Source organism: Lysinibacillus sphaericus (assembly GCF_015844675.1).
Lineage (GTDB): Bacteria > Bacillota > Bacilli > Bacillales_A > Planococcaceae > Lysinibacillus > Lysinibacillus sphaericus_E.
The window spans coordinates 1-57,671 of record NZ_LDGC01000019.1 but is presented as its reverse complement, the minus strand read 5'-3'; the positions used below and the strand labels follow the sequence as shown (position 1 = coordinate 57,671).

The 57,671-nt window shown below is 37.6% G+C and carries 53 protein-coding genes, 1 other RNA gene and 1 pseudogene; 39 read left to right on the top strand and 16 right to left on the bottom strand.

Annotated elements, in window-relative coordinates; all coding sequences use genetic code 11:
* Window positions 1-171: 171 nt before the first annotated feature.
* Entirely contained in the window at window positions 172-609 is a 438-nt protein-coding gene (locus ABE34_RS07180; protein WP_197141348.1) for a MarR family winged helix-turn-helix transcriptional regulator, read from the bottom strand.
* Window positions 610-729: 120 nt separating this feature from the next.
* Between ABE34_RS07180 and ABE34_RS07175 the strand changes: the two genes are divergently transcribed.
* A complete protein-coding gene (locus ABE34_RS07175; protein WP_197141346.1) occupies window positions 730-1,317 on the top strand; it encodes an NAD(P)H-dependent oxidoreductase in 588 nt (195 codons plus the stop codon).
* A gap of 42 nt (window positions 1,318-1,359) precedes the next feature.
* Here ABE34_RS07175 and ABE34_RS07170 read toward each other — a convergent pair whose 3' ends face one another.
* From ABE34_RS07170 to ABE34_RS07160, 3 genes are read right to left on the bottom strand one after another with little or no spacing between them, the layout of a single operon-like run.
* Entirely contained in the window at window positions 1,360-2,433 is a 1,074-nt protein-coding gene (locus ABE34_RS07170; protein WP_197141344.1) for a HAMP domain-containing sensor histidine kinase, read from the bottom strand.
* Complete coding sequence (locus ABE34_RS07165) at window positions 2,430-3,107, bottom strand: response regulator transcription factor (RefSeq protein WP_197141342.1); 678 nt, start codon at window positions 3,105-3,107, stop codon at window positions 2,430-2,432. The genes ABE34_RS07170 and ABE34_RS07165 overlap by 4 nt, the downstream gene beginning before the upstream one ends.
* Before the next feature lie 17 nt (window positions 3,108-3,124).
* Window positions 3,125-4,879, bottom strand: coding sequence for an ABC transporter ATP-binding protein (locus ABE34_RS07160; protein WP_197141341.1), 1,755 nt, complete (start codon window positions 4,877-4,879; stop codon window positions 3,125-3,127).
* A 585-nt stretch (window positions 4,880-5,464) separates the two neighbouring features.
* Here ABE34_RS07160 and ABE34_RS07155 point away from each other — a divergent pair.
* A complete protein-coding gene (locus ABE34_RS07155; RefSeq protein WP_197141339.1) occupies window positions 5,465-6,727 on the top strand; it encodes an MFS transporter in 1,263 nt (420 codons plus the stop codon).
* A gap of 81 nt (window positions 6,728-6,808) precedes the next feature.
* Here the strand turns inward: ABE34_RS07155 and ABE34_RS07150 are convergent, their stop codons facing one another.
* Both ABE34_RS07150 and ABE34_RS07145 read right to left on the bottom strand, forming a co-directional pair.
* Window positions 6,809-7,204 (bottom strand): hypothetical protein, encoded by a 396-nt coding sequence (locus tag ABE34_RS07150; protein ID WP_197141338.1) that lies wholly within the window; start codon window positions 7,202-7,204, stop codon window positions 6,809-6,811.
* 398 nt (window positions 7,205-7,602) lie between these two features.
* Window positions 7,603-9,627, bottom strand: coding sequence for a multicopper oxidase family protein (locus ABE34_RS07145; protein ID WP_241747146.1), 2,025 nt, complete (start codon window positions 9,625-9,627; stop codon window positions 7,603-7,605).
* A 531-nt stretch (window positions 9,628-10,158) separates the two neighbouring features.
* On the opposite strand from ABE34_RS07145, the gene ABE34_RS07140 reads away from it, so the two are divergent.
* The 6 genes from ABE34_RS07140 (at window position 10,159) to ABE34_RS07115 (ending at window position 15,317) form a co-directional block, all read left to right on the top strand.
* Entirely contained in the window at window positions 10,159-10,641 is a 483-nt protein-coding gene (locus ABE34_RS07140; protein ID WP_197141337.1) for a DUF5590 domain-containing protein, read from the top strand.
* Between the two features lie 16 nt (window positions 10,642-10,657).
* Window positions 10,658-11,851 carry a pyridoxal phosphate-dependent aminotransferase gene (locus ABE34_RS07135; protein WP_197141336.1) on the top strand — a complete coding sequence of 398 codons (1,194 nt, stop codon included), beginning with the start codon at window positions 10,658-10,660 and terminating at the stop codon, window positions 11,849-11,851.
* 346 nt (window positions 11,852-12,197) lie between these two features.
* On the top strand, window positions 12,198-13,493 hold the full coding sequence (gene asnS, locus ABE34_RS07130; protein ID WP_079559994.1) for an asparagine--tRNA ligase: 1,296 nt from the start codon (window positions 12,198-12,200) through the stop codon (window positions 13,491-13,493).
* 109 nt (window positions 13,494-13,602) lie between these two features.
* Window positions 13,603-14,331 (top strand): DnaD domain-containing protein, encoded by a 729-nt coding sequence (locus tag ABE34_RS07125; RefSeq protein ID WP_197141335.1) that lies wholly within the window; start codon window positions 13,603-13,605, stop codon window positions 14,329-14,331.
* A gap of 12 nt (window positions 14,332-14,343) precedes the next feature.
* Window positions 14,344-15,006, top strand: a complete 663-nt coding sequence (gene nth, locus ABE34_RS07120) for an endonuclease III (RefSeq protein ID WP_197141334.1) — start codon at window positions 14,344-14,346, stop codon at window positions 15,004-15,006.
* Window positions 15,003-15,317: a YpoC family protein gene (locus ABE34_RS07115; RefSeq protein WP_197141333.1), complete on the top strand. Its 315-nt coding sequence runs from the start codon at window positions 15,003-15,005 to the stop codon at window positions 15,315-15,317. The genes nth and ABE34_RS07115 overlap by 4 nt, the downstream gene beginning before the upstream one ends.
* Before the next feature lie 68 nt (window positions 15,318-15,385).
* On the opposite strand, the gene ABE34_RS07110 is transcribed toward ABE34_RS07115, so the two are convergent.
* Window positions 15,386-18,091: a PBP1A family penicillin-binding protein gene (locus tag ABE34_RS07110; protein ID WP_197141331.1), complete on the bottom strand. Its 2,706-nt coding sequence runs from the start codon at window positions 18,089-18,091 to the stop codon at window positions 15,386-15,388.
* Window positions 18,088-18,738: a Holliday junction resolvase RecU gene (recU, locus tag ABE34_RS07105; protein ID WP_197141329.1), complete on the bottom strand. Its 651-nt coding sequence runs from the start codon at window positions 18,736-18,738 to the stop codon at window positions 18,088-18,090. The genes ABE34_RS07110 and recU overlap by 4 nt, the downstream gene beginning before the upstream one ends.
* A 423-nt stretch (window positions 18,739-19,161) precedes the next feature.
* Here recU and ABE34_RS07100 point away from each other — a divergent pair, with 423 nt between their 5' ends.
* The 3 genes from ABE34_RS07100 to ABE34_RS07090 all read left to right on the top strand — a co-directional run bounded on the left by ABE34_RS07100 (window position 19,162) and on the right by ABE34_RS07090 (window position 22,502).
* Window positions 19,162-19,356 carry an endonuclease gene (locus tag ABE34_RS07100; RefSeq protein ID WP_079560000.1) on the top strand — a complete coding sequence of 65 codons (195 nt, stop codon included), beginning with the start codon at window positions 19,162-19,164 and terminating at the stop codon, window positions 19,354-19,356.
* Window positions 19,357-19,861: 505 nt separating this feature from the next.
* Window positions 19,862-20,245 carry a YppE family protein gene (locus ABE34_RS07095; protein ID WP_197141327.1) on the top strand — a complete coding sequence of 128 codons (384 nt, stop codon included), beginning with the start codon at window positions 19,862-19,864 and terminating at the stop codon, window positions 20,243-20,245.
* Window positions 20,220-22,502, top strand: a complete 2,283-nt coding sequence (locus tag ABE34_RS07090; RefSeq protein ID WP_197141326.1) for a DEAD/DEAH box helicase — start codon at window positions 20,220-20,222, stop codon at window positions 22,500-22,502. Before ABE34_RS07095 ends, ABE34_RS07090 begins: the two co-directional genes overlap by 26 nt.
* Window positions 22,503-22,657: 155 nt before the next feature.
* On the opposite strand, the gene ABE34_RS07085 is transcribed toward ABE34_RS07090, so the two are convergent.
* Together ABE34_RS07085 and ABE34_RS07080 are read right to left on the bottom strand one after the other, a co-directional pair.
* Window positions 22,658-23,248 (bottom strand): copper amine oxidase N-terminal domain-containing protein, encoded by a 591-nt coding sequence (locus tag ABE34_RS07085; RefSeq protein WP_197141325.1) that lies wholly within the window; start codon window positions 23,246-23,248, stop codon window positions 22,658-22,660.
* A gap of 246 nt (window positions 23,249-23,494) precedes the next feature.
* Window positions 23,495-24,088, bottom strand: coding sequence for a hypothetical protein (locus ABE34_RS07080; protein ID WP_197141324.1), 594 nt, complete (start codon window positions 24,086-24,088; stop codon window positions 23,495-23,497).
* Between the two features lie 395 nt (window positions 24,089-24,483).
* Between ABE34_RS07080 and ABE34_RS07075 the strand changes: the two genes are divergently transcribed.
* The 22 genes from ABE34_RS07075 to mdh all read left to right on the top strand — a co-directional run bounded on the left by ABE34_RS07075 (window position 24,484) and on the right by mdh (window position 46,143).
* A complete protein-coding gene (locus ABE34_RS07075; RefSeq protein ID WP_197141392.1) occupies window positions 24,484-25,740 on the top strand; it encodes a ribonuclease H-like domain-containing protein in 1,257 nt (418 codons plus the stop codon).
* A gap of 126 nt (window positions 25,741-25,866) precedes the next feature.
* Entirely contained in the window at window positions 25,867-26,160 is a 294-nt protein-coding gene (gpsB, locus tag ABE34_RS07070) for a cell division regulator GpsB (protein WP_197141323.1), read from the top strand.
* Window positions 26,161-26,220: 60 nt separating this feature from the next.
* Window positions 26,221-26,601, top strand: an RNA gene (rnpB, locus tag ABE34_RS07065) — RNase P RNA component class B.
* 292 nt (window positions 26,602-26,893) lie between these two features.
* Window positions 26,894-28,633, top strand: coding sequence for a putative bifunctional diguanylate cyclase/phosphodiesterase (locus ABE34_RS07060; protein ID WP_197141322.1), 1,740 nt, complete (start codon window positions 26,894-26,896; stop codon window positions 28,631-28,633).
* A gap of 3 nt (window positions 28,634-28,636) precedes the next feature.
* Entirely contained in the window at window positions 28,637-29,773 is a 1,137-nt protein-coding gene (locus ABE34_RS07055; RefSeq protein WP_197141321.1) for a THUMP domain-containing class I SAM-dependent RNA methyltransferase, read from the top strand.
* A gap of 85 nt (window positions 29,774-29,858) precedes the next feature.
* Window positions 29,859-31,766 (top strand): ATP-dependent DNA helicase, encoded by a 1,908-nt coding sequence (locus tag ABE34_RS07050; RefSeq protein ID WP_197141320.1) that lies wholly within the window; start codon window positions 29,859-29,861, stop codon window positions 31,764-31,766.
* A gap of 255 nt (window positions 31,767-32,021) precedes the next feature.
* Entirely contained in the window at window positions 32,022-33,452 is a 1,431-nt protein-coding gene (locus ABE34_RS07045; RefSeq protein WP_197141318.1) for a sensor histidine kinase, read from the top strand.
* Window positions 33,445-34,023, top strand: coding sequence for an ANTAR domain-containing response regulator (locus tag ABE34_RS07040; protein WP_241747145.1), 579 nt, complete (start codon window positions 33,445-33,447; stop codon window positions 34,021-34,023). Before ABE34_RS07045 ends, ABE34_RS07040 begins: the two co-directional genes overlap by 8 nt.
* Window positions 34,024-34,104: 81 nt before the next feature.
* The gene (eutH, locus tag ABE34_RS07035; RefSeq protein ID WP_197141315.1) at window positions 34,105-35,337 is read left to right on the top strand and encodes an ethanolamine utilization protein EutH; all 1,233 of its coding nucleotides are present in this window, start codon (window positions 34,105-34,107) and stop codon (window positions 35,335-35,337) included.
* Between the two features lie 28 nt (window positions 35,338-35,365).
* Entirely contained in the window at window positions 35,366-35,707 is a 342-nt protein-coding gene (gene eutS, locus ABE34_RS07030) for an ethanolamine utilization microcompartment protein EutS (RefSeq protein ID WP_053593758.1), read from the top strand.
* 10 nt (window positions 35,708-35,717) lie between these two features.
* Complete coding sequence (locus tag ABE34_RS07025) at window positions 35,718-36,215, top strand: EutP/PduV family microcompartment system protein (RefSeq protein ID WP_197141314.1); 498 nt, start codon at window positions 35,718-35,720, stop codon at window positions 36,213-36,215.
* 20 nt (window positions 36,216-36,235) lie between these two features.
* Complete coding sequence (locus ABE34_RS07020; protein WP_197141311.1) at window positions 36,236-37,660, top strand: ethanolamine ammonia-lyase reactivating factor EutA; 1,425 nt, start codon at window positions 36,236-36,238, stop codon at window positions 37,658-37,660.
* 5 nt (window positions 37,661-37,665) lie between these two features.
* Window positions 37,666-39,036 (top strand): ethanolamine ammonia-lyase subunit EutB, encoded by a 1,371-nt coding sequence (locus tag ABE34_RS07015; protein WP_197141309.1) that lies wholly within the window; start codon window positions 37,666-37,668, stop codon window positions 39,034-39,036.
* Between the two features lie 9 nt (window positions 39,037-39,045).
* Window positions 39,046-40,077 carry an ethanolamine ammonia-lyase subunit EutC gene (eutC, locus tag ABE34_RS07010; protein WP_241747144.1) on the top strand — a complete coding sequence of 344 codons (1,032 nt, stop codon included), beginning with the start codon at window positions 39,046-39,048 and terminating at the stop codon, window positions 40,075-40,077.
* Window positions 40,078-40,088: 11 nt separating this feature from the next.
* Entirely contained in the window at window positions 40,089-40,739 is a 651-nt protein-coding gene (gene eutL / locus ABE34_RS07005; protein ID WP_197141307.1) for an ethanolamine utilization microcompartment protein EutL, read from the top strand.
* A 14-nt stretch (window positions 40,740-40,753) separates the two neighbouring features.
* Window positions 40,754-42,244, top strand: a complete 1,491-nt coding sequence (locus tag ABE34_RS07000; protein ID WP_197141305.1) for an aldehyde dehydrogenase family protein — start codon at window positions 40,754-40,756, stop codon at window positions 42,242-42,244.
* A 16-nt stretch (window positions 42,245-42,260) separates the two neighbouring features.
* Window positions 42,261-42,539, top strand: coding sequence for a BMC domain-containing protein (locus ABE34_RS06995; protein WP_053482447.1), 279 nt, complete (start codon window positions 42,261-42,263; stop codon window positions 42,537-42,539).
* Window positions 42,540-43,055: 516 nt separating this feature from the next.
* Window positions 43,056-43,646 (top strand): phosphate propanoyltransferase, encoded by a 591-nt coding sequence (pduL, locus tag ABE34_RS06990; protein WP_197141303.1) that lies wholly within the window; start codon window positions 43,056-43,058, stop codon window positions 43,644-43,646.
* 12 nt (window positions 43,647-43,658) lie between these two features.
* Window positions 43,659-44,525 carry a phosphate propanoyltransferase gene (locus ABE34_RS06985; RefSeq protein ID WP_197141302.1) on the top strand — a complete coding sequence of 289 codons (867 nt, stop codon included), beginning with the start codon at window positions 43,659-43,661 and terminating at the stop codon, window positions 44,523-44,525.
* A gap of 37 nt (window positions 44,526-44,562) precedes the next feature.
* Window positions 44,563-44,847 carry a EutN/CcmL family microcompartment protein gene (locus ABE34_RS06980; RefSeq protein WP_197141301.1) on the top strand — a complete coding sequence of 95 codons (285 nt, stop codon included), beginning with the start codon at window positions 44,563-44,565 and terminating at the stop codon, window positions 44,845-44,847.
* Complete coding sequence (locus ABE34_RS06975; RefSeq protein ID WP_197141300.1) at window positions 44,840-45,199, top strand: BMC domain-containing protein; 360 nt, start codon at window positions 44,840-44,842, stop codon at window positions 45,197-45,199. Before ABE34_RS06980 ends, ABE34_RS06975 begins: the two co-directional genes overlap by 8 nt.
* Window positions 45,199-46,143: a malate dehydrogenase gene (gene mdh / locus ABE34_RS06970; protein WP_197141299.1), complete on the top strand. Its 945-nt coding sequence runs from the start codon at window positions 45,199-45,201 to the stop codon at window positions 46,141-46,143. The genes ABE34_RS06975 and mdh overlap by 1 nt, the downstream gene beginning before the upstream one ends.
* Window positions 46,144-46,422: 279 nt before the next feature.
* Here mdh and ABE34_RS06965 read toward each other — a convergent pair whose 3' ends face one another.
* Complete coding sequence (locus tag ABE34_RS06965) at window positions 46,423-47,565, bottom strand: MFS transporter (protein ID WP_197141298.1); 1,143 nt, start codon at window positions 47,563-47,565, stop codon at window positions 46,423-46,425.
* Between the two features lie 64 nt (window positions 47,566-47,629).
* On the bottom strand, window positions 47,630-48,226 hold the full coding sequence (locus ABE34_RS06960; RefSeq protein ID WP_197141297.1) for a TetR family transcriptional regulator: 597 nt from the start codon (window positions 48,224-48,226) through the stop codon (window positions 47,630-47,632).
* Between the two features lie 160 nt (window positions 48,227-48,386).
* Between ABE34_RS06960 and ABE34_RS06955 the strand changes: the two genes are divergently transcribed.
* From ABE34_RS06955 to ABE34_RS06940, 4 genes are all read left to right on the top strand, one after another.
* On the top strand, window positions 48,387-49,211 hold the full coding sequence (locus tag ABE34_RS06955; RefSeq protein WP_197141295.1) for a MerR family transcriptional regulator: 825 nt from the start codon (window positions 48,387-48,389) through the stop codon (window positions 49,209-49,211).
* A 24-nt stretch (window positions 49,212-49,235) separates the two neighbouring features.
* Window positions 49,236-50,252, top strand: coding sequence for a serine hydrolase domain-containing protein (locus ABE34_RS06950; RefSeq protein WP_197141293.1), 1,017 nt, complete (start codon window positions 49,236-49,238; stop codon window positions 50,250-50,252).
* 287 nt (window positions 50,253-50,539) lie between these two features.
* A complete protein-coding gene (locus ABE34_RS06945) occupies window positions 50,540-50,980 on the top strand; it encodes a CcdC protein domain-containing protein (protein WP_197141291.1) in 441 nt (146 codons plus the stop codon).
* Window positions 50,981-51,417: 437 nt separating this feature from the next.
* The gene (locus ABE34_RS06940; RefSeq protein WP_197141289.1) at window positions 51,418-52,914 is read left to right on the top strand and encodes a carboxypeptidase M32; all 1,497 of its coding nucleotides are present in this window, start codon (window positions 51,418-51,420) and stop codon (window positions 52,912-52,914) included.
* Between the two features lie 60 nt (window positions 52,915-52,974).
* Here the strand turns inward: ABE34_RS06940 and ABE34_RS06935 are convergent, their stop codons facing one another.
* The 4 genes from ABE34_RS06935 to ABE34_RS06925 form a co-directional block, all read right to left on the bottom strand.
* Window positions 52,975-54,636 (bottom strand): b(o/a)3-type cytochrome-c oxidase subunit 1, encoded by a 1,662-nt coding sequence (locus ABE34_RS06935; protein WP_197141287.1) that lies wholly within the window; start codon window positions 54,634-54,636, stop codon window positions 52,975-52,977.
* A complete protein-coding gene (locus tag ABE34_RS06930) occupies window positions 54,623-55,114 on the bottom strand; it encodes a cytochrome B5 (protein WP_197141285.1) in 492 nt (163 codons plus the stop codon). Before ABE34_RS06930 ends, ABE34_RS06935 begins: the two co-directional genes overlap by 14 nt.
* Before the next feature lie 346 nt (window positions 55,115-55,460).
* Window positions 55,461-55,583, bottom strand: a complete 123-nt coding sequence (locus ABE34_RS25405) for a hypothetical protein (RefSeq protein WP_255505077.1) — start codon at window positions 55,581-55,583, stop codon at window positions 55,461-55,463.
* Window positions 55,584-55,943: 360 nt separating this feature from the next.
* The gene (locus ABE34_RS06925) at window positions 55,944-56,399 is read right to left on the bottom strand and encodes a chemotaxis protein CheX (RefSeq protein ID WP_079560033.1); all 456 of its coding nucleotides are present in this window, start codon (window positions 56,397-56,399) and stop codon (window positions 55,944-55,946) included.
* Between the two features lie 551 nt (window positions 56,400-56,950).
* Here ABE34_RS06925 and ABE34_RS06920 point away from each other — a divergent pair.
* The gene (locus tag ABE34_RS06920) at window positions 56,951-57,421 is read left to right on the top strand and encodes a peptidase C15 (protein WP_197141283.1); all 471 of its coding nucleotides are present in this window, start codon (window positions 56,951-56,953) and stop codon (window positions 57,419-57,421) included.
* Between the two features lie 105 nt (window positions 57,422-57,526).
* A pseudogene (locus tag ABE34_RS06915) lies at window positions 57,527-57,671 on the top strand (transposase); the annotation flags it as partial.

The following is a 57,671-nucleotide window of genomic DNA, read 5'->3' as shown; positions in this document are numbered from 1 at the left end:
ATTTTCTGAATATTTATGAAATATCCCTTTGGCAATGTAATTAGTATTTTATTTCAGATATGTGGAAGGTAGTATTGTTTTTTTATTTATATAAATCTGAAAATTTTGAATAAATCAACATTAAAGGCTTAGATAAGAACCTGCAAAGCTTTAAAAGCATGCTGGTTCTTTTTATAATTTTGGATTAAAGACCTTTTCGTCAAGAATGTTTAATGCATGATGAATATCCTCTAAATCTTTTTTTGAAGTATGTTGGATAAGCTGTTGGAAGCGTTCTTCTATACAGGCGAATGCTTCCTCCATTATTTTTTCTCCATCCACTGTCAGGCAAACATAATGCTTTCTTCGATCCTCAGTATCGCTAATTTTTTCAATAAACTTTCTTTCCTGTAGCTTTCGTAATTCACGGCTTGTATTAGGTAAGGACATATGCTGGCAATCACTAATTTCAGTAGGAGTAACTGGTTGGCTTACTTTTATATATTCTAAAATTTTATATTGTACAGGTGTAATATTATCGATTTTAACGTTTTGAGTTAGTTCGTGCGTTACTTGGTGTACCGCTGCTGTAAATGCCACGAACTGATGAAATAATTGTTTTTTGTCCAAATGGGTTCACCTCTTACTGACAAGATAACAAAAAACTTATCTTAAAACAATTATCATTTGACAACTAAAATTAGATAGTTTACTATTTTGTTATCAAATGATAACTAATGGAGGCGCTTAATGAATACATTAATTATTTATACATATCCCAATCATAAAAGTTTGAATTATGCTTTTTTGCAGGAGGTTATTAATGGTTGTCATGACAATCCTTCCATAAAGGAGACTCAAGTTTTAGATTTATACGAGGAACAATTTAACCCGATTTTAGAATTTCATGAACATAAACGTCGTCGTGATATGTTTCGTGATCCAAAGCTTGAGAAATATCGTGAACAAATTAAGTGGGCTGATAAAATCGTTTTTGTTTATCCGATATGGTGGGGAAGACCACCTGCAATGCTTTTAGGGTATATTGATCAATTGTTTGCGGCCAATTTTGCGTATAAAGATAAGAAGGGGCTATTTCCTGAAGGGCTTTTAAAGGGAAAATCAGTAGTGTGTATTTCAACAATGAAGGGGCCAACAAAATACCCACTCTTATGGCTGAATAATGCGCATAAAATATTAATGAAAAGAGCGTTATTTAATTTTGTTGGCATTAAACAAGTGAAGTTTTTTGAGTTTGGCAATATGGAAAGTAAGAAGGGGAGACAAAGAAAAAAACTCGAAAAAGTTTATCAATATTTTAGAAAAGTAGCTTCCTAGTTCATCTGCCTAATAGACTCGTGCAGACGAAGTAGGAATCTCCTATTCGTTTGCATGAGTCACATTGACTTCTAACGGTAGTGTTACAAAAAACGTGGTAAATTCAGCAAGTTTGCTTTCCACAGTAATTGTGCCGTTATGCATATCGACGATTTTCTTGACAATAGATAGTCCTAAGCCACTTCCACCATTCTCAGCTGACCTCGATTGGTCCGCCTTATAAAATCGTTCGAATATATGATTTTGTTGATCTTCTGTTAAACCAATTCCATTATCATGAATGGCAATAGTAATCGTATCTATTTGCTGCGTCATAGATATTGTAATAATGCCAGCAGCTGGCGTGAATTTAATGCTGTTGCTTAGTAAATTCATCCATACTTGATTCATTAAGTCCTCATCCGCCATGACCGAAATGTTCTCTAGTTGAAGATCCATGTCGATGTTTTTAGCTAGCCAATTTGGCTCAAGCGTTAATACGACGTTGCGAAGTTGCTTATCGAGCCGGTAATGACTTGGCTCGAAGGGGTGATGTTGTGATTCTAATGAAGTAAGCTTTAGTAAATTGTCACTTATTTTTGATAGTCGATTACTTTCCATCTCAATGATTGCTAAATAATGCTGTCGCTTATCCTCTGGGAGATCAATGTTTTTCAATGCTTTAGCAAAGCCATTAATAGAAGTTAGAGGTGACTGAATTTCATGCGATACATTTGAGATAAATTCTTGGCGCATTCTTTCCATTTCACCTAACTCAACCGCCATATGATTGATGCCATGTATTAATTGACCAAATTGATCTTCGTCATCTGCTTTAAGATCTAATTTGACAGTAAAATCACCTTTAGCAATCTGACTCAATGCATCTACAATCGTATTCCAATAGTTCCGTTGTCTTTTTAGCCCAATTAAAAAGGTGATGATAACAGTGCAAGCAAAGAGAACAAAAACACCGACTACGGTCCATAATTGGAGCAAGAAACCTTGTGGATGCTTGCCTAACCAATCATAAAGCCAGGAAGTTATGTGGTAGGAAATAAAAGCAAATACGATGCTAATGGTAAGAAGAAGCATTAAAATTAAAAAAAGCTTTAAACTATTTTTTAATCTTCTCATGAAACAAGTTCCAATCGATAGCCTAGACCGCGAATTGTACGAATAACAAATCCACTTGTATCTTGTGGGAAACGTTGACGAAGTCTTTTAATGTGGACATCAACAGTACGTTCATCACCTTCATAGTCGTAACCCCAAATTTCTTCGATTAATTGTTCACGGGAAAAAGTTTTCCCAGCATAGCTTGCTAATGTAAATAATAGTTCAAATTCCTTTAAACGAAGTGTTAAAGATTTACCGTTATACAAGACTTCATGTGTATTACGATTTAACTTAATATTGCCAGCCTCCACAAGTTGAGAAAGGGAGATTTGGTATCTTTTAAGTATTGATTTCACACGAACGATCAGCTCTGCTGGCTCAAATGGTTTAACAAGATAATCATCTGTTCCAAGATTAAAACCTTTTACCTTTTGTGAAGTTTCTCCCTTTGCGGTTAACATCAAAATCGGTAGATTATCATTAAATGAACGTATTTCTTCGCATAATTCCCAGCCATCCATATTTGGCATCATAATATCCATAATAATCATATCCACCTTATCAGAATCCAATTTGGACAGTGCATCCACACCGTCCGTAGCTTCAATTACTTCTAAACCTTCGTTTTGTAAAAATATCTTTACCAATTCTCGAATATGGGCGTCATCATCTACAACTAATAATTTTGTCATGCTAACAAATCCCTTCATTATTCCTCTTTAATACGTAATTGCTGTTTGGCAAACTCCCGGTACATAGCATGCGTTTCAAATAAAGTCTCATGTGTGCCACTGCCTGTAATATGTCCTTTCTCTACAAAAAGGATTTGGTCTGCATCTACTACTGTTGAAAGGCGGTGTGCAATGACAAGCGTTGTTCTACCTTGCATTAAATTATCCAATGCTTTTTGAACATAGATTTCCGAGTTACTATCTAGACTAGATGTTGCTTCATCTAGCATTAATATTTGAGGGTCACGTAAAAGTGCTCTGGCGATCGAAATTCGTTGTCGTTGACCACCAGAAAGCTTTATGCCACGTTCTCCAACTTCTGTATCGAATTGTTCTGGTAGTTCATTAATAAATTGATCGGCATAGGCCATTTTGGCAACTCTTTCAAGCTCTTCATCCTTCACCTCTCTGTCAATACCGTAGCAAATATTTTCGCGAATCGTACCAGACAACAGTGCACTCTCCTGAGCAACATAGCCGATTTGCTTTCTCCAAGAATGTAGGGAGTACGTGTTGATAGGCGTTTCTCCGAGTGTGATACTTCCGTTTGTAGGTTGATAGTATCTTTCTAATAGAGAAAATGTTGTAGTTTTTCCTCCACCACTAGGTCCTACGATAGCCGTAACTTTACCAGGTTCAATAGTAAAATTAATATTCGATAAAATCAGTTCTTCTCCATAAGCAAAGTCTACATTTTTTACATAAATCGGCTGATTTACTTTTTCTAATGTATTTCCTTCGAAAATATTTTCTTCTTCATGCTCAAGTAAAGCACTGATTCGCTCTGTAGCACCCATTGCTTTTTGAAGCTGTGTAAAGAACATCGTTAATTGGGTCATTGGCATAATAATTTGGATTAAATATAAAATAAATGCTACCATGTCGCCAGCTGTAAGTTCTCCTGAAGAAACTCGTACACCACCATAACCAATAATGGCTACAAGGACTGACATTAATACAAACGAAATTAATGGTGAAATAAGTGCATGGATTCTTGCTTCTTTTAAGCCAAACGTAAAGAGGTTTGTAATTCCCTTTTTGCCACGCTCATATTCAATATTTTCTGCATTTGAAGCTTTTACTAATCGTGTTTCAGGTAAAACTTGATTAAGAACGGATGTGAATTTTGCTGTTTCATCTTGCATTCCTTTTGAAATAACAAACATACGTCTTCCTAAAAGCATTAAAATAACCATAGCAAGTGGAACAGCAATTAGCATCACTAATGTCATTTTCCAATCTAAGATTAATAGAATGATGATGGAGCCAATAATGGAAATAACACCAGATAAACAGTTTGCAAGGTGTTCTGTAATAAGCTCCTTTACGACAGCTGTGTCATTCGTAACGCGACTTAATGTTTCACCTGTATCGTTCTCATCATAATAAGGGATAGGTAAATGAAGAAGCTTTCTCCAAAGCTGATCTCGTAGTTTCGCGACAACATGATGTCCGACACGATTTAAATAATAGATGGAAAGTCCACTTGCGATAGCTTGCGCGATAAAAGCAATACCTAATATAATAATTTGCCAATAATCAAGTGACTCTAATGAAAAGCCATCGACTAATTTTTTTGTAAATAACGGAACAATAAAGCCAACACCTGTAGTCGCTAAACTCATAATAAATGAAATAATTAAAAGCCACATCGGTGGCTCAGCCTGTTTGACTAAGCGAACAAAGCGTCGCCAATCCTTCGTTTTTGTCGTATCTTTTGATGCCTCCTGCAAAGTAAATCCTCCTTTAATTTCATCAACAATAAAATATGAATCTTTTATTTATCTTACTATAGCATGTCTTTATGAACTGAATATGAAATGAGCAAGAGGTGATGCTTGCGATATGGATCTAATCCTAAAAGTATGATCAAATATAAAATTTTTAGTGGAAGCTCAAAATAAGTTCCTTTTTTTGGAGAATTATCATACAATGTTATAAACCGACAGTCGGTCTATTTCCTGTATTGCCTAATATATTTCCATTTTAACTGATTGTAGCGTAGTGGAGGAAGCGGTTCGACGCTCGCCCGCAGGAAGCTTTGCTCTGTGAAGCGAAGCGGCAGCAACAAATGTTTTAACTGTGCGAAAGCGAAGCGGCAGCAACAAATGTTTTAACTGTGCGAAAGCGAAGCGGCAGCAACAAATGTTTTAACTGTGCGAAAGCGAAGCGGCAGCAACAAATGTTTTAACTGTGCGAAAGCGAAGCGGCAGCAACAAAGCGAGTAGCCCGTAGCGGAAATAAGAGCTTTCTAATGGGTTCAAGATAGACGTGAATGATAGTTACTTTAATAGTTCTAAAAGGAAGGGGTCTAATGAATGGAATCACAGATTAAAAGAAAAGGCTTTTCAAAAGATTTTAACCTGATGGTGATTGGGCAAATTATTTCTATTTTAGGTTCTGCGCTTTTAAGGTTTGCCTTATCACTTTATGTACTTGATATTACAGGACGTGCAGATCTTTTTGCAGTATTGTTTGCGATATCGAGCGTTCCAATATTACTAGCACCGCTTGGGGGAGCCGTTGCTGACAGGTTCAATAGACGCAACTTAATGGTGATTTTCGATTTTACTAGTAGCATAATTGTGTTTACTTTCTTTGTAATGCTAACAATTGGTAATAGTTCCGTTTTGCTTATTGGTGTTGTGATGGTACTGCTTTCTCTTGTTAGTGCTATGTATGCACCTGCAGTAATGGCCAGTATTCCGGTTCTTGTAGAAGAGGAAAAACTTGAGCAAGCTAATGGAATTGTTAATGGTATTCAAGCATTGTCTAATGTTGCTGCTCCTGTATTAGGTGGAATACTATACGGTTTGATTGGCTTAAAAGTGCTAGTCGTGGTGAGCGGTGTGTTCTTTTTCATTTCGGCCATATTAGAGATGTTTATTCATATCCCATTTATGCAACGAGAGCAGGACGGTCATATTATTCCGACGCTGGTAAATGATTTGAAAGAGGGCTTTAGTTATGTTGTGAAGCAATCTTTTATCTTCAAATGTATGATTTTAGCGGCATTATTAAATTTATTATTAACACCGCTGTTTGTCGTAGGTGTACCGATTATTCTCCGTGTTACAATGCAAAGTAGTGATACATTGTACGGAGTAGGAATGGGGTTAATCGATTTTGCTACGATCTTAGGAGCTTTATCTATGGGGTACTTTGCAAAAAAAATGGGTATCTCTAATTTGTATAGCTGGATTTTCATTACTGCTTTATTGATTGTCCCGATGGCTATAGCGGTTACGCCTCTGCTGCTGAATATAGGCTATTTTCCATCTTATATTTTATTTGTTTTGAGCGCACTTTTAATTGCTATGATTATGACAATCATCTCTATTTATGTTATTACGCTTGTACAAAAAAAAACACCTAATGAACACTTAGGGAAGGTCATGGCTATTATCATTGCCGTTTCACAATGTATGGCACCTATTGGGCAAATAATATATGGCTTATTATTCGAAGCATTTAGTGTTAAAGTCTACATTCCTATTTTAATGATATGTATTGCCATGATAGTGATGGCAATTGCCACAAAGAGGATTTTACGATTTGAAAAGAACGAGGCAGCAAATTGATTCTCGCTTTCCACTTTTGCAACAACCTTTTTGAATACTCGCAGGTAATAAAATTGGCTGTTTTCTAAAAGATTGTTGCTTTTACCACTCTTTATATCTTTTCTTAAATATTTTATGGAATAAATATAAAACGACAGCTAATAAGCTCAGAATAAAAAATTGTATTGTTGATGTCCAAAAGATCAATATAAGATCCGCGCCTAAAACAATTTCGCCCGGGGGCAGTTCTTTAAAGGGCGAAGGGAATAAAATTATAAAAGAATAAATAATAACAAAACAAAAGAATCCTAAATATATAGAAAGTAAGAATTTGTGAAATTCTAATTTTATTTTTAAAAGCAAAAAGAAAATATAAATAGGCACAATGATAAAAGGAAGAGATAGAAGTTGCAAAAGTAACGAATCATTAAAAAATACTTGAACGTAAGCAATAATAATATATCCGAAAGATACTATTACGTAGTTTATATTATTCATACTCATCCTCCGCGATTAAATTCATACAATACACTATCCTTTCTGCTTAATATTAACAATTAAACCGCTTGATGGTAAGGTGAATGAAATGGTATGGTGTTCCAATTTGTTCTTTACAACAAAACTAACTACTAGTTATAAAATAGGAAAAGCCAAATTTCCCTAGCAGTTGAGTGGAAGTTTGGCTTTTTTGTATGAATGTTGTTTTCAGTAGCTGACAATTAGCTTCACCTGAACAAGCGATGAATGATATAGGGGAGCAAATGGAAAGGGAAATGATGAATAAAAAACCGCAGGAAATCAAAGTTTATAAATTGATTTCCTGCGGTTTTATTTTATACGATTCTTCGTAAAAACAATTAGTTTTTGACTTATGTCTACGCTTTAGATTTGCAGCATTAAAACCATCTTCTTCGATGCCTAGGTGATATTCTTTGCCGTGGTTGGAACTCAGCAGACGAGAAGGTTTGCTTAGGAACACTTTCAATATTAGAAAATTGATTATGATCTGAGTGTTCCACTTTTGAAAAAATGATATTTTGAGTATTGTTCAAAAATGGTTTAGATAGCTGATTATATTCGACATTGTTTTCTGAATAAGCTGTTTTAGTAGGGCGAGTGATTTTTTGGGTACTAGTTAAGAGAGGAATAGTTTGCGGAATATATTCTATTTCATCTTCTAAATTAGTTGTTTGCACAGAAGCATGTGTGTTTTCTATTATTTCTTCTGTCGGAGTCATGTTTTGAATAGTATTAAGGAGCGGTACAGTGTGCTCATTATTGCCTGTTATTATAGTAGAGTCACTATGATTCTGTTTTGGCGCATGCTCAATTTCATGGTGCTCTATTTCAGTATGTGGCTCTTGCATAGGGAGAACCTCCTTCATGACGAGTATTGGTCGCATCATGTCATGGTCTTCGTGCTCTAGGAAATGGCAATGCCACATATAATGACCGACATGATCTTTCCAATGCATAATGATTTTCGTAACCTTCCCAGCTTCCACTTTTACAGTATCCTTCCAACCTTGCTCATAGATATGCGGATTTTCAGGGGGACCTGTAAACTCCAGTCTGTCTTCATTTTGATAGAGCGCCATATTGAAAGGGCGTCGTTCTAGTATTTTGAATTGAATTAAATGAAGATGGATAGGGTGATCAAACGGTGTAGTATTAATGAAATTCCATATCTCTATACTATCTAGTGTAGGTTTTTCAGTTACAGGGTCATGATACATTTGGTTATTTAATAATAACATTGGTCGACCAAAATCATCTGTCGTGGCGGATAAGGGTAAATGCCTTTCAGTATTTGCATCGTGGGGATGTAAATCCATTGATATTGCGAGTCTTTCTGGTATTGCACTAGTATCCTCACATTTTAGCGGAAGGCACACTTTAAATTGCATGATGACTTTTGTATGTTCATCAATAAAATCTTCATCAGAATTGATTAACGTTATTTCCTGACCTTCATATTTTGAAAAATCAACAATGACATCAGTTCGTTCTGCCGGCAATAACTCAACTGATTGAATTTCTTGAGGGGCTGATAAAAAGCCCCCATCTGTTCCGATTTGTATCAAAGGCTCACTGTTTGAAAGGCTAATGACATAACCTCTTCTATTGGAGCCATTAAGAAGACGAAATCTATATTTACGAGGCTCGACATTTAAATAAGGCCAGACCTTCCCGTTTACGACGATAGTATTACCGACAAAGCCAGGTGTAATAGATGGATGTACCGGAACGGGGAATGGCGGTTCATCAGGATAGAAAAGAGAGCCATCTTCATTAAACGATTTATCTTGAATTAAAATGGGGTACTCATAGTCACCACAAGGTAGATTAGTACGCTCTTCAAGTGTATCCCGCAGTAAATAAAAACCTGCTAATCCCGCATACACATTTAAACGGGTGATCGCCATTGCGTGATCATGGTACCACAGTGTTGTGCCGGGTTGATGATTGGTATATTCATGTATTTCCTTTCTGAAATTTGGACCTGTTTGTGCATAATCTTGTGTATACCATGCCTCGGGATGACCGTCACTCTCCCAATCGACATTTGCGCCATGTAAATGTGTAACAGTTCTTACTTCTTGTGAATCGTTTGCCGTATGAAGTGTAAAATCGATTGGTAAAAAGTGTTCTGAAGGCAATTGGTTTAAATAGCGTACATAAATGCTTTTGTCTTTTTTAGCTTCAATAGTTGGTCCGGGATAAAGCCCGTTATAGCCCCATATAATTGATTTTGGGAAATCTTTGTGGAAACAATGCTCTGCTTGCATCATTTTAAGTTCATAATAATCTTTTCTTTGTGGCCCCTTATAGTATTTTGGTTTAGCGGTAACCGGTTTTGGCAGCTCATCCACAAATTTTGGTATTGTTGCTGGATCTGTAGGATTGACTTCTTTCGTCAAAACATCACGTCCCTTTTTTAATTCTTAAAATTGCTAATTACCTCATCATATGGGTAAAAATAATGGGCGACTAGGACAATAATGGAGATACTGTGCGAATAAAAAAATACTGATATTTAAGCATCTGCAGGAGTTCGATATTCCAAGCAAGGGTGTTTGAGCAAAAAACATTTCAATAAATAAAATCTACACTTTAAAAATGATGGTCATGGTTTTTAGCTGAAATTTTAGTTCCTTATTGCAATGGTGAATAGGAATTTTTATATTAAAAAGGTTACCTTTTTTTAGGGCTGAACGAAAAAGAGAAAAATTACTACCCGAATCATTTGAAAACGTTATGTTATCAACGTACAATATATGAAATTAAGAAACACGACAGCACAAAATTGTTGTATAATGTTGTGGTATGAGGAAAGAAAGCAGGTTGACAAAAATGGAAAGCAAAATGAATGAATACGCAGTTATAAACATGCAAAAGCATCAGGCATTCGTGTTAAAGAATAAGCTAGATGTGAAACATAAGGTGAATATATGAAAAACTGGTTGATTTTCATTGCTGTCTTTATGGTTTCGTTGTCACTTGTCATTAGTATTTTAGTACTCTGGAAAGCCGAGGCTCCATTCGATTCAATTGAAGAACAGGCTGAACAGTTGGCACTTGATGCCAAAGCCCTCGCAATTGTCTCGGAGTCCTACACATATAATGGCAAACATTCGTATGTCACTGTGTTCGGGGTAGATGAATATGGTGATAAAAAAGCTGTCTTTGTTCCGACGAATCTAAAAGCTGATTCGATTAAGGATGTAGATTTAAAAGATGGAATTACGGAAAAGGAAGCATTATCGGTTTTAAAAAAGGAAGGAAATGTACAAAAAGTCCTCAATGTGAAATTAGGCTATGAGGAGCCAGGTGCTGTTTGGGAAATTTCATACCTAAACGATCACGATAAGCTCAACTATGTCTATATTATGTTTAAGGACGGCGACTGGTGGAAGCGCATTACGAATTTATAAGAGGAGTAGATCCCGTATGAAAAATTTATTAGCAAACCGTGTAAAAACTTTAACACCATCTTCAACTTTAGCCATTACTGCGAAAGCGAAGGAGTTAAAAGAGCAAGGTATTGATGTTATTGGCCTAGGCGCTGGTGAACCAGATTTCAACACGCCACAAAATATTTTAAATGCTGCCATTGATTCGATGGAAAAAGGCTTAACAAAATATACACCTGCTGGCGGTCTTCCGGTACTAAAGAAAGCTATTATCGATAAACTTCAACGCGACAACAATCTTACATACAAGCCGAATGAAGTAATTGTAGGTGTTGGGGCAAAACATATTCTTTACACTTTATTCCAAGTTATTTTAAACGAGGGCGATGAAGTTATTATTCCGATTCCTTATTGGGTATCTTATCCAGAGCAAGTTAAATTAGCAGGCGGTGTACCAGTTTATGTGGAAGGCACACGTGAGCAAGGCTATAAAATTACTGCTGATCAATTACGAGCTGCTGTGACAGATAAAACAAAAGCAGTGATTATAAACTCTCCTAGCAATCCATCAGGTATGATTTATTCCCGCGAAGAGCTAGCTGAAATTGCTGCCGTTGCAGAAGAAAAAGATATTTTAATCGTGTCAGATGAAATTTATGAAAAGCTTGTATACAATGGTATTGAGCATTTTTCAATTGCACAGCTATCTGATGCAGTGAAAGCACGTACAATCGTTGTAAACGGTGTTGCCAAATCTCACTCTATGACAGGTTGGCGTATCGGGTATGCTGCAGGGGATGCGGACATTATTAAACCAATGACTGACCTTGCATCACACTCTACTTCGAACGCAACAACAACTGCACAATATGCAACAGTGGAAGCTTATAATGGATCACAAGACGCTGTAGAAGAAATGCGTCAAGCATTCGAAGAACGTCTTGAAAAAATCTATCCACAGTTAAGTGCAATTCCTGGCTTCAACGTATTAAAACCACAAGGTGCATTCTACTTATTACCAGATGTAGCAGAAGCTATGGCTCATACTGGCTATGATTCTGTAGATGCATTCGCTGCGGATATTTTAACAGAAGCAAACGTAGCAGTGATCCCAGGTTCTGGCTTTGGTGCACCAACTACAATGCGATTATCTTATGCTACATCTTTAGACTTATTAGAAGAGGCAGTCCGTCGAATTGATACTTTTGTAAAATCAAAATGGCAAGACTAACCCTTTTAACATCTTTCAGCAGAAGTCTCTCACCTCTATAGGTGGTGAGATGAATGCGAATGTAAGCTATTTTTCAGTGGGTGTCCAAACGCCCGCTGAAAGAGCGGAACTCAGTCTAAGAACGCCACGTCCTGTGGCAACGACTGAGTGACCAACATCGTGTTGGCCTAAAGCCTCCGGCGGATGTCATGGAATCGGAAAGGAGTTCTGAAATAGGATGTTAGCCTAAAATCATTGCATCCATGCGATAACGGCTAACTGACCTGCATCATGCAGGCCTAAGCACAAAGCCGATTCCAGACGCAATTATGCCAAGGCACAATTGATTGAATTTTGGAGGATTTCTATGAAAAAAATTATGATTCAAGATATGCCAAAGCATATCGGCGAAACAATCAAGCTAGGTGCTTGGTTATCTAACAAACGTTCAAGTGGTAAAATTGCCTTTTTACAACTACGTGATGGTTCTGGCTTTGTACAGGGCGTTGTTGTAAAAGAAGAAGTAGGCGAAGAAATTTTTGCAATTGCAAAAGGTATGTCTCAAGAAACTTCCATGTACATTACAGGTGAGGTTAAAGCAGATGAGCGTTCAAGCTTTGGTTGTGAGCTTGTTGTAACGGGTATTGAAGTACTACATGCTGCAACTGATTTTCCGATTACGCCAAAAGAGCACGGTCCTGAGTTTTTAATGGATAACCGTCACTTATGGCTACGTTCTCGTAAGCAACATGCGATCATGAAAATTCGTAATGAAATTATTCGCGCAACTTATGAGTTCCTTAACAACAAAGGCTTTACAAAAATGGATCCACCAATTTTAACGGGTTCAGCACCTGAAGGTACATCTGAGCTATTCCATACAAAATATTTTGATGAAGATGCATTCCTTTCTCAATCTGGTCAGCTTTATTTGGAAGCGGCTGCGATGGCATTAGGTAAAGTATTCTCATTCGGTCCAACATTCCGTGCTGAAAAATCTAAAACGCGCCGTCATTTAATCGAGTTTTGGATGATTGAGCTTGAAATGGCATTTGCTGAATTTGAAGAAAACTTAGAAGTACAAGAACAATACGTGGAGCATATTGTGCAATCTGTTCTGGCAAATTGCAAATTAGATTTAGAGCGACTTGGTCGTGATACATCTAAACTTGAAAATATTAAAGCACCATTCCCGCGTATTTCTTATGACGATGCTATAAAATTATTGCATGAACAAGGGTTTGATGATATTAAATGGGGCGATGATTTCGGTGCACCACATGAAACGGCAATTGCTAATTCATTTGACAAACCTGTATTCATCACTTGCTACCCAGTAGGTATTAAACCATTCTATATGCAACCACATCCTGACCGAGATGATGTAGTATTATGTGCAGATTTAATTGCACCTGAAGGTTATGGTGAAATCATTGGTGGTTCTGAGCGTATCCATGACTTTGATTTATTACAATCTCGTCTTGAAGAACATCATTTATCTTTAGACGCTTATGCATGGTATTTAGAGTTACGTAAACAAGGCTCTGTACCGCATTCAGGCTTCGGTCTAGGATTAGAACGTACAGTGGCATGGATTTCTGGCACGGAGCACATTCGTGAAACAATCCCATTCCCACGTTTACTAAACCGCCTATATCCATAAGCTATAACTAGTTTGTTTTAGGTTTTGAAAGTGTAAAATTAAAAAAAGTCGCGTAGTGATATGTCTACGCGGCTTTTCTACTTACGATGGAAAAGGAGTCAAGTATCATATGAGCGCAAATAATAATCGACTCCGTACATGGACTGAGCAGAGAATGATTCAAATTCCTCAGCTTTTTTTTCAGTTTTATAAGGAGTTAAAAATTGAGGATGATGAGGCACTGATTGTTATGCATTTACTTGCATTCTATACAGAGGGGAATGATTTTCCAACGCCTAATGATCTAATGAATCGTCTAACAACGCCTAGCAGTGATATTACTTCACATCTACAGCGATTAATGCAAAAGGGTTTCCTTGAAATAACAAGCGACGTCGACGCAAACGGCAAACTATATGAAAAATACTCGGTGTACCCACTTTGGGAGCGTATTATGCAGATTATTGAAATGAAGGAACAGCAAAAATCAGCAGCATCACTCCGACAAGAAGAGGGTGAGATTTTCCGATTATTTGAAGAGGAAATGGGACGTCTTTTATCTCCTTTAGAGCTAGAAAAAATAGGGTCTTGGTTAGATGACGATAAGCATAGTCCAGCGCTTATTAAAGAAGCGTTGAAGGAGGCTGTATTTGCTGGCAAGCTAAGTATTCGTTATATTGATCGAATACTACTGGAGTGGAAAAAGAAAAATATTACGACACCACAGGCTGCACAGAAGCAAAGCGAGCAGTTCCGTGAAAAGCAAACATTTAACAGACCGTCAGTTCGTACAATGCAGCAAGAATCGCAGTCGACAAATAAAGTACCATTTTATAATTGGTTAGAAGAAAGAGAATAGGGGGCTTCCGACATGTTAACAAAAAAACAATGGGAACATTGTCTAGCGGAAATGGATCGTATGTTCCCAGATGCACATTGTGAGTTGGTGCATGACAATCCGTTTGAACTTACGATTGCCACGCTATTATCTGCACAGTGTACGGATGTACTTGTAAACAAAGTAACGAAAACATTGTTTCAAAAATATAAAAAGCCTGAAGATTATTTAGCTGTAACTTTAGAGGAGCTGCAACAGGATATTCGCTCCATTGGCTTGTATCGAAATAAGGCGAAGAACATTCAAGCTTTATGTCAACGACTATTAGAGGAATACGGGGGAGAAATACCAGCAAGTCGTGAAGCACTAGTTACGTTGCCGGGTGTTGGTCGTAAGACGGCTAATGTCGTGTTGTCTGTAGCTTTTGATATTCCTGCACTTGCAGTGGATACACATGTAGAGCGCGTGTCTAAACGATTAGGGCTTTGTCGCTGGAAGGATTCAGTATTAGAAGTCGAAGAAACAATTATGAAAAAAACACCGATGGACAAGTGGTCGAAAACACATCATCAGCTAATTTTCTTCGGTCGTTACCATTGTAAGGCTCAAAATCCTGGCTGTCACACATGCCCTTTATTTGATGATTGTAGAGAAGGGCAAAAGCGTTTGAAAAAAGGGCTGGTGAAGGAATCGTGAATGTAGAGGCAATCGCAAAGGAAAAAATGGATGCTTGGTTTGTAGAATGGACGGAACTTGAAGCCAAAATTCATGCAGCACATGATGCAAGGAATGGTGAAGCAAAAGGATTGATGGAAGAGGCCATTTTATTGTTTGGGCGTTTAGTGCAGGAAGCAGGGGATGAAGTATTACCCATTAACGGTGTCGAACGACTAAACTTTATAAAAGCCAAGCCAAGCCAATATGCTTGTTATCGTCAGCTTGATGAATTATTTAAGGAAACAAAAAAACGAGCAGCGCGACTACGTTTGCAGGCTACAAAAAAGTAATACAGATAGATAATCTCAGAAATCAGAACAATAAAAAAGTAGAGTAGCATTAAGCTACTCTACTTTTTTTATTCAGTACTACCGGTACCATCATCCGGAGCGGTTGGGTCAGTTGGCGTTGTTGGTGGCTGGCTACCATTATTGTTGCCATTGTTACCTGGAGGGGTACCGCCATTTCCTGCATTGCCGTTGTTCCCATTCCCATTCCCATTTCCGTTACCGTTGTTGCCATTGTTCCCATTGTTTCCGGTATTGCCATTGTTATCATTTCCGTTACCATTGTGGTTACCGTTGTCCTCGGTATTGCCATTTTCGTCCGGTTCCTTTGGTTCCTCAACATCAGGTTCCTCAGGTGTATCTGGCTCTTTATCTTCTTCAGCCGTACCTGTTACTTGGAAAGTAGTTGTACCTGGTTTACTGCGTGTACCATCTACAACTGCTACTACGGAAATCGTATAGTTGCCATCTTCCAATTTATTGCTAACTGTTAAACCTTTGCTTTCCGTTGTACCAAGAGGAATAGTCTCTCCACCTTCTTTTTTAGCGGATACTTCAAAGGTTGTTGGTAGCGGTTCATTTGAATCCGGATTAAGCATTGCATCATGCTCCCAAGAAATATTGATAGATTGACCTTCTAAATCTAGGCTTGCACTTACATTGTAAGGTGTAGAAAGCTCTGGTGCAGCGTATTCATTTGAAACTTCATTAGGCTCTGAACCACGTACAAATAGCTCTGTTCGACGTAACTCATTCGGAGTAAAACTACTTGCTAATTTAAGTGGCTTTGATCCTACTTCAATTGTAGCTTCCACAACTGAGTTTGGCTTTTTGAAACGTGGTGTTTCAACGTTCTCCGAAATGCCTTGCATAATTTGTTTAAATAAAGTTTGTGGTAAACGACGCTCATCCCAAGTTGTAATTGGATCAAAGTGTTCTTCATAACCACTCCAAATAGCGATTGAATAGTTTGTAGTGTACCCAGCAAACCATGAATCCGGTACACTTGTATCCGGTAAATTATGCTTGCTAAAATCAGCAGCTGCGTAGTTTGTTGTACCTGTTTTACCTGCGATATCTAATCCAGGTACATTGGCGTAAGTACCTGATGCATCCGGCTTATTGCCGACAACATCTCGTAACATATCTGTCACCATATAAGCTGTATAATCGCTCATTGCTACATTAGACTCTGGTGTGTAGTCTTTTGTTGTTTTACCGTCACGGTAAACGATTTTAGTAATTGAATAAGGATCAGTGTAAACACCATTATTTCCAAATGCTGCAAAGGAAGCAGCCATTTGCGTAGGAGACATCGTAATATCTCCACCACCGATTGCATCGGATTCGTAAACATTTTTAGCATTAATACCTAAACGACCAATAAATTCTTTAGCTTTATCAATACCAACTTCTTGTAATGCTTTAACAGCTGGAACGTTACGTGAAGCATATAAAGCTTTACGTGCTGTTATAGCACCCATATATTTATTATCCCAGTTTGTAATCGTTTGACGCGTATTAGTGTAGTTCATTGGTTCGTCCACAAGTGTTTGACCTGTTGACCATTTTAAATTTTCGATTGCTGGACCATAATCTAGTAATGGTTTCATAGTTGAACCTGGTTGATGATGTAAGTCATATGCATAGTTCCAACCGCGTTCAGCCCCGTAATTGCGTCCGCCACCGATTGCTTGAATTTGACCAGTTTTCGTATCAATAACAGATACACCCGATTGGATTTCTTCTGTTGGGAAGTTATTGTTATCATTCATAATATTTTCAACAATTTGCTGAGCATTCGGATCAAGTGTTGTGTAAACTTTAATACCTTCTGCCATTGCACTACCATCACCGTTATCCTCTAGTTCATTAATAACGACATCAAGGAAGGCATCATATTTAGAGCCAGCAAATTTTTGGCGTGTCGCATCGTCAGCTAGACCGGCTGTAACGTTTACTTTCTTTGCTTCTTCCATCTCGGCTTTTGTAATTTTTTTATGTTGATACATTAATCCTAGAACGGTGTTACGGCGTTTTTCCGCAAGTTCAGGATTTTTTAATGGATTGTAAGCATTTGGGCGCTGTACTAAACCTGCAAGTAATGCTTCTTCAGCTAAATCTAAATCTTTTAGTTCTTTCCCATAGAAATATTGAGCTGCTGTTCCGAAGCCATAAACACGACCTGACATCAGCATTTTATTAAAGTACATTTCAAAAATTTCTTCTTTTGAATATTTACGTTCTAATTGGTAGGCTAGCCAAGCTTCCTGTGCTTTACGTTTTAATTTTTTCTCATTTTGTAAAAATGAGTTTTTAACAACTTGCTGTGTTAATGTAGAGGCCCCTTGTGCCCCGAAGCCATCACGGAAGTTAGCAAGTATTGCTCCACCAAGGCGGTAAAAGTCCATACCACCGTGCTCGAAAAAGCGTACATCTTCCGTTGCAAGGATTGCATTCACCATATCTTTAGGTATATCTTCATATTTTACATATTTACGGTTTTCTGCACCAATTGTGGCAAATAATTCACCGTTTTTATCATAGAACTCAGAAGAAACGGGGTCCTTCAGTAAGTTTTCATCTAATTCAGGTGCGGCACTTGCGTAATAGGCGAATAACCCAGCACCACCAATAAAACAAGCAGCCATAATTGCTACAAGTGTTAGTGTAATGCGCTTAAACCATTTTTTCTTCGATGGTTTCGGAGCGCTTTTTTTATTTTTTTGAGCGAGAGCTTTTTGATGCTCACCGCGTGTTGGACGACGTTCAGTCATTCTACTATCTCCTCACTTTCAGAACCATGACTTTGTGCTTCAATGAGCTGTTGGATAATCGGTAAATAATCGATACGTGGATAATAGCTTGTAGGAATTTCAAAAGCTTCCTTTTCTATAGTAGAAAAGGGGATCGATTTACGTTCACCGTTTTCCATCGCTAGCCAGGCCTTTTGTAAAACATCGTATGGCAAGATAAAATATCGTTCAAAAGCCGAGAAACGAACGATAATAAAGGCCACACCATTTTGTTCCGTCACTTGCTGCATATGTGTCATTTGATGTAAGTGAATATTCTTTAGGGGAAAACTGGTCTTTGAAGCTGTTTCCTTTGCATCAAAATCAATATAACGCCCGTTCCAAACACCATTGTAATCTGTTGTTGACGGTGTTCGAAAATAAGCCTCACGAATAACTGCAGCACTTCGTGATGGGTACTCTACTTTGACGATTTGCACGGGAACAGGTTTCTTATGAATGATAGCAAGTCGTCTTTTTACATAATAATCGTTTGCTTCATCAATTTCATCTTCTAGTGTTTTTCCTCGATTACTAAAAGAAAAATCTTTTTCTTTCCCCTTTTTTACCGTTTTTTGAACAGTAGGATTGGGGGAATACAATTTCCCATTCGGATAACGAATTGTCATTTAGTTCACCCTCTATAATACTGCTATTATACAATAGTTTACCACGATTAAGTAGCAGTTCTCTACTTCCATTAATAGTATGATTGACGCTAGATTTTTTATAGTTAAATTTACCCGCAGATGATCAATCTTTGGGCAATTTTCGCCTCCTAAAGTCGAAAAATAGCAAGTAATTTAATTAGCTCTTTCACGCGAATCGCCAAAAAAACTGATGAAATTTTTAAGCGGATTTATAGAAAATACGGTATTCCACGCTAACTTCTCTATTTGATTCCAAGTTTCAAGACAAGGGAATTTAATAGACTAGTTCAACTTTTTATCGAAATACTTCTTCTTTCAGCTAACTTACGCTTATTTTGTCACGCATGAAGGTAATTTTATACATACGAGGAATACATAAATTAAAGCAAAGGAGGCGTTATTTTGAACAAGTTAAAACAATTAGTTGCGCAGTTGGATCTGGTCAATCAATTACTGTTAACAAGAGTGTCTTTGGAAAACAATGCACAGAGTATGCATTTCTTTGAGCAGCTCAAATCTGTTAGCCAGAAAGTAAGCTTAGCAGAAAAGAACTGGCAAGTAAAGAATGCTTGTTCGCCTATTAGTAGTGAAAAATGATAGACTTTGGTACACTTATCTCATATGCAGTGTAACTAACTCAATATGAGCATTTTTCATACAGTTTTTGTCACCTAGAGTGATATGTTTGATTAGACATTTACTGAAACAGGGGACTCCTTGGTCAAAGATGTGAGTGGGACGAGGGCTAAAAAGCATCACGTTTTGTGATAAAGACTTCGTGACTGTGTAACGAAAATGTAGATGAATTTTAAAATAGCAGGTTCGAAACTAGCTTATAATGAGATTATGCGTTTATATTAATGTAGATCAATCTGTATTTTAAGTAGTACCAACCTAATAATAAAAATATATTTTAACGCTCATCGCCAAAGGTTTTGGGAGACATTTTTTTAAACGTATGCCGTGTTATAGAGCACCTATATTGGAACAAAGTGTGACTAATGCCCAAACGACTTATCAAATCCTAAGCAAGTGCCCAGTTGGAACGGAAATCCACCCATTCTGGTGATGAGCCTTAATTGAATAAGAAGAGGTGCGAAATTTGTTATTATTACAGCAAACTTCCAAATTAATAGATGAATGTGAAAAATGTGTTTCACGCTTCTGGCAAATGCGTGAGGAGGATCGTACTCCTGACTTTTTTGAGGAGGTTAAGCCACACGCAGATATCATTCACCAACTTTTAAAAGAATGGCAACAAGAAGCGAATGTGTGGATTCAAAAAAATCGACCAAAATATATGCATACACAACAAATTGCTTCAGCGGCAGAATCGATGGAGCAATTTGTTGTGCAATCCTTTTATAAAGAAACAAGTAAAAAGCGTTTTTTAGATGCGATTCATTCAACCTCGTATACGTTGGAAATTTTAGAACGGGTAGTGAAGGAGACACAATCAGATGTTATCGAAAAAAAGGACCATTAGTGAACTGTTGAGCGAGTGGAGATATGATGAGGAATTGAAGGAACGTATAGCACACTGGCAAACGCTTGAAGGGCGAGAGGCTAAATATGCACCTTTCCCTGCAAACTTACATCCTTCACTTGTAAAGGCTCTTCAATCAAGAGGAATTGAACAACTGTATACTCATCAACGTCAGGCATTTGATTATGCAATGGAAGGTGTTTCTTTTACTGCTGTAACACCAACTGCGTCTGGAAAATCATACTGCTACCATTTACCGGTACTTCAAAAAATAGTAGAAGATAAAAATTCACGCGCTATTTATTTATTTCCAACGAAAGCTTTAGCGCAGGATCAAAAAAATGATTTAAATGAATTAATCGAACAAAGCGGCGAAGAAATTTTAAGTTATACGTATGATGGGGATACTGCGCCAGGAATTCGTCAAAAAGTACGTAAGGCAGGGCATATTGTGATGACAAATCCGGATATGCTTCATTCGGGGATATTGCCACATCATACGAAATGGGTTTCACTATTTGAAAATTTACAGTATATCGTCATTGATGAGTTGCATACATATAAAGGTGTGTTTGGCTCACATGTTGCGCATGTTATTCGAAGGCTGAAGCGTATTTGTGAGTTTTATGGTAGTAAGCCGGTTTTCATTTGTACATCAGCAACCATTAAAAATCCAAAAGAGCTGGCAGAAGCTTTAACAAATGAAAGTCATGCCTTAATTAGTGATTCTGGAGCGCCTGTTGGGAAAAAGACATTTCTTTTTTATAACCCACCGATCGTCCATAAAACATTTGGCGTGCGTCGAAGTGCTGTTTTGGAGGTGAGTGACCTCGCTAAAAGATTATATACAGCAGGTATTCAAACCATTATTTTTGCCAAAAGTCGTGTGCGAGTAGAAATGATTGTGACGTATTTAAAGGAGCTTACACGCAATAAGCTTTTAGATGAATCGGTGCGAGGTTATCGTGGAGGTTATTTACCCTCTGAGCGACGTGTTATTGAACGAGGGCTTCGCGACGGTACTATTCAAACCGTAGTGAGTACAAATGCGCTAGAATTAGGCGTCGATATTGGCCAATTACAAGCATGTATCATGACAGGGTATCCAGGAAATATCGCAAGTGCTTGGCAGCAAGCGGGTCGTGCTGGCCGTCGTCAGGACGAGGCGCTAATTATTTATGTAGCACAATCAGCCGCACTTGACCAATATGTAGTGAACCATCCACTCTTTTTACTTGGTAGTGCACCTGAGGAAGCGCGTATTTATCCTGAAAATATGTTAATTTTAATGGATCATTTGAAATGTGCAGCGTTTGAGCTACCATTTTCCACGCATGATACGTATGGTGAATATGAGATTCAGGAGTTACTTGACTATTTAGCGGAGGAAGGCGTTATTTTTAGAACGAGTGAGAAGTGGCATTGGATGAGTGACCGTTTTCCAGCACATGATATTAGCCTTCGTTCTGCTTCGCAAGAAAATGTTGTAATCATTGATATGACTGTCCCTGCACAAACAAAGGTTATTGGTGAAATGGATCGTCATAGTGCGATGACGTTGTTACATGAAGAGGCTATTTATTTGCATCAGGGCATTCAATTTCAAGTAGAAAAGCTTGATTGGGAAGAGAAGAAGGCGTATGTACGAGAAGTAGATGTCGATTATTATACTGACGCTAATCTAGCAGTTGAGATGAAGGTGCTAGAAGAAGATCAGAGCAGAGAATATAAGGGTGGCATTATTGGCTTCGGTGATGTTGGCTTAGTCGCACAGGCAACGATATTTAAAAAAATAAAGTTCAACGGAAATCATGATAATATAGGTTCGGGTCCAATTCATTTACCACCAGACGAAATGCATACAAGCTCTTCGTGGCTATCATTCAAAAATACATCACAGTGGTCAGAGGCGGAACTAACAGACGCTATGGCAGGAGCTGCATATGCGATGAATGCTTTTATTCCGATTTTCATTCAATGTGATAGCAGCGATGTCATAGTTGTCCCACAAGTTAAGGCTGCACATAATGAAATGCCAACATTCTTTGTTTATGATAAGTATCCAGGTGGTATCGGCTTAAGTGAAAAGGTTTATGACTTATGGGAAAGTCTTTTAGTCAAAACCTTAGAGCATGTTTCGAATTGTCCTTGTGAGTCTGGGTGTCCATCATGCATTGGAGCACAAGACAGTTTGCAGGAAGGGAAGAAGAGGATAATAGAACTTCTTCGGATCTTAAATCAAATTAATCAAAATTAAATTAAAAAGAGGGCTTAAGGAATTTATTTCCTCAAGCCCTCTTCGTTTATCGGTTTAAGGATCATCTTACGGTTACGAGATTGCAATGTTGAGTAACTAGAAAGGTAAAAAAACTCAGCACGAAATAATATGCTGCCCCATGCGATTCATACTAATTATTTTGTTGTAATATACACTGCGCCATCAAACGTAATACCTGCACCTAATGCTTCGCTTACAAAACGTAAAGGCACCATAGTTGATCCTTTATAAATTTCAGCAGCATGATTTAAATTAATAGCAGTCGTAACGCCATTTGAATTAACGTAAGCTTTTTTATTTCCAATGCCAATGACAATTTTTTTATTATCTTTGTGTGCAGTCACTTTTTTAGTTGCATTGTCATAAGTAACTGTTGCACCAAGTGATACAAAAATAGCTTTCATAGGAACTAAAGTTGTTCCGTTTTTAATATAAGCACTTGGGTTGTAATTTTGCTTAACGTTATTGATATATACATCTACAGTTGTAAGCACTGGTTCTGGTGTGCTTTGAGGTGTTGGTTTTTTCTGATTTATATTGGTAGAAGGCACTGGCTCGTTGGCTTTATTATGATAATGATAACCTGAGCAAAGACCTTTATCTTGAGATTTTTTAGAACAGTTATGACCACCATTACTATCAAGACGACCTGGGTGTGCATCGGCCGTTAAGGATGTCGCCATAAACAAAGACAACATTGTAATAAATAATACTAATTTCTTCATAAATATCCTCCTATTAATAAAATATGGAATTATTATACTACTTATTGGGTTATATTAACATAGTTTTGATGCGAATATTAGTTTTCGTGTGGAAGAGATCTTTTAAGCAATGATCTAATCAAAGTTCTCGTTCTCGTATTTGATGAAAGAAAATAGATATCAATAAGTAAGTTATCTATTAATCTTCAAAGCTCAGTACTCATTAAATTTTGAGTATAGGCTTTAATCTTTTATTAGGGTATTTATCTAGTCGATAGAATATTTTAGGAGAACATCATCTTTAAACTTCGTAGCCTCTGATGATTTTTTTTCGCCAATATCTAAAGGATCTTTATTATCTAAGTTAAATTTACCTAAATTATTATTAATTATTGCGTACTGTCCCATTGAGTTTTGTTGTAAAAACATAATGTAAGAACTTTTTCCCTTGAGCTCTTCATAATCGTTGGTGACTAGCTTTCTCTTCCCTGTACTTCGCTTTACAATTCCAACGGGTTCAATAATTTTGATAGTATTATTTTGGGAAAGATGAAAGTTGTTAGGTGCTTTAATAACTTTATCAACTTGGACTTCTGTTAAAGTATAATAGTCTTGAATTGTACCGTCTTCAAAAAATGTTACTTTGTGTTCACGGTCCATAAATTCTTTAAATGGAGATGCTATAATAATGAGATCTGCCGCAGCATCAAGTTCCTCGGGAGTATTAAATGTAATTTCATTCGCATTTACCTGAACCTTTGGAATCGTTTTTTTTATATTCATGATTAATAACAAAGATAAAAAGATTACGAGTGTAACAACTGTTAATGCGATAACGCGCTTCGAAGAAGTGTTCAGCATACTAAAACCTCCTAATTTTCCCAGTTCTTAATTTATTTTTCCTTTTCCTATGCATGTGTGCTGATAATTTGAATATCTTGTTTTTATGTTCCTTGATCCGGTTGTGCGAATAAAGTGTCCAATTTCGCTATATTTAATTATTCATTGTATTATAAAACACCCTAACTGTACCGTATAACCACATCATCCACCGAGGCTTCATATATAAAACCATTTAAATTTACCTGCGGAAAGTTGTTCTGAAACGATAGAAAAGTGACAAGACACTCGTCTAGCCTTACTACTTTTCCCGTCTTTTTGTGTAGAAGGTAAAAGATGAGTTATGATTGCTGTAAGTGAAGAAAAAATACTATAAGTTTTAGCAATAAAAAATGCAGAAAATGAGTGAAGGTAAAATGTCTTACGAAAATAAAATTTTACAAATGAAAAAAATGCTCGGTAAAAAAACGACAACAACTATAAAAAAAGAGGCTAAACCTACTTTTCAAAAACCTGTACCTCCAAGCTATATAGAGCAGTGGGAAAAGGCGGGATTGACAGTTGTAGAAAATGAATTCGGTATTGTTTTTAAACGGCAAGTACGTTATCCATTTAGTTATCAGCACGGTCATTATAAATTGCAGTCATTTTTTGATGCATTAGTAAAATGGCAAGAGGCAAAGTTCGAACATCCATATGCATTAGAAATGAATGAAAAAATATTGTTTTTTGATACGGAAACGACTGGCTTAAAGGGTGTAGGCACACAAATTTTTCTTCTAGGTTTTTTAGAAGTGTCAGAGGAAGATAAAAGTTTTATTTTAACTCAATATCTTTTAGCGGATCCTGCTCATGAAGCAGCGTTACTTTTTGAATCAAAGCTTTGGCAAAAAAATGCGACGGTTATTACTTACAATGGAAAAAGCTTCGACTGGCCACAACTTGAAACACGTTGGACGCTCCACCAAAAAGAATTACCTAAGCTACGTACACAACGTCAAATCGATTTATTGCATAGTTCGAAGCGTTTATGGAAAAATGATATGGAACGAATGAAATTAAAATCTGTGGAAGAAGAGAAGCTTGGTTTTTCCCGCATTGGAGATATACCTGGATATCTTGCGCCTATAATATATTTAGATGCCATTAAAAGCGGTGTTCCAGATGCACTGATGAAAGTCCTTCTTCATAATGAATGGGATTTACTTTCACTAATTACGCTTTATGTCCATTCTACAAATTTGCTTTTTGAAGAGACGAGCGAAGAATCGGCCGAAACTTTTACGAATATTGGTAAGTGGTATGCCGATTTAAAAGAGAGTTCGCAGAGTGTAAAGGTTTTAGAGAAAGTTACGACGCAATTTGATGCACTTGAAGCGGGAAACGCACAATATTATTTGGCCATACAGCATAAAAGAAATAAAAAGTTTAGTGAAGCGATCGATGCATTTGTGGCTTCTCTACATTTTGTTGATCAACGAAAAAAGTTGCACGTATTAGAACAGCTAGCTATGATATATGAGCATCAAATGAAAGATTATGACCAAGCCCTTTATTATACGCAAGAGGGTATAAATTTAATTAAGAAGAATGAGCAATGGAGAGTAGAACAAAAGCAAAAATGGAGGATTTCTTGGGAGAAGAGGTTGCTCAGGTTAGGAAATAAGAAATAATTTCCCGGGTAAGCGCAAGAAACGACAAGTTTTGCCTTACATTTGATGTTTTCAGACGATATAATGTGATGAAGTAGATGAAGTATGCTATAATGAAACGACGTAGTGTGAGGAAGGGCGATGTGAATGGATATTAAATTAACGTCAAAAATGATCCTTGAAAAGGAATTTAAGAAAAACTTTAAAGGCTACAATGTAGAAGAAGTCGATTCATTTCTTGATGAGATAATACAAGACTATGAAACGTTCGAAAAAGTGGTGGCCCAACTTCGTGAAGAAAATAAACAGTTAAAAGAAGAAATTGATAATACACCTAAGAGACAACCTGTCGCATCGACATCTGGTACGACTAACTTTGATATTTTAAAACGTCTTTCTAATTTAGAGAAACACGTCTTCGGTAGTAAGTTGTACGAATAAATTTTTGTCAATAATGTTGTATTTATCATAAAACTCTAGTATAATCTTTTTATCATCATGAAATTCTGGTAATCGCTGCGGCGCTAGACGTCGTAGAGGAAAGTCCATGCTCGCACGGTTCTGAGATGACCGTAGTGTTCGTGCTTACTGAAAAAATAAGGTAAGGCAGCTGTAAAAGCTGACGGCGGAAGGAAAACCTAAGTCTATATGATATGGTTGAAACTTCCTGAAAGTGCCACAGTGACGTAGCTTGCTTGGAAACATGCAAGGTGGAACGAGGTAAACCCCACGAGTGAGAAACCCAAATTATGGTAGGGGCACTCTCTAAAAGGAATTGAACGGATAGAGGGACAGAGTTCGCTCTGTAGATAGATGATTACTACCCGGTCGTACGAGGCGATAGCTGTTTGAGTACTCGGGAACAAAACATGGCTTATGGAATTTTTTGATGCTTATTATGAAATGACAAGCGCTCTCCAATTTGGTGGAGAGCTTTTCTTTTGACTATAGTAAGAAAAAATTACTTTTGAAGCATGTCTAAACATGCGCGATATACGTTTGAGAATAAGGCTGTACACTGTTGGTCATGCCTCTGTCGCTACGATTCGAAACAAACATCTAGATCAAACTTTTATCGCAACGATGTACATATTGTCTACATACGAGTAGACTTGCGCAAAAGCGCTTTTCTAAAAAATGAGGGTAGTAAAGAGAGATAGGATGGAGCGGAATCATGAGCGGAGTGAACGATAGTCTGGAGAAGCTAAATTCGATTTCCAAATATCCTACTGCCTTACTGACAAAGATCTTCGAAAATGTATCTGAGGGTATTATGATCACGGATAAAGATAAAAGAATTGAATTGGTCAATCCTGCATTTGAATTTGTAACTGGCTATAAACGTGATGAAGTGATTGGAAAAACACCAGCCGTTCTACAGTCAGGTGTACATGAATTACAATTTTATTTAGATATGTGGCAAATGATACGACAAGAAGGCATTTGGCAGGGGGAAATATGGAATCGTCGTAAAACCGGAGACGTATATCCAGAATGGTTAACAATTGTCGGTGTAGCTGACGATGAGGGAGAGATTACAAATTACTGTGGCATTTTCTCAGATTTGTCTGAAAGAAAAATCGTAGAAAATGAACTAGAAAAGCGATTGTTAACGGACTCACTAACGGAAGTATCAAATCGATTTGCTTATATTGAAAGAATGGATAATTTATTAGAATCAACTTCTTCTATCTCTCATTCAGTACAGCATGCAGTCTATTTTTTAGACTTAGATCGATTTAAGCAAATTAATGATACGTTAGGTCATGCTGTTGGAGATACCATTTTAGTAGAAGTAGCAAAACGCTTAAAAACTTTGTTGAAAAATAAAGATATCATCGCTAGATATGGCGGTGATGAGTTTATTATTACGTTGACAAACGTAAAAAGTGCTAAAGAAGCTGCAAATTTTGCTGAACAAATTATAGGTATTATTGAACAACCTTTAAATATTAATGGCCAAGATATTTTTATTTCTACAAGTATTGGTATCAGTATGTATCCAATTGATGGTGAAACAACAGAGCAATTGATTCATTGTGCTGACAAGGCGATGACTTATTCAAAAAAGAATGGCCTTAACGACTATGCATTTTATTTTGATGAATTGAAGACGGACTCTCAGCGTGTTTTATTATTAGATTCGGAACTACGGAGAGCCATTGAAAGCCGGGATTTTGAGCTGCACTTCCAACCTAAAATATCTATGGAAAATGAAGAGATACAAGGGGTAGAAGCACTTATTCGCTGGAAAAGTGAAAGTCTAGGATTTGTCTCTCCAGCAGAATTTATTCCTTATGCGGAGGAAACAGGATTAATCATACCTTTGAGCGAAGTAATTATAGAAAAAGCTTGTGAAGCAGTTATAGAGATGCGTCAATATGGCTATAAGACTCCAGTTGCTATCAATATTTCCAGCATTCACTTTAAGCAACAAAACTTTTTAGACTCTGTTCAAGCGATATTAGAGCGTTACAACACACCTGCTAATAATTTTGAAATCGAAGTTACAGAACGAACAGTGATGAACAGCGCAAATGAAACGGTTAGCAAGCTTGTGCGACTCAAGAAAATGGGCTTTAAAATTTCTATTGACGATTTTGGGACAGGCTATTCGTCTCTTAGTTATTTAGTTCGTTTTCCCCTTGATTATTTAAAAATCGATCGAAGCTTTATTCAGCATATTGGCTCACTCGATGAAAAACAGGCAGTAGTGGATGCGATTATTCAAATGTCGCATCGTTTAAAAATGAAAGTTGTTGCTGAAGGTGTAGAACAAGCACAACAAGTGGATATACTACGTAAAATGAACTGTGATATAATCCAAGGCTATTATTACAGTAAACCTTTACCACTTCATGAACTTATGGAGTTTCTGGAGTATTGGGAAATTGAACATCAAGGAAGGAATTAGTGTATGGCAAACTATAAATTAGTAGCAACTGCTGCAATGGGATTAGAGTCGATTGTGGCACAAGAGGTAAAGGCTCTAGGCTATGAAACAACAGTCGATAACGGAAAAGTATATTTTGAAGGTGACGAGACGGCCATTGCAAGAACAAACTTATGGCTACGTGTAGCAGACCGAGTAAAAATCGTTGTAGGTCAGTTTCCGGCTAAATCTTTTGAACAATTGTTTGAAAGTGTAAAAGCGTTACCTTGGGAAAAATACTTACCCGTTGATGCAGCTTTCCCAGTATCGGGGAAGTCTGTAAAATCAAAATTATTTAGTGTACCTGATTGTCAAGCTATTACTAAAAAAGCAATAGTAGAGCGCATGAAACAGCATTATAAGCGCTTAGGATTTTTAGATGAATCTGGTGCAACTTATAAAATTGAAGTTTCAATCTTAAAAGATGTGGCTACACTTACTATTGATACATCGGGTGTGGGCTTGCATAAGCGTGGGTATCGTCAAGCACAGGGTGAAGCACCATTAAAAGAAACATTAGCAGCGGCACTCGTACAAATTTCAAAGTGGAATCCAAACCGACCGTTCGTTGATCCATTTTGTGGTTCGGGCACAATTGCTTTAGAAGCAGCAATGTTTGGACAAAATATTGCACCGGGCTATAATCGTGAATTTATTTCAGAGGAATGGCCATGGATGAAGGCAAAAATTTGGGATGAAGTGCGAGATGAAGCTGATAGCTTGGCGAACTATGATCAACCATTAGAAATTTTCGGGTCTGATATCGATCATCGCATGGTGAGTATTGCACAAGAAAATGCACTAGAAGCGGGCTTTGGTGATATGATCACGTTCAAGCAAATGCAAGCACGTGATTTTACAACACAGCTAACAGATGGTGTTATGATTGGTAATCCACCATATGGGGAGCGTATTGGGGACATTGAGATCGTGGAGCAGGTAATTCGTGATTTAGGAAAAGTCATGAAAAACAATCCGACTTGGTCTGTGTACATGTTATCCTCAATGAAAAACTTTGAGGAACTGTACGGTCGTCAATCGACAAAGAAACGTAAATTATTCAATGGCTTTATTGAAACGAATTATTACCAGTTCTGGGGACAAAAGTCTAAAAGAGATTAACGAATGATAACGGAAGATAAGATTTTTTCTTATCTTCCGTTTCGTCGCGTATAATAGGACCAGATAGTTAGAGGGGGAGCGTCAATTGCGTAAATCTTTACCATTTGTATTAACGAAGGACCGCTCATTTTTTGAGTCATTAGGTGACTGGATGGGGGACGTCCTTTACGATGAATTACCTGAAAAGGGCTTTGAATGCCGTGATGAGCAAATCTTTATGGCTTATCAAATCGAGCAGGCCCTAAAAGAGAAAAACGTGCTTTTTGCAGAGGCAGGGGTAGGAACTGGTAAAACAATTGCCTATTTACTACCAGCTGTATCTTATGCACGCTATACTGGTAAACCAGCCCTTATCGCATGTGCTGATGAAACCTTAATTGACCAGTTAGTAAAAGAGGGCGGCGATATTTATAAGCTACAAAAAACGTTAGGACTTGAAATCGATGTCCGCCTAGCTAAGTCACGTGACCAATATTTATGCTTAAAGCGTTTTGAAGAAGCTGAGAAAGTCGAAACTGATGAATGGATTGATGATATTTCGTTTTCTATACCTGATGGAGTGTATGCACAGGGTTCGATGATTGCAATACAACCTTATGGTGAAAGAAGCAATTATCCAACAGTCAGTGATGAAGATTGGCAAAAAGTAAATTACAACTCGATTATGCAGTGTTCAGTATGTGACCTACGTAATCGATGTGGTCAAACATTACATCGTGCACATTATCGTAAATCAGCGGACCTCATTATTTGTTCACAAGATTTTTTGATGGAACATTTAGCTACAAAGGAATCACGTGAACGTGAAGGGCAATTAGCTTTATTGCCAGAAGTATCAATGATGGTGCTAGATGAAGGTCATTTATTAGAATATGCTGCACAAAAAGCAATGACGTATAAAGTACAGGCGACAACTATTGTTCAATTGTTAGAGCGTTTAATGGTAGATGGTGTGCGAGAACGTACATTATATGTGATGGAAAAATTACAAGATGACCATGAGCTATTTTTTGACCAACTACGAGACGATCTAGTCGCTTCTGAAGAAGAGCGTAAACGTATTAACAAATCGCCAAATCTATTGAAATACGGGAAACAACTTATTCAAGATGTCGAAACATTACTTGAGGAATTTGTCTTTGAATCTGAAATGTATATGATTCCGGAGTATGAATTAAATATGGCTGAGGAGTATTTAGAACAATACGAGGCTTCTTTACGTATTTTTATAGCGCAGGGAGATGCAGTAGATTGGTTAGAGGAAACTGATGGGGAAGAAACGCTTGTCATTATGCCACGTCTTATCACAGAAGTTTTAGCAGAAAAACTATTCTCTAAAAAACTTCCAATCATATTTTCTTCAGCAACTTTATCAGTGAAAAAAGATTTTTCATATATTGCCTATAGTTTAGGAATTCGTGATTATCAATCGTTTTCTGTTCCTTCTCCATTTGATTATGAAGAAGTTATGCGAATCTATTTACATGAACTTTCTCAAAAGGAGAAAACGGTGCGGGTACAACAGCTATTACGTGACGGTAAAAAAACTTTAATTTTATTTAAATCAAAACAAGCAATGTTAGATTTCAAAGCGGAACTACCTATTATGGAACGAATGTATGTAGCGTTTGAAGGGGATCGCGAACTGTCAGGAATTGTTCGTGATTTCCAAGAAGGCACAATCAAAACATTATGCTCCTATCATTTATGGGAAGGTCTAGATTTGCCGGAGGAGGCATTAACACGGGTTATTATTTTTGATTTACCGTTCCCTCCACACGATCCATTATTTGATGCGAAACGTACATTTGCAGAAAATCCATATGAAGAAGTGGAATTACCATTTATGCAACTTCGTTTACAGCAAGGAATGGGGCGTTTAATTCGTACTTCAAACGACCGTGGAGATATCCATATTTTAATGAATGAAGAAGAGGCAAAGCAGCGTAAAACATTTGAAGATATATTAGCTGTTACACCAGAAATAAAGTAGAAAAAAGCGAGTTTGCACCTGTTGCATTCTCGCTTTTTTTATATATTAAAATAACTTTTTTATCTTGGGATAATGTTGGGTTTGAAAAAAGTGTTGAATATTTCTCTTTTAAGCGATATAGTTCTTTGTAATGCAATGAAAATTAATAAAATAAATAATATTTTTATTGAAAATAATTTTGCAAAAGGTTTATAATAATGACAAGAAATTTTAGAATAATCGAATTTAATATTTAATTATTCTGTGATAGGGGGCATGAACCTGTCGAACATTCAATCATTGTGTCGGAAATATACGAGCTTATCTGCAACAGATGTAGAGAAGTTAATAGAACTTGAAATTACATTATCGTATTATGCTGAGTTGACAGATTGTTATATGTTCATAGATTGTATGCTGGAAAACTTGCCACATGCAATTGTTGTGGCAGAGGCATTCCCAAAAACAGAAAGAGGCTTATACGAAAAATCTGTAATTGGCAAATTTGTCTTTGAAAGCTTTGAGCCAGCAGTATTTGCTGCTTTTAAAAATAAAGAAAAATCGTCAATGACTAGAGCAATCACTCAGGAAGGCATAACGGTTGAACAAAACGTTGTCCCTCTCTTTAATGACCAACAACAAGTTATTGCTGTGTTAATCCAGGAAAAAAAGGTGGAAATGAAAACAACACCTAAAGAGGATTTCAGGCAAATGCCTTTTGCATTAATTGAGCATATTGTTGAGCCGAACTCTCAACCGATTCCAGTTGTTTCTGATTTGCTAGTGGAATCGATTATTCTTACAAATCATGAAAACAAAGTCATCTATAGTAATCCTGCAGGCTACCGATTTATATCGGAGCTATCCGGACTTGAGCGTTTTGACAACGTTGCTTTGGATGAAATTTTACCTTTTTTACAAGAAATCTATGATAAAGGCGATGATGTCTTTTTCTTAGAAATTACGATTGATCGTAAATCCTTTATTGTGAAGAAAATTCCTATTCGTGATCAACATGATAAAGTGACACTTCTCATAATTCATGATCTTACAGAGCTTAAGCTGAAAGAAAATGAATTAATGATGAAAACATTCGCTATAAGAGAGATTCACCACAGAGTAAAAAATAATTTACAAACAGTTACGAGTCTATTGCGCTTACAAATGCGAAATGACTTGTCAGCTTCCAGTGCGAGTGCTTTTCAAGAGGCATTAAATCGTATATATAGTATTTCATCTGTTTATGAACTTATTTTAGAAAATGAGGATAACGCTGAAGAGAAAGTAGACGTTATCGCGTTATCTAAAAAGATTGGTCATAAAATGGTTGGCACATCCAACACATCATCTATTCAATTAACCTTTCATCACGATAATATACAGTTATTTTGTCATTCTAAAAAAGCTGTTTCGCTCGCATTAATCATTTGTGAGCTACTGCAAAATGCACTGAAATATGCTTTTATTGGTCGTGAAGAGGGAACAATCGATATCCAATTTGAAAAAGATGCTTCTTCTATTTCACTTCATATTTCTGACAACGGCGTTGGGATGCAAGAGGTGAAGGCATCGTTTGGAATGGAGATTATAACAAGGCTTGTTGAACATGATTTAGCCGGCATATTTTCAATTATCCCTAGTGAACAAGGTACACATACTCATATCCAGTTCCCTGTAAGTGAGGAGGTATTTATCCTAAATGACTAGGAAAGTTATGATTGTCGAAGATGAGTCCCTTATTGCAATTGATTTGAAGTTTATGTTAGAGGATAATGGCTACGAAGTGGTAGCACAAGCGAACAATGGAGAATCAGCAATTGAGTTGGCTTTTACACATAAGCCACAGTTAATCTTAATGGACATTAAAATGCCAAAGCTAGATGGTTTAAAGGCAAGTAAAATTATTGAACAGCAGCTCGGTATACCAGTGCTTTTTATATCAGCTTATAGTGAAAAAGAATTGTTACTGTACATGAAGCAGGATAATATTTTAGGCTATGTTATGAAACCGTTTTCTGAGAAGAATGTCCTTCCGGCATTGGAAGTGGCATTTCACCAGATTGATAAGTTCAACCGTTTAAACGGGGAATTGCTGCATAAACAAACAGAATTAGAAAAGCGAAAAATAATCGAACGAGCAAAAGGTTTGCTCATGAAGTCAGAGAACCTTAGTGAGGACGAAGCTTATAAAAAAATTCGAAGTGAAAGTATGCAGACTCAACAGGAAATGGCGCTTATTGCAAGGCGCATTATCAATACTTTACAAGTAAATAGTTAAAGCAAAGACGCTTTAAAGAGATCTCCTCTTTAAATGCGTCTTTTTTTTATAAACAGAAAAATAAAAGGGGTGATGAGAAGGATGGCAATGGTAGGAACGGTGATCGTTTATATTATTATGATTTGTGCAGTTTTAGGGGCAATCGGAGCAATTCGAGATGCTGAATATGGAATCGGAAAAGAGTTTATGAATGGTATTCATACGGTTGGACATATTTTTGTACCTGCTGCAGGGATCATGGCTGCTATACCTTACTTAACGTGGTTTATAAGTCATTTTATTAGTCCGATTTTTGAATTGATTGGTGCTGATCCAGCAATTGCAGCAACGACAATTTTAGCCTCAGACATGGGAGGATACCAATTAGCAAATGCATTAAAAGAGTCTTATGAAGGATGGGTTATGGCTCTAGTTGTTGGATTTATGTCAGGCGCAACAATCGTGTTCTCTATTCCAATGGGACTTGCCATGTTAGATAAGCGAGATCATAAATATATGGCTTTAGGTATTATGGCGGGTGTATTAACAATCCCGATCGGAGCATTTATTTCTTCCATCATGATTGTGACGTTTAATACAGATGTTCGTGAAGTGATTAGTACAACAGCTGCACCAACATATGTTTTTGCCATTTCAGTTTTACAAATATTAATTAATTTATTGCCTTTATTTATTTTCGTCGTGTTAATTGCGTTAGGTCTCAAGCTAATTCCAAATGGCATGATCAAAGGCTTCATGATTTTTGGACGTGTGATGGATGCTGCTATCAAGCTTGTGCTAGTGTTCTCGATTGTAGAAATTTTTACAGGTATTTTTACAAAGATTTTCGGTGCATGGGGCTTTGATCCGATCATGGCAGATAAAGTCGATCAATTCCGTGCACTTGAAACAGCTGGATACATCGGTATTATGCTAGCGGGAGCATTCCCAATGGTGTACTTAATTAGAAAATATGCATCGAAACCTTTAGAAGCAGTAGGTGGGAAATTAGGCTTATCATCAGTAGGAAGCGCAGGTCTTTTAGCGACGATTGCCAATATTTTAGCCATGTTTACACTCGTTCGACATATGCCACCGAAAGATAAGGTTATTAACATTGCCTTTGGTGTTTGTTCAGCCTTCCTTCTAGGAGATCATTTATCGTTTACGGCTAACTTCCAGCCGACAATTATTTTACCTGTTATTACTGGTAAGTTTTTAGCGGGTGTGATCGCTATTATTTTAGCCTATAAGCTCTCTGTTCCAACAGCTCTAAGGCTAGAACAAGAGGATCGCAAGGCAGGAATTATTAAAGAAGGTGAATATCTGGATTAGTTAAAAAACTTGAAAGAGGTGATAACGTGTGAGTGAAGAAAAGAAACGGTTTATTCAGGAGTTTGTGCCAGGAAAGCAGCTAACATTAAGTCATCTAATCGCAAACCCTGACCCTGATATGTTTCAAAAGCTGGGCATTCAAGAAGCAGGTGCACTGGGAATCATGACATGTACACCGAGTGAGACAGTTATTATCGCAGGGGATTTAGCAACAAAGGCAGCAAATGTAAGACTAGGATTTTTAGATCGCTTTACTGGCAGTCTCGTTATTGTTGGTAGTGTCTCCGAGGTTGAAATGGCGATGTTAGAGATCAATCGTTTTCTATCAGAGATGCTAGGCTATACGCCATCAAAAATAACGAAATCATAGGATGTGCCGTATGAAAAATCGAGTAATGATCATAGGTGGTGTGCAAGCAGGTAAGTCGACACTGATGAATGCGTTATTGGGGAAAGAAAGACAAGCCAATAAAACACAGGCGCTCGTATATGATGACTGGATAGTTGATACACCCGGAGAATATATAGAAAATCCGATGTATTACAGAAACATTATGGCAACATCGCTTGAAGTGACACATGTGATTTATTTGCAGGATGCCACCTCATCAAAGAGTGTTTTTCCTCCGCAATTTAGCTTAGGAATACCCAAAATACAAATTGGTGTCATTACAAAAATTGATGCACCCCATGCAGATGTAGAAAGAGCAATAACGTTATTACAAAATGTCATGACGCATGGTCCTATTGTGAAAACTTCTTCGTGGCAAAAGCTTGGTATTGAGTTTATTGCGCCACTTATTCAGCTCAAAACTGACGAAGAAATTCGTCAGTTTGTGAAGGATCGTGATAGTCCTTATCTCATGTATTGCCCGTAGTGGCGAGAGGGGAGAGTAAGTTGAAGACAGAAAAAATTTATAGTGCAGGCATTGATATTGGTACAAGTACAACAAAGATGGTTGTCAGTAGTTTTCTGTTGAAAAACGTTGCAGGTGTAACGCATGTGCCACGCATAGAAATTATTGAAAAAACGGTTTTGCATCAAAGTCCAATTATTAGAACGCCGTTTATCAATAAAGAGATTATCGACATGGAAAAAATTGAGCAATTTATTTTTCAGCAATATCAATTGGCCCAAATTGCACCAGCAGATATTTCAACAGGTGCCATTATCATTACAGGCGAATCTGCCACAAAGGAAAATGCAAGCGAGGTTGTTCATGCGATTTCAGATACAGCCGGGCACTTTTTAGTTGCTACTGCTGGACCCGATTTGGAAGGCATCATTGCAGCAAAAGGCGCAGGTACCTTACAGCATTCTAAAAATACTGCCAAAGTTATCGCTAACATCGATATCGGTGGTGGTACTGCAAATATTGCGGTAATGCAATTCGGAGAAGTAATTGGTACGTGTACATTGCATGTCGGTGGAAGACTTATAGAATTTCATAACGGAATGGTCCAGTGGATTTCACCGCCCATTATAAAACTTATGGAGAAATGGTCAAACCCGTTAAAGCTTGGTGATTCAGCAGAGGATGTACGTGTCACACAACTAATCCAAGAAATGGTGGATATAGTAACAAAGACGCTAAGCGGACAATTAACAGACGAACAGCATCCATTATTGTTAGGACATTTGCCAACTTGGGATAAACCCGTTGAAGCAGTCGTTTTTTCCGGTGGAGTAGCCTCTTGTATTTATGAGAATGAATGTACAAACCGTCAGTATGATGATATTGGTGAAAAATTGGCAAAAAGTCTTTTGCAGTATGAACAGCTACAATCCTTTTTATGGTTAAAACCAGAGGAAACAGCGCGGGCAACTGTGACAGGTGCGGGTACTCAAACAACGGAGATTAGTGGTGCAACGATTCAGGTAGATGCAGAGGTATTGCCTTTAAAAAATGTGCCTGTTTTCGATTGTCATATGGATACGAACAGCCAAGAATTCGACTATGCGGTAAAAACAGCGGTTGCACGAGCCGATGCTCTATTTTCTATACAGGAGAATCGCACTCCGTTTGCACTCTATTTTAGCCAGTTACCCTATTTAAGCTTCCAGGATGTCCATGCTCTATGTGAGGCTATTTTGAAACACTTAGCGACGATAAGCTCCAAGGAACTACCAATTATCATAGTCATTCAATCAGATTATGCAAAAGTTATTGGGCAAACGATACAAGCGATTAATCAAACAGTTCCCATCATTTGCATCGATCAAATCAAAGTGGAAACAGGCGATTACATTGACATAGGGGAAGTACTGCCATCTGGAGTTGTCCCAGTCGTTGTAAAAACACTTGCTTTTCACTCAAAGTAAGGAGGATGAATGTGAATCTATCGGTGATATTTGGTGGAGAAAAATATAATTTTAAATCATTGAAGGATGTAATGGCCAAGGCCAATGAAGAAAAATCAGGAGATCAGTTAGCTGGAATTGCTGCTGAATCGGTACAGCAACGAATTGCGGCAAAGGCCGTTTTAAGTGAGCTGTTAGTGAAAGATATAAGAGAAAATCCATTAGTTCCTCCCGAAGAGGATGAAGTGACACGCATTATTGAAGGTGATATCAATGAGCAAATTTATGGAGAAATTAAAAACTGGAGTATCGAGCAACTTAGAGAATACATTTTAACCAATGACACAGGCGACAGGGAATTAAAACGCTTAAGCAAGGGCATGAATTCAGAAATTATTGCATCCGTTACAAAGCTAATGTCCAACTTAGATCTTGTCCATGCGGCCAATAAAGTGGAAATACTGTCAACTTGTAATAGTACGATCGGACAAAAGGGCACACTTTCCTCAAGATTACAGCCGAATCATCCAACAGACAATATTGACGGTATTATTGCTTCATTAAAAGAGGGCTTGTCCTATGGTATAGGTGATGCGGTCATTGGGATTAACCCAGTAGATGATTCAGTTGAAAGTGTGAAAAAAGTATTGCAAGCAACAAAGGAGTTTATCAATGATTGGTCGATACCTACACAAAACTGTGTGTTAGCGCATATTACAACACAAATGAAAGCCATTAAACAAGGCGCACCAGCTGATATGATTTTCCAAAGTATTGCTGGAACAGAAATTGCTAATCGCTCGTTTGGTATTTCTGCTGACCTAATAAGAGAAGCAGAGGAGCTTGTGAAAAAGCAAGGAACAGGAACTGGACCGAACTTATTCTATTTTGAAACTGGACAAGGCTCGGAGCTATCTGCTGAGGCACATATGGGTATTGACCAAGTAACACTTGAATCGCGCAATTACGGATTTGCTAGACATTTTAATCCGTATATTGTGAACACGGTAGTTGGCTTTATTGGACCTGAGTATTTATACAATAACAAACAAGTTATACGTGCAGGACTAGAAGATCACTTTATGGGCAAAATGCACGGCATTCCAATGGGCGTTGATATTTGTTACACAAACCATATTAAAGCAGACCAAAATGATGTTGAAGATTTAAGTGTTTTATTAACAGCTGCTGGTGTCAACTTTATTATAGCTGCACCAATGGGCGACGATGTCATGTTGAACTATCAGTCAATGAGCTTCCATGATGTCGCTACATTACTTCAAACGTTTGGTAAAAAACCTGCACCTGCATTTCTAGCGTGGTTAGAAAAAATGGGCATTTATGAAAATGGTCGTCTATCTGCAATAGCTGGCGATTTATCTATATTTGAAAGGTAGGTGAATCCATTGAATGAACAATTAGTATCGATGATTACACAGCTCGTAATGGAAAAGATGAGCAATAATACGTCAGACAAATCTTCTGTTGACACAGTTGTGCCAACAGAAGAGCAAAAGGAAACACTTATTAAGTTTCACGATACGGTAGCTAATGCTAATTATGCTAATGAAGTAGTAAGTCCGAGCACAACAGTACAATCAAATGAACCATTAATTAAGCTTTATAATGCTGAATCAAGTAATCATGAACAATCATATTACAGCGCAAGTAATGATGAATCGACTTACACTTCAGTACCTATTACAGCCTTTAAATTTGAAGAGGATGAAGTGTCTGAAAGTGTACAAGCTGCTAAAAAGCATACACCTGCAAGAATAGGTATTGGTAGAGCGGGGACAAGACCAAAAACAAAAACTTGGTTAAAGTTCCGACTCGATCATGCAGCGGCAGTAGATGCAGTTTATGGAGAAGTGACAGCAGGGCTACTACAAAAGCTCGATGTCTTTCAAGTAACTTCAAGAGTGACAGATAAGGAAGAATACATTACTAGGCCGGATTTAGGTCGCCGTTTATCAGATGAAGCAAAGACACTTATCCAATCGAAGTGTAAAAAAAATCCAAAGGTACAAATCATTATTTCTAACGGATTAAGTGCAAGTGCGATTGAAGAAAATGTGCAAGATGTTTTCTTAGCGTTACAGCAAAGCCTTCGTAATTTGAATATTGAAATAGGAACTACTTTCTATATTGATAAAGGACGAGTTGCTCTTATGGATGAAATTGGCGAACTTTTACAAGCGGAAGTGATCGTTTATTTAATCGGTGAGCGTCCTGGCCTTGTATCTGCCGAGTCAATGAGTGCTTATATATGCTATCAACCTAGAATTGGCACCGTAGAAGCTGATCGAATGGTCGTTTCGAACATTCATAAAGGTGGTATCCCACCATTAGAGGCGGGTGCTTATTTAGGAACAGTCGTGCAAAAAATATTGCATTACAAGGCTAGTGGAGTAGGTCTTGTGACAAAAGAAGGTTAGGGGGACAAACGATGAATCCTCAAAAAATTATGGCAGAAATTTTAGCAATGCAAGTCATTCCAAGGGTAAATCGTGAACTAGCGGAGCAATTAAATTTAAAGCCATATCACAATAGCATTGGACTCGTCACTCTAACAATAGATGATGTTGGCTATGTAGCGTTGGACGAAGCTACGAAAAAAGCAGATGTTGATGTTGTGTATGCAAAAAGCTTTTATGCTGGAGCGGCACACGCATCTGGGCCATTATCTGGCGAGGTCATTGGCATCATTGCTGGTAGCTCGCCCGATGAAATACGCAGTGGTTTCGATGCGATTCAGCAGAAAATTCAGTTTGATACGTATTTTGAAGCGATCCTTCAAAATGAAAACCACGCTCTTTTTGCACATACTGTAGCAAGCTGTGGCACGTATTTGGCGGAGCTAGCAAACGTTAAGGTTGGAACAGCCCTCGCTTATTTAATTGCACCGCCACTTGAAGCTGTTGTTGGTTTAGATGCTGCATTAAAGGCGGCAGATGTAGAACTAAAGGTTTTCTTTGGTCCACCATCTGAAACCAATTTCGGTGGCGGTTTAGTAAGTGGTAGCCAATCTTCCTGCCAAGCTGCTGCAAATGCTTTTAGAGAAGCGATTGAAAATTTAACAAGAAATCCAGTTGTTTAGAAAGGTGGGTCTTTATGGCCACATTAGATAAAGATTTATTAGCCATTCAAGAAATGAGAGACGCCGTGAGACATGCCAATATTGCACAGGCTGCGTATATGCAGTATTCACAGCAGCAAGTAGATCATATCGTCAAAGCTGTTGCGGATGCCGCATTTAAAGAGGCAGAACGTTTGGCAAATTTGGCCGTTCAGGAAACAGGGATGGGTGTTCCTAATCATAAAAAGATGAAAAATGAGGTCGCCTCTAGAGATGTCTATGAAGATATTAAAGATTTAAAGACTGTCGGTGTCGTAGGTTTCGATCGAATGAAAAAAGTGACAGAGATTGCTAGTCCGTTTGGCGTAATTGCGGGCATTGTCCCAACGACAAATCCGACATCAACAGCAATTTTTAAAACACTTATTTCATTGAAAACTAGAAATGGTCTTGTTCTAAGCCCACATCCATATGCAGTTGAATGTACAAAGGAAGCTTTAGAGATTTGTAGAGTAGCAGCAGAAAAAGCGGGAGCACCAGAAGGCTTGTTACACTGTTTAACACTGTCGTCCATGGAGGCTACGCAGCAATTAATGAAGCACCCCGATATTCACTTAATATTAGCAACTGGTGGGGGTGCGTTAGTAAAAGCAGCCTATAGTTCAGGCAAACCGGCTTACGGTGTAGGACCAGGGAATGTTCCAGCTTATATTGAAAAATCGGCGAATATATTCAAAGCTGTTCGCCAGCTTGTTCAAAGTAAGTCTTTTGATAACGGTACGATTTGTGCTACAGAGCAGTCAATTATTGTAGATAAAGCTATTGCTGAGCAAGTTTTATCAGAGTTAAAGAAAAACAATGCTTATATTTTGAGTGATGAAGAGAAGGTAAAGATGGAGAAGTTGATTTCTCCTGTCCCGGGAAAAGTAAATCCTCAAATTGTAGGCAAGTCAGCAGCTTGCTTAGCAGATTCTATCGGCGTTACCGTGCCGGAAGATACAAAAGTACTTGTTGGTATGGAAATAATGATTGGAAAAAATATTCCATTTTCACTGGAAAAGCTGTCCCCAATATATGCGTTATACACAGTTGAGGACAGTACAGAAGCGAAACAGGTGATGATTGATTTACTAAACATCGGTGGACGTGGACATACATGCTCGATTCATACAGAAAATGCAGCGTTAGCTGAGCAATTTTCAGTTGAATTACCAGTGTCCAGAATTGTGATCAATACATTATCATCGATTGGCGCTGTTGGAGGAACTACAGGTTTAGCACCATCTTTCACATTAGGATGTGGCACGTTTGGTGGCAATATTACGTCCGATAACATTACAGCGAGACATTTATTGAATATTAAACGTATGGCATACGGCATTAAAGATGTAGAGGTGCCAGAACCAAAGTTCTTAACAAAACCAGTAGTAGAAAATAGTAAGGCACAAGATCCATCGCTAGATACAGCAGTGGTTCAACAAATTGTTGATCAAGTATTAAAACAAATAACATTACAAAATAAATAATTTGGAGGAATGACAAATGAGTACAGCATTAGGAATGGTAGAAACAAAAGGATTAGTAGGAGCAATTGAAGCGGCAGATGCAATGGTGAAGGCTGCTAGCGTTAACTTAGTAGGAAAAGTGCATGTTGGTGGCGGGATTGTCACTGTATTAGTTCGTGGTGATGTAGGAGCAGTAAAAGCAGCTACTGATGCAGGAGCAGCAGCGGCACAACGTGTTGGAGAACTTCTATCAGTTCATGTAATCCCACGCCCACACCATGAATTAGAATTAATTTTACCAAAAGCAGAAGCTTAATTTCATCTCCAGTAAATAAAGGCGACGGATAGAACTGCCGGAGTGACGGATAGAACCATCGAAGCGACGGAAAGAACCGCGGGAGCGACGGATAGAGTACGAAGCGACGGAAAGAAAAGTCGAAGTGACGGAAAGAAAAGCCAGAGCGACGGATATAGCCATCGAAACGACGGAAAGAATCGCCAGAGTGACGGATAGAGCCATCGAAGCGACGGAAAGAATCGCCGGAGTAACGGATAGAATACGAAGCGTCGGAAAGAAAAGTCGAAGTGACGGAAAGAAATTCCAGAGCGACGGATAGAATACGAAGCGACGGAAAGAATCGCCAGAGTGACGGATAGAGCCATCGAAGCGACGGAAAGAAAAGCCGAAGCGACGGAAAGAACCATTGAAACGACGGAAGGCCCGCCCGAAACGACGGATAAAACAACCTAATTAGAAGGGCAGGATGCTACACATTATGCCTCATCCTGCTCATTCATTTTCAACAGTAATAAAGATATAGAGGTGGCTAACGTGAAAACAGCGACAAAAACATTTCCTGTGGCCATTTCAGCTCGTCATATACATGTCAGTGAAGAGGATTTACAAGCACTTTTTGGTCCAAATGCAACGCTAACGAAGGATTTTGATCTTTCACAGCCAGGACAGTTTGCAGCCAAAGAGCGTGTCTCTATTGAGGGACCAAAAGGTGTTCTTCACAATGTGCGTGTACTTGGTCCTGTAAGAGCGGCAACACAGGTGGAAATTAGTCGAACAGATGCAATGAAACTAGGATTAACCCCTCCTTTAAGGCAATCGGGAGATATCGAAAGTTCAGCAGGCATCAAATTAATCAATCAAGAACAAGAAATCATAATTAAGCAGGGAGTTATTATTGCACAGGCACATATTCATATGACGGAAGAAGATGCAATTGCATTGGACGTACAAAATAATGAATTAGTATCTGTTGAAGTAGAAAGTGAGCGACCTGTGACGTTTCGTGGAGTTGTAGTTCGTGTGTCAAACGATTTTAGTTTGGAGATGCATATTGATACAGATGAAGCGAATGCAGGCTTTATTGAACAGCAAGCACAAGGGGAAATTATCAGATTATTAACGTAAGGAGGAGGTTCGATGCAGGAAAATTTAGTCCAAAAAATTGTCGAAGAAGTATTGCAGCAAGTTTTAAAAAAACAACCTTCTTCTCAATATAACGGAAAAATCCCTATTGGTGTTTCAGCACGACATGTCCATCTTTCTCAAGCGGAAGTAGAGAAGCTTTTTGGCGAGAACTATCAATTAACACCCAAGTTTGAACTTTCACAGCCAGGACAGTTTGCTGCAGAGGAAACCGTTGTTATTGCTGGTCCTAAGGGTTCCATTGAGCGGGTGCGAATATTAGGCCCAGCTCGTTCATTATCTCAAGTAGAAGTAAGCTGGACAGACGCGATGAAATTAGGGATGAAGCCACCGTTAAGAATTTCAGGAGATATTAAAGGTTCCAGCCCTGTCACACTTATTGGTCCAAAAGGCAGCGTCGTGCTAAATGAAGGACTCATTATTGCGCAAGCGCATATTCATATGTCGCCAGCTGATAGCGCTCGGTTCCAAGTAGCGGATGGACAATCGGTACAAATTAAAGTAGAAGGTATAAGACCGATTATTTTATCCAATGTAATTATTCGTGTTTCGGATCGTTATCGATTGGAGATGCATATCGATACAGATGAAGCAAATGCAGGATTAATTCAACAAGGTGCACTTGCAGAAATTATCTATGTACAAGCTAACGAACAAATGGAAGTCAAAGAAATTCCTCCAGTTTTAAAACAAGCTGAAAGACCATCCAGCTATCAATTTGATAAGAAGCTACTTTCGCAAGTAGAAGTACTTGAAATAGAAGCGCGAGAAATTGTTGTTCCTAAAAACACGATTGTCACGGCATTGGCTTATGACAAAATACGAGAGTTGAATAAGACATTAACAATTCGCTCGGAGTAATTAGAAAAGTCCATTCAGGATAAAGTAGGTGAAGTTCATGCAAATGGGAAAAGTGATAGGCAGTGTATGGGCAACACGTAAGGAAGAAGGGTTGAATGGCTTAAAACTTTTAATTATTCAACCAATTGACTCCAAACAGCAGCCGATTCGTTCAGAGATTGTAGCAGCAGATCGTATCGGGGCAGGAATCGGCGATGATGTGCTTATTACAAGTGGTGGATCATCACGATATATTATGAAAGAAAATCCATTGCCTATCGATGCAGTTGTTATAGGTATTATTGATTCTACGGAAGTTATGAGAGGTGAAGAGAATGAGTAGCGCTATTGGAATGATTGAGACAAAAGGATTAGTAGGCTCTTATGAAGCTGCTGATGCAATGATTAAGTCATCAGATGTAACAATCGTCAAGCAAGAGTTCGTTGATGGTGGGATTGTGACAGTCGTCGTGAAAGGTGATGTTGGTTCTGTCCAGGCAGCAGTAGAAGCTGGAAAAGCCGCTGCAATGCGTGTTGGAGAACTATTAGGCGCTCATGTAATTCCGAGACCTGATGAAGATGTTTTTCAAATGATTAAAGGACCAGAAGCACCAAAGAAAAAGCCAGCAACAACATCAACACGTGCTAAAAAAACGACGGAAACAGCTGCTGCTGATCAACGAGGTGAGGCATAATGTCTTTTCAAAAAAGTAAAATTGCTGTAATTGGTGCTGGGCAAACTGGCGCAACTTTAAGTTTATTTTTGGCACAAAAAGAACTAGGAGATGTTGTCCTGTTAGATATTCCAGAAGCGGAGAATCCGACAAAAGGAAAGGCGCTAGATTTATTACAAACAGGACCAATCGAAAAGTTTAATGTTTTTATTAAAGGAACGAGTAATTATGAGGATATAGCAGGAGCTAATATTGTCATTATTACAGCTGGTATTCCTCGTAAACCGGGTATGAGTCGGGATGACTTAGTGGCGACGAATGCAAAAATTATTCAACAAGTATCTAGACAAATAAAACATTATGCTCCAGACAGCATAGTTCTTGTATTAAGCAATCCAGTCGATGCCATGACCTATGTTTGTTATAAGGAAACTGGCTTTCCAAAAAATCGTATCATTGGTCAATCAGGTGTGTTAGATACAGCGCGTTTTAATACATTTGTAGCACAGGAACTGCAAATTGCCCCAGAGGATGTGTCAGGATTCGTCTTAGGTGGACATGGTGACGAAATGGTCCCTTTAATTCGATATTCCTATGCTGGAGGGATCCCATTAGAAAAACTGATTCCTCAAGACAGACTGCAGCAAATTGTAGAACGTACACGTAAAGGTGGCGGAGAAATTGTTGGGTTGTTAGGCAATGGTAGTGCTTATTATGCGCCAGCTGCTGCCTGTGCACAGATGGTCGAAATCATCATGAAAGATCAACGTAAAATAATTCCTTCTATTGCCTTATTAGAAGGAGAGTACGGTTATCACGATTTATTTTTAGGTGTACCGACAATATTAGGTGGCAATGGCATTGAATCAGTTATCGAATTACACCTTACAAATGAAGAAAAAACGGCGCTTCATCAGTCAGCAGAAGCCGTAAAACAAGTATTAACGATTTGTCAAAATGTTTAAAGACGCTTTGCAGTAATAAGATATGTAGGATCCCCAACTATATATCTGTTATAAACTCTTAAAAATGTTTGATTGGAAACCGAACATTACGCTTAAAAGCTAGTAAAATTCCCCTATATTTATATAAAAGTAGAAGCTCTCCTTGATCGTGAAAATGTTGAGGAGAGCTTTTTTGGTATATACAACTCAAATTGAGCAATTTATGATAGAGCGAATGTTTAGACACACCTGCTGAAAAACGGCTTGATTGTCACCGGAACACATGTAATGCAGTACCCATTAATTTTCCTTCCTTTTATGTAAATATGGGAATAATGATAGTAACCCTAGGATAGCTAAACAAACGCCAATCCACAGCGGTGATATATAGCCATATCCATTACTAATACCTATGCCACCTAGTGATGAACCAATAACAATACCAAGCGTAATAAAAGAACTATGAATGGTATTGATCATCGTGCCATTATTAGCTGTTTTCATCACTCTCGCCACCATAGCTGGATTCATTGCAACACCAGTGAAGCCAATAAAAATAGTTGTAATAACTGCAATATATTTATTCTCAGCTCCTAAAGCAAATAAAGACAAAGCTACGATTAAAATAATCAATCCACTCAAAAGTGTTCCCATTGTATATTTATCAGCAAACTTGCCAATCACTATATTCCCAATGACTGTTGCACTACCATAGAGAGCAAGTAAATATGGAATACTTGCACTTGAAAAGCCTGTGATATTTGTAAAGATAGGGGTGAAATAACTAAACGCTGCAAACGTACCACCTATAATAAACATACTAGTTATGTACGCTGCCCAAAGATGAATATTTTTAAAGCCTATGAGCTCGTCTTTCCAGTTTAATACCGATTTGTTTGGCGACGAGGGTAGTAAAAATTGAATCATAATCCCGGAAACTAGTACGAGAATAGAAACAAACCCAAAACTAATACGCCAGCCAAAATTTTGCGAGACAAGCGTTGTTATAGGTAAGCCTATGACTGTTGCAATCATTAAACCTGCAAGTACAATAGATGCAGCTTTTCCCCTTGAATTAGGAGGAACCAATGTTGCAGAAAAGGAAATGGCAATACCGAATGCTGAAGATGAAGCAATACCAGTAATAATACGTGAAACCATCATGCTATCATAGTTCCAAGCAATTGCTCCAAGTGACTGGCCAAGCAAGAATACAAACATTAAAAATAATAGAGCTTGTTTACTGCGTAATCGTAGAAGAGATGCAGTTAAAATAGGTCCTCCTACTACCATTGCTGCTGCATAAGCAGTAATTAAATACCCGATTGAAGATACGGAAACCTGAAATGCAAGAGCAAGTTCGTTCATCATACCTGCAACCATAAATTCAGATGTAGTCATACAAAAAATCGCTAAAGCTAGTAAATAAATAATCGATGGCATAAAAAACACTCCTAAATTTATTATTGTAACGTTCGGTACAAAAATGATGCTAAAAAAGAGCGCACTAAGCGCCAAATATAGATTCTAATGTTCCGTTCATAATCTGTTCAGACAGCATTCGATTTTGCATCGAAACATTAAGAACACGGAACCCGTAATAACTGCTTAAAAATAAACTAGCTAATTCCTCAGCTGTTTGCCCTTTTGAAATTTCGCCAGTTTGCAATCCTTCCGCCATTACTTTTTCAATTGCTTGTTTAAGAAGTTCAACATGCCGTGAGAAAATTTCTTGAACCATTACGTCATTCTTTGCTCTCTCCACACTGGCATTAATTAATAAACAACCTTTTTGATCAATATTCTCAAAATCTTCCTTTAGTGCCCATTCGAAAAAATTACATAAGCGTTCTTTCAATGCAATTGGAGCATTTAATAATTCCTGCTGTGCCTTAATTCCAAACTCATGGTAGCGTTCTAATACTTGTTTATACAGTTCATGTTTACTACCAAAAGTATTGTATAAGCTTCCTTTCCCAAGTCCAGTATCACTGCATAAATCCTGTGTAGAACACCCCTCATACCCTCTGTTCCAAAAAGTTTTCATGGCGACATCTACAATTGAGGAATAATCAAACTCTCGGGGTCTGCCTCGTTTATTCACATTGATCCTCCTCTCATTTACATAACTAGAATATCTTTTTTGTACTAAGCGGTCAAGAAAAGTTTTAAGAATAAAGCATAAGTCTTGATTGACTTTGTCCTTAGGGGAAGGTGTATAAATGAATGGTAGCAAGTAACAAATAAATGAGTGAGGTGGTTTTTTGTTATCAATAGGAGAGTTCTCAAAAATATGTGGTGTCTCTACAAAAACACTTCGATATTACGATGAAATTGGATTAATTAACCCAGATGAGATTAATGCTGAAAGCGGTTATAGGTATTATTCTATTGAACAACTAAAAAGGATGCTCTATATCAATCGTTTAAAATCCTATCATTTTTCTCTTGAAGAAATTAAAACGATGTTGGCTTTAGAAGAGGATCAGTCCGAAGAAATGCTTTGTTCAGTGCTTAATCAGAAGAGAAATGAAATTAAAGAAAAACTAAAGGCTTTTGAATTCCTTGTAAAACAATTAAGTCAAGATATTTCAAACTTAGAAAAGGGAGTACCTATCATGTCGTACCTTGACGATATCGAAGTACAGCTTGTTGAAACAAAGCCAATGAATATCCTTTATAAGAGACTGATAATGGGTAATGATGACTATGCATCTGGATATGGTAATCATTTTAGCGAGCTATATGAGAAGATTGCGAAGGAGAAGCTCACTTTACTTGGGCAGCCGATGACGATTTACCATAGCCCTGAATTTAATCCTGCAGGCAATGATACCGAGTTCGCTATTTCAATAGCAGAGTCTGTCAAAGGAACGAGAGATTTGCCAGGTAGCCTCTGTGCTAAATCTGTTTTAAAGGGGGCTTATCCGGAATTGTCCTCTGTCTATGCTAATTTGATGAAATGGGTTGAAAACGAAGGTTATGAGCTAATATCGCCACCATATGAAATATATGTAACAGACCCAAGTCAAGCCAACGCCCATGAGGATTATGTTACTGAGGTATATTTTCCTGTAAAGAAAAAATGACAAAATGAAATTTAGGAGGTTTTTATGCAAACAACAATAAATTGGCAATCAGTAAAGCTTGAAAGCATATATATGGATAATGACAAGCTTTCCAAGCTAGAGCAGACGATAAAAAATGATTATAACAATATAAATGGCATTGTTTTAATTAGTAATGGTAACTTAGCATACGAAAAATATTTTAATGGCAAAGGTCCTAACGATCGTCACCATGTAGCATCTGTAACAAAAAGTGTAATATCTGCACTTATAGGCATAGCTATTGATAAAGGATATATTAAAAGCGTTGAACAGAAGGTGTTTGATTTTTTCCCTGAATATATTTCTGATGCCGCTGATCAGCAAAAACAACAGATTACTATACGAAATTTACTTACGATGACCGTACCATATCCATTTGAGGATTGGCATGAACCACTAGATATTTTATGTCAGCAACAGGACTGGGTAAGGTATACACTTGATATAATGGGCAAAAACGGGGATTTAGGTGCTTTTAAATATTCCACTGCTGGAGCACATGTATTGTCAGCTATTCTTACTCAAAGTACAGGCAAGAGTGCACGAGCGTTCGCCAATGAACATTTGTTTACACCGCTTGGCATGAAAGAGATTCCCGATTATCAAATGAACTCCTATGGATTTGATGATTTATTCGGGAAAAACGTTAAGGGGTGGGTTCATGATTCGAAAGGTTATTCGACAGGTGGATGGGGACTAACATTAACTACTCGTGATATGGCTCGATTTGGCTACCTGTATTTAAATAATGGAGTTTGGAATCATACTAGGGTCCTCTCAGAGACATGGATTCGAGAATCGACGGAAATGAACTTTAATAATTACGGTTACTTATGGTGGCTACGGCAAGAAGATGGACTTTCTACATATTCAGCAATAGGGGATGGAGGCAATATGATTTGTTGTATACCGAAATTGAATATGGTTGTGGCTATTAGTTCAGAGTTCATTATGAATTCGAGAGATAGATGGCCTTTACTAAAAGAGTATATAATCCCAGCGGTAATAAATAATCAATAATTTTATATTTCAAGTGAGGGGGACAATTCCTTTCAGATTAGGTGGATGCACGCTTGCTTCAAGTTCATCGGAAACTATCCCCCAACGTATTTCACAGTCTCGACCCTCATCAATTTATGACGTAGGTAAAATTTTGATCCCATCAAATTGGACAATAGGCTATAATAAATAGTCTATTATCTAATTTAAAAGAAGCGTATTGAAAGATTCCTTTTCTGAAGGTCGTGCTCACTACATCTTCAGTTTGAGGTTAAATTATACTTTTTTAAATAAAGTGAGGGAAAGAAATGGTTAGCTACTTGGTCGTCTTTATTGTCATTGTCCTTATAATGTTAAAGGAGAAACAAGTTAGACCAACTCGATTGTGGGTCATACCAGTTTTGTTAATTGGTGTAATGTTTTCTACTATTTTAAATATTAAATTAACGCCTTTAAATATTATGATGTATATCAGTTGTTTAATGGTTGGATTGGGTATAGGAGTATGGAAAGGAAAACTAGAAAAAATTCGTAAGAATCACACTAGAGGAATCGTTACTACAAAAAGCTCTATTGCTGGAATTATTTTGTTTTTCGGGTTTCTTCTTGTAAGGATACTGGTTGGTCATTGGAGTAGAGAGCATGCGTTGCTATCATTAACAAATGCTCTTATGTTCATACCACTTGGTAGTATTTGTTCTCGTCGCTATATTATCTACTTGAGATACAAACAAATTATGGGCGAGTGAAATAATATAAAGTATAGAATTGTTTTAAATCAAAGACTAGACATAGTGATTTTCATTCTGTATTCAGCTTTTTAAAAGTCATTTAGTATATTTAGTGGGAAAAAGCATGTAGCCTTCGATTGTCCTTGTTTGATCAGTGTAGGCAAAGTTGTATTCTCTTTGTCTACTTCCTCAATAAATATTTTTCACCAGATATATAACCACTTAATTATGTAACCTCGCCACTCATCTAGTACAGCAGCAAAATAATCTCCTGAACGCATTATAGAAAATCCAATAGTAGAAGCTAAATCCCCATACATCCTTTTTGACATAGCTTTAATTTTTTGTAGAATCAATATTATATTTAAGTAGAACTAGAAAAATACTAAAAGTCCATAATATACAAAATTTTCGAAAATATGATAAAATAGTAGCGTGAAAAGGAGGATGTTAGCATGACTGTACAGCAATTTACTGACTATGTGAAAAAAATGCAGCACTACGGAGAAGCACTGAGTGTGATTTATTGGGACATGCGGACGGGTGCGCCTAAGAAGGGGTTAGCTCAACGTTCAGAAGTAGTTGGAACATTATCTGCCTCTTTATTTGAGATGCAGACTAGTGAAGAATTAGGGGAATTACTAACGAATCTAGAGGGGCAAAAGGCAGATCTAGATTATGTTACACTGCGTTTAGTAGAGAAAGTACGAAAAGATTACGATCAAAATAAAAAAATTCCAGCTAAAGAATATAAGGAATTTGTCATTCTGCAATCTAAAGCAGAAACAGCATGGGAAGAAGCAAAAGCGACGAATAATTTTGCGTTATTCTTACCTTATTTAGAAGAAATTATAAGTTGGCAGAAGAAATTCATTCAATATTGGGGTATTAAAAACGGTTCTCCGTACAATACATTACTAGATTTATATGAGCCGGATATGACGACTGATGTTTTAGATCAAGTTTTTGGTGAATTACGTGAAACAATCGTTTCTCTTGTGCAAAAAATTGCAGATTCACCAAATAAACCAGATACAAGCATATTATTTAAGCATTTCCCTCGTGAATCTCAACGTGCATTATCATTGGAAATGCTAACACAACTTGGCTATGATTTTGATGCAGGTCGCTTAGACGAAAGTGTGCATCCATTTATGATTGGCTTAAACCATGGAGATAATCGAATTACTACGAAATATGATGAAAATGATTTCCGCTCAGCAATTTTTGGAACAATCCATGAGTGTGGGCATGCTATGTATGAACAAAATATCGATGTGAAGCTTGATGGTTTACCGTTAGCAACGGGTACGTCGATGGGAATACATGAATCTCAATCTTTATTTTATGAAAATTTTGTTGGTAGAAACGAAAAGTTCTGGGAGCATAATTACGAGCGACTGCAAAAACATTCACCTGCTCAATTTGGTGATGTAGCATTTGCTGATTTCCTGCGAGCGATTAATATGGTGGAACCTTCATTTATTCGCATTGAAGCAGATGAGTTAACATATCCACTACATATTATGATTCGCTATGAAATTGAACGAGACCTATTCAATGGCGATCTTCAGGCGAAAGATCTTCCTCAAGTATGGAATGATAAATACGAAGAATATTTAGGCATTCGTCCTGAGACAGATGCAAAAGGGGTACTACAAGATATGCACTGGTCGGGGGGGATGTTTGGTTATTTCCCATCCTATGCTTTAGGGATGATTTACGCTGCACAATGGAAACATGCAATGGATAAAGATATTCCAAACTTTGATGAGCTGTTGGAAAAAGGAGAGCTTCTTTCAATTCGTGAGTGGTTAACAGACAAAGTCCACCAATACGGTGCGCTGAAGAAGCCGTTCGAATTGTTACAAGAGGCAACAGGCGAAGGCTTAAACGCCAAATATTTAGCAAACTATTTGCAAGAAAAGTATACGAAGCTGTATCAGCTTTAAAGGAAAAAGCGATTTCTCTACTACAGAGAAATCGCTTTTTTATGAAGAAGCAAAACATTGTTACCAAAGCTTATAGCCTTTAGAGCCAGGAGGAGAATTAGAAATAATATCGATAATTGGAATCGTATAAGCAAATAAAATTAATGCTACTAATATAACTAGCCATACTTTGAAATTCTCTAAGATAGCGGGTGTCGTACCACCGTTTTCATGTACCTCACCAACAGGGAATTCCTCTTCACCTTTTGGTGCAAACCATGCTAATTTCACCACAATATAAAGAATGATGATGATGGCGATGAATAGAATAGTGCCACCAACAGCTTGGGCGATTTGATAAGGAATCCAATCATAAGCTTGCTGAGCTCCACCATACACAGAGTAATCAGATCGACGTGGTGCACCAATCAGACCAGCGATATGCATAGCAGAAGACATAATTGTCATACCTACCGCCCATAAAATAGCGGCAAAATTACCAAGATTGTTTAAAGATTTAGTCAGTGTACGACCTGTTAAATACGGAATTAACCAAAATGCCGCCCCAAAATAAGTTAATACAGCTGTTGTTGCAATTGTTAAATGGAAATGTCCTGTAACCCAAATAGTATTATGGATTAATTGGTTCATTTGGTAAGAAGCGTTGATGATACCGCCTGCGCCACCAGGAATAAATGCTAACATACCGATAAATGGCACGAAGAAACGAGCATCTTTCCATGGTAATTTTTTTAACCAGCCGAAAAGTCCTTTTCCTCCTAATTCACGACCGCGTAATTCAAACATTGCAAACATCGAGAAGGCGGTCATTAAAGATGGTACGATTACGGCGAAAGTTAAAACAACTTGTATGAATTTCCAAGTACTATCAATACCTGGCTCTGTTAATTGGTGATGGATCCCAACTGGTACAGAGAATATTAAAAATAGCATAAATGACAGTCTTGCTAAAGAATCAGAGAAAATTTTTCCGCCAATAACCTTCGGAATAATGACATACCAAACCATGTAAGCTGGTAATAACCAGAAATATACAAGAGCATGACCAAAATACCAGAATAATGTACGGGAAAGTGCTACATCAACACGTTCGATAAAGCCTAAAGACCATGGAAGTAACTGGAATAGAACAGAAACAGCTACACCTAGAGTTGCCACGAACCACATTAAATTATTGACAACAACCATAAATGAAAGTAATGGGCTTCGTTGTCCGCTACCTTTGTTTTCTTTACGCCACTGTGCATATCGTAAAATTTGACCTGCGCCGCCAACCCAAGAACCAACAACGACTAATGTAAGGCCTAAATAGAAAATCCAGTGAGCTTTCAGAGGAGCATAGAACGTATATAAAACAGATGCTTCGTTCAGTAGAACCATTACTGCAGCCGCTGCTGTACCGATAGTCATTAACCAGAAGCCGATCCAGCCAAGGCGACGTTGACCATTTGAGAAAGTCCCTGATGTACGGCTAACACTGGCAATTTGGAAACCGAATATAAAGAATGTTGTTAAAATAAGACCGAGTAAAACACCATGTACAGTTAAAACTTGATAGTAACCAATGCCTGCTGGTAATGTAAATTGACCAGAACGAACGAAAACCTGTAATAAACCTGCAAGACCCCCTAATAATAATGCGATGAATGCCACGTATATATGTGCCATTGCTAGCTTCGCATCACGACGATCCACTTTTGTCAAATTATTATTGAGACTCATTTGGATCCACCACCTTTAGCATAGAGTGCATCATCGTATGTCCTGTACCACAGTATTCATTACATACAATTAAAAACTCTCCTACTTTATTTACTTCTGTCACATATTCAGAAATGTAACCAGGTTCAAGCATCATATTAATGTTTGTACCTGCAACTTCAAAACCGTGCATGACATCCGCACTTGTTGCGATAAATTTCACCTTAGCTCCTAGAGGGACTTCTATTTCTGGCGGATTGTAATTAAATGCTGATGCTAAAACAACCACTTCATAGTCCCAATCCTTACCTTCTACTTTGTGAACACCAGGATTATCGAAGGGAGGGAATTCATTTACTTTCTCATAATCTAGTGTTTTTTTACCATTGTTCGGATGTGAGCCTTGATGAAATGCACCGATGCCGAGAATGATAAGGAATGCTACTAAAGTAGTAACTCCAAACACAAGCCAGTACTTCTCATACTTATGTAAGTGCATATGTCTCTGTCCTTTCTTATTCTTAGTAGAATCAATTATGCCTCGGCATAATTGCGTCCAGAATCAGCTTTGTGCTTAGGCCTGCGTGAGGGCCGACACGATGTCGGTCATTTCGGAAATGCCACAGGACGTGGCGTTTTTACCGATGCAGGTCAGTTAGCCGTTATCGCATGGATGCGATGATTTTAGGCTAACATCCTATATTGAACTCCTTTCTGATTCCATGACATCCGCCTGAGGCTTTGGGCCAACACGAAGTTGGTCATTCAGTCGTTGCCACAGGACGTGGCGTTCTTAGACTAAGTTCCTCTATTTCAGTGGGTGTTTGGACACCCGTTGAAAGAAGTTAAAAACGATTGATGAACAAATCGAAGCAGTACACCCAAAGTAAGATAATAATGATTCCTACTCCAAATACCGCATAGAGTGAACCTTTTAAATTTTCATCTGACTTTTTTTTATTTGCCATTTTTGCTCCTCCTTCGCTTTTAGTGTGTCTTTCTAATTGCCATGATATATAAATAAAATTCTTTTTGATGTGAAAAAAATCACACATCTTGACGAATAATGTGAAAAAAATGTGAAAAATTGAGGAGGGAATAAAAAAAAGCCACCTCTATAGTCATTGAGATGGCCGCGTTTTGGTTGAAAATGAAGTGATTATTATTGAAATCTATTATTTTTCGAGAAATTTTACTATGTGAAATTTAGACTTGAGCCTTATGGGGCATTCACCGTTTATTATTAAAGAGAATGATAAGGCGTTATCATAAACATTTGATGTGTAGGCATAGGATGTATAAATTGAACAGTCCGATATTCTAGAACTCTATTCTTCTTCAATTGTTAAAAGAACTGTCAGTGGACCGACGCTTGGAATTGTGACAGGGAGTATAAAGGCCTTTTCAAAGCCGTATAATTTTGTGTTACCAACCATCACCGTTGGCGGTGTGATATCAATTTCTAAGCTTTCTTGTCCGACGGTAGTACATAGATTTCCTGCAATCATATTGCCAAATTCCCCTGTAAAGGACTCCAACATTTCCCCTTCGAGAGGCATACCAAACATCGTATTGCCGATGCCACTAAATGTTTCTGGAGACGAATCAATGATTACTCGGCCCTTTAAATCTCCTATTAAACCAATTAAAACACCCATTTGCTGTTGTTGAAATGGTTCAGAAATAATACTCGGCGTTTTCACGTCTATCTCCATAGGTAGAATCGATTTTAAAGCGTGGATTGTCCCATTTAAAATAGTTTGAAAGTACTTCGAATTACTCATTTTTACCGCATCCTTTTTCCGACTTTTCTACATCTTACCATGTTGAATGGGTAAGATGAAAGTATGTCTTGACGAATTAATGGGAAATTTATATTATATTAATGAGAATGATTTTCAAAATCATTAAATGGACGATTAAGTTTTTTAAAATACAAATTTTTATATGAAAAGGAGCGGTCAGCGATGACATTCGTATTGATTGGAACGGCAGTGGTTATCTATATTGGAGTGGGGAAACACGTTATGAAACAGGCGACTGCGCATTTAAAATAAGAGAATAAACAATAACGACAATATTTTTACAAGTAGAGCTTGGTCTAAGCAATTTAGAGATCATGCTTTTTTTTTACGAAAATATTTATCTTACATACTTTCGAGGGAATAAAGAGGGTTATTTTTTTGTTTTTTCTGAAAAATACTGAAAATGCGAATTGTTTTTTTGTAGTATGGTTACAAGGCTATTAAAAAATGATCGTTCTGTTACTGTAGTATCAAAAAATAAAAATGGATAGGCAATCAAGCAACGTCCTATAGAAAATTAGGTGAAGAAAATGACGAAGATATTATTAACAGGGTTTGTGCCATTTCTTGAATATAAAATAAATCCAACGATGCAAATTGTAGAAAAATTAAATGGAGAAAAGATGGATGGCTATGAAATTGAAGGACGCATTTTGTCTGTAGATTTTCAGCAATCCGCTCAGCAACTGAAACAATATATTGCTGAGACTAAGCCACGAATCATTATTTCATTAGGATTAGCCGGAGGGCGATTTAAAATAACGCCAGAGCGAATTGCGATTAATATTAAAGATGGGGAAGCAGATAATGATGGTTATACACCAGTAGATGAGAGCATTTATGATGATGGTGTAGATGCCTATATCACGAATCTACCTATTAGAAATATAGTAAATCGATTATGTAAAGAAGGGTATCCAGCGGAGATTTCAAATACGGCAGGTACCTATTTATCGGTTTTCCACATGAAGACTCCTTCCTCAATCACGTGCAGGGCGTAGCCCAGTGATAGGTGGGAGATGAATTGCGTTAGCCAAAAGTATTTAAACACATCATGCCTTATTGTATAATCAGGCGTATCAGAGGAAGGCGTGATTATACCCAAAGACCATGTTCACATTTTGTTTAAAGCACAACCTAATACAGAATTATCCAAGTTCAGCAATGCGTATAAGAGTGCTAGTTCCCGACTGATAAAACGTGACTTCCCATTAGTTCGTAAAAAACTTTGGAAAGAAATGTTCTGGTCAA

Coding starts and splice junctions, on each gene's coding strand:
- ABE34_RS07175 (WP_197141346.1), top strand. CDS start 730: ATGAATACATTAATTATTTATACATATCCCAATCATAAAAGTTTGAAT.
- ABE34_RS07170 (WP_197141344.1), bottom strand. CDS start 2,433: ATGAGAAGATTAAAAAATAGTTTAAAGCTTTTTTTAATTTTAATGCTT.
- ABE34_RS07165 (WP_197141342.1), bottom strand. CDS start 3,107: ATGACAAAATTATTAGTTGTAGATGATGACGCCCATATTCGAGAATTG.
- ABE34_RS07155 (WP_197141339.1), top strand. CDS start 5,465: ATGGAATCACAGATTAAAAGAAAAGGCTTTTCAAAAGATTTTAACCTG.
- ABE34_RS07150 (WP_197141338.1), bottom strand. CDS start 7,204: ATGAATAATATAAACTACGTAATAGTATCTTTCGGATATATTATTATT.
- ABE34_RS07140 (WP_197141337.1), top strand. CDS start 10,159: ATGAAAAACTGGTTGATTTTCATTGCTGTCTTTATGGTTTCGTTGTCA.
- ABE34_RS07135 (WP_197141336.1), top strand. CDS start 10,658: ATGAAAAATTTATTAGCAAACCGTGTAAAAACTTTAACACCATCTTCA.
- asnS (WP_079559994.1), top strand. CDS start 12,198: ATGAAAAAAATTATGATTCAAGATATGCCAAAGCATATCGGCGAAACA.
- ABE34_RS07125 (WP_197141335.1), top strand. CDS start 13,603: ATGAGCGCAAATAATAATCGACTCCGTACATGGACTGAGCAGAGAATG.
- nth (WP_197141334.1), top strand. CDS start 14,344: ATGTTAACAAAAAAACAATGGGAACATTGTCTAGCGGAAATGGATCGT.
- ABE34_RS07110 (WP_197141331.1), bottom strand. CDS start 18,091: ATGACTGAACGTCGTCCAACACGCGGTGAGCATCAAAAAGCTCTCGCT.
- recU (WP_197141329.1), bottom strand. CDS start 18,738: ATGACAATTCGTTATCCGAATGGGAAATTGTATTCCCCCAATCCTACT.
- ABE34_RS07090 (WP_197141326.1), top strand. CDS start 20,220: ATGTTATCGAAAAAAAGGACCATTAGTGAACTGTTGAGCGAGTGGAGA.
- ABE34_RS07085 (WP_197141325.1), bottom strand. CDS start 23,248: ATGAAGAAATTAGTATTATTTATTACAATGTTGTCTTTGTTTATGGCG.
- ABE34_RS07080 (WP_197141324.1), bottom strand. CDS start 24,088: ATGCTGAACACTTCTTCGAAGCGCGTTATCGCATTAACAGTTGTTACA.
- ABE34_RS07075 (WP_197141392.1), top strand. CDS start 24,484: ATGTCTTACGAAAATAAAATTTTACAAATGAAAAAAATGCTCGGTAAA.
- gpsB (WP_197141323.1), top strand. CDS start 25,867: ATGGATATTAAATTAACGTCAAAAATGATCCTTGAAAAGGAATTTAAG.
- ABE34_RS07060 (WP_197141322.1), top strand. CDS start 26,894: ATGAGCGGAGTGAACGATAGTCTGGAGAAGCTAAATTCGATTTCCAAA.
- ABE34_RS07055 (WP_197141321.1), top strand. CDS start 28,637: ATGGCAAACTATAAATTAGTAGCAACTGCTGCAATGGGATTAGAGTCG.
- ABE34_RS07045 (WP_197141318.1), top strand. CDS start 32,022: ATGAACCTGTCGAACATTCAATCATTGTGTCGGAAATATACGAGCTTA.
- ABE34_RS07040 (WP_241747145.1), top strand. CDS start 33,445: ATGACTAGGAAAGTTATGATTGTCGAAGATGAGTCCCTTATTGCAATT.
- eutH (WP_197141315.1), top strand. CDS start 34,105: ATGGCAATGGTAGGAACGGTGATCGTTTATATTATTATGATTTGTGCA.
- ABE34_RS07025 (WP_197141314.1), top strand. CDS start 35,718: ATGAAAAATCGAGTAATGATCATAGGTGGTGTGCAAGCAGGTAAGTCG.
- ABE34_RS07015 (WP_197141309.1), top strand. CDS start 37,666: ATGAATGTGAATCTATCGGTGATATTTGGTGGAGAAAAATATAATTTT.
- eutL (WP_197141307.1), top strand. CDS start 40,089: ATGAATCCTCAAAAAATTATGGCAGAAATTTTAGCAATGCAAGTCATT.
- ABE34_RS07000 (WP_197141305.1), top strand. CDS start 40,754: ATGGCCACATTAGATAAAGATTTATTAGCCATTCAAGAAATGAGAGAC.
- ABE34_RS06995 (WP_053482447.1), top strand. CDS start 42,261: ATGAGTACAGCATTAGGAATGGTAGAAACAAAAGGATTAGTAGGAGCA.
- ABE34_RS06985 (WP_197141302.1), top strand. CDS start 43,659: ATGCAGGAAAATTTAGTCCAAAAAATTGTCGAAGAAGTATTGCAGCAA.
- ABE34_RS06980 (WP_197141301.1), top strand. CDS start 44,563: ATGCAAATGGGAAAAGTGATAGGCAGTGTATGGGCAACACGTAAGGAA.
- ABE34_RS06975 (WP_197141300.1), top strand. CDS start 44,840: ATGAGTAGCGCTATTGGAATGATTGAGACAAAAGGATTAGTAGGCTCT.
- mdh (WP_197141299.1), top strand. CDS start 45,199: ATGTCTTTTCAAAAAAGTAAAATTGCTGTAATTGGTGCTGGGCAAACT.
- ABE34_RS06965 (WP_197141298.1), bottom strand. CDS start 47,565: ATGCCATCGATTATTTATTTACTAGCTTTAGCGATTTTTTGTATGACT.
- ABE34_RS06950 (WP_197141293.1), top strand. CDS start 49,236: ATGCAAACAACAATAAATTGGCAATCAGTAAAGCTTGAAAGCATATAT.
- ABE34_RS06945 (WP_197141291.1), top strand. CDS start 50,540: ATGGTTAGCTACTTGGTCGTCTTTATTGTCATTGTCCTTATAATGTTA.
- ABE34_RS06940 (WP_197141289.1), top strand. CDS start 51,418: ATGACTGTACAGCAATTTACTGACTATGTGAAAAAAATGCAGCACTAC.
- ABE34_RS06935 (WP_197141287.1), bottom strand. CDS start 54,636: ATGAGTCTCAATAATAATTTGACAAAAGTGGATCGTCGTGATGCGAAG.
- ABE34_RS06930 (WP_197141285.1), bottom strand. CDS start 55,114: ATGCACTTACATAAGTATGAGAAGTACTGGCTTGTGTTTGGAGTTACT.
- ABE34_RS25405 (WP_255505077.1), bottom strand. CDS start 55,583: ATGGCAAATAAAAAAAAGTCAGATGAAAATTTAAAAGGTTCACTCTAT.
- ABE34_RS06925 (WP_079560033.1), bottom strand. CDS start 56,399: ATGAGTAATTCGAAGTACTTTCAAACTATTTTAAATGGGACAATCCAC.
- ABE34_RS06920 (WP_197141283.1), top strand. CDS start 56,951: ATGACGAAGATATTATTAACAGGGTTTGTGCCATTTCTTGAATATAAA.